Source organism: Promicromonospora sp. MEB111, from assembly GCF_030209445.1.
Lineage (GTDB): Bacteria > Actinomycetota > Actinomycetes > Actinomycetales > Cellulomonadaceae > Promicromonospora.
This window is the reverse complement of the sequence record NZ_JARVSD010000004.1, coordinates 230,263-286,959: the sequence shown is the minus strand read 5'-3', so window position 1 is coordinate 286,959 and position 56,697 is coordinate 230,263. Positions and strand designations below refer to the sequence as shown.

At 73.5% G+C, this 56,697-nt stretch carries 50 protein-coding genes and 2 riboswitches (2 of these 52 cut by a window edge); of the genes, 19 read left to right on the top strand and 31 right to left on the bottom strand.

The window, feature by feature from the left end; genetic code table 11:
- Window positions 1-731 carry the 5' portion of an N-acetyl-gamma-glutamyl-phosphate reductase gene (locus QRN56_RS04865; protein ID WP_285101637.1) on the bottom strand. Its footprint begins 367 nt before the window's first position, so only the first 731 of its 1,098 coding nucleotides appear in the window; the start codon lies at window positions 729-731; its stop codon lies off the left edge, out of view.
- Between the two features lie 103 nt (window positions 732-834).
- Between QRN56_RS04865 and QRN56_RS04860 the strand changes: the two genes are divergently transcribed.
- The 3 genes from QRN56_RS04860 (at window position 835) to QRN56_RS04850 (ending at window position 4,463) form a co-directional block, all read left to right on the top strand.
- Entirely contained in the window at window positions 835-1,818 is a 984-nt protein-coding gene (locus QRN56_RS04860; RefSeq protein WP_285101636.1) for a quinone oxidoreductase family protein, read from the top strand.
- Window positions 1,819-2,177: 359 nt separating this feature from the next.
- Window positions 2,178-3,587, top strand: coding sequence for a family 43 glycosylhydrolase (locus QRN56_RS04855; RefSeq protein WP_285101635.1), 1,410 nt, complete (start codon window positions 2,178-2,180; stop codon window positions 3,585-3,587).
- A gap of 99 nt (window positions 3,588-3,686) precedes the next feature.
- Window positions 3,687-4,463 (top strand): methyltransferase domain-containing protein, encoded by a 777-nt coding sequence (locus QRN56_RS04850; RefSeq protein WP_285101633.1) that lies wholly within the window; start codon window positions 3,687-3,689, stop codon window positions 4,461-4,463.
- Here QRN56_RS04850 and QRN56_RS04845 read toward each other — a convergent pair.
- Together QRN56_RS04845 and QRN56_RS04840 are read right to left on the bottom strand one after the other, a co-directional pair.
- Window positions 4,447-4,878 carry an SRPBCC family protein gene (locus QRN56_RS04845; RefSeq protein WP_285101631.1) on the bottom strand — a complete coding sequence of 144 codons (432 nt, stop codon included), beginning with the start codon at window positions 4,876-4,878 and terminating at the stop codon, window positions 4,447-4,449. The two genes, QRN56_RS04850 and QRN56_RS04845, sit on opposite strands and share 17 nt — an antisense overlap.
- Before the next feature lie 92 nt (window positions 4,879-4,970).
- Window positions 4,971-5,741: a TenA family protein gene (locus QRN56_RS04840; RefSeq protein ID WP_285101629.1), complete on the bottom strand. Its 771-nt coding sequence runs from the start codon at window positions 5,739-5,741 to the stop codon at window positions 4,971-4,973.
- A riboswitch (TPP riboswitch) is annotated at window positions 5,733-5,825 on the bottom strand. (Overlaps the previous gene by 9 nt.)
- 64 nt (window positions 5,826-5,889) lie before the next feature.
- Between QRN56_RS04840 and QRN56_RS04835 the strand changes: the two genes are divergently transcribed.
- A complete protein-coding gene (locus QRN56_RS04835) occupies window positions 5,890-6,669 on the top strand; it encodes an LLM class F420-dependent oxidoreductase (protein ID WP_285101627.1) in 780 nt (259 codons plus the stop codon).
- Here QRN56_RS04835 and QRN56_RS04830 read toward each other — a convergent pair.
- Together QRN56_RS04830 and QRN56_RS04825 are read right to left on the bottom strand one after the other, a co-directional pair.
- Window positions 6,615-8,441: a glycoside hydrolase family 15 protein gene (locus QRN56_RS04830; protein ID WP_285101625.1), complete on the bottom strand. Its 1,827-nt coding sequence runs from the start codon at window positions 8,439-8,441 to the stop codon at window positions 6,615-6,617. The two genes, QRN56_RS04835 and QRN56_RS04830, sit on opposite strands and share 55 nt — an antisense overlap.
- A gap of 138 nt (window positions 8,442-8,579) precedes the next feature.
- Window positions 8,580-9,869: a hypothetical protein gene (locus QRN56_RS04825; protein ID WP_285101623.1), complete on the bottom strand. Its 1,290-nt coding sequence runs from the start codon at window positions 9,867-9,869 to the stop codon at window positions 8,580-8,582.
- 245 nt (window positions 9,870-10,114) lie between these two features.
- On the opposite strand from QRN56_RS04825, the gene QRN56_RS04820 reads away from it, so the two are divergent.
- The gene (locus QRN56_RS04820; protein ID WP_285101621.1) at window positions 10,115-11,356 is read left to right on the top strand and encodes a GDSL-type esterase/lipase family protein; all 1,242 of its coding nucleotides are present in this window, start codon (window positions 10,115-10,117) and stop codon (window positions 11,354-11,356) included.
- 222 nt (window positions 11,357-11,578) lie between these two features.
- On the opposite strand, the gene QRN56_RS04815 is transcribed toward QRN56_RS04820, so the two are convergent.
- The 10 genes from QRN56_RS04815 to infC all read right to left on the bottom strand — a co-directional run bounded on the left by QRN56_RS04815 (window position 11,579) and on the right by infC (window position 21,165).
- Window positions 11,579-12,457, bottom strand: coding sequence for an SDR family NAD(P)-dependent oxidoreductase (locus QRN56_RS04815; protein ID WP_285101620.1), 879 nt, complete (start codon window positions 12,455-12,457; stop codon window positions 11,579-11,581).
- Window positions 12,450-15,002, bottom strand: coding sequence for a phenylalanine--tRNA ligase subunit beta (gene pheT / locus QRN56_RS04810; RefSeq protein ID WP_285101618.1), 2,553 nt, complete (start codon window positions 15,000-15,002; stop codon window positions 12,450-12,452). Before pheT ends, QRN56_RS04815 begins: the two co-directional genes overlap by 8 nt.
- A 1-nt stretch (window position 15,003) precedes the next feature.
- Window positions 15,004-16,071: a phenylalanine--tRNA ligase subunit alpha gene (gene pheS / locus QRN56_RS04805; RefSeq protein WP_285101616.1), complete on the bottom strand. Its 1,068-nt coding sequence runs from the start codon at window positions 16,069-16,071 to the stop codon at window positions 15,004-15,006.
- 578 nt (window positions 16,072-16,649) lie between these two features.
- Window positions 16,650-17,246 carry an RNA 2',3'-cyclic phosphodiesterase gene (gene thpR / locus QRN56_RS04800; RefSeq protein ID WP_285101614.1) on the bottom strand — a complete coding sequence of 199 codons (597 nt, stop codon included), beginning with the start codon at window positions 17,244-17,246 and terminating at the stop codon, window positions 16,650-16,652.
- Between the two features lie 44 nt (window positions 17,247-17,290).
- Window positions 17,291-17,752 (bottom strand): hypothetical protein, encoded by a 462-nt coding sequence (locus QRN56_RS04795; protein ID WP_285101612.1) that lies wholly within the window; start codon window positions 17,750-17,752, stop codon window positions 17,291-17,293.
- Between the two features lie 78 nt (window positions 17,753-17,830).
- The gene (locus QRN56_RS04790) at window positions 17,831-18,409 is read right to left on the bottom strand and encodes a VanZ family protein (protein ID WP_285101610.1); all 579 of its coding nucleotides are present in this window, start codon (window positions 18,407-18,409) and stop codon (window positions 17,831-17,833) included.
- A 44-nt stretch (window positions 18,410-18,453) separates the two neighbouring features.
- Window positions 18,454-19,302 carry a TrmH family RNA methyltransferase gene (locus QRN56_RS04785; RefSeq protein ID WP_285101608.1) on the bottom strand — a complete coding sequence of 283 codons (849 nt, stop codon included), beginning with the start codon at window positions 19,300-19,302 and terminating at the stop codon, window positions 18,454-18,456.
- A gap of 50 nt (window positions 19,303-19,352) precedes the next feature.
- Window positions 19,353-19,736, bottom strand: coding sequence for a 50S ribosomal protein L20 (rplT, locus tag QRN56_RS04780; RefSeq protein ID WP_285101606.1), 384 nt, complete (start codon window positions 19,734-19,736; stop codon window positions 19,353-19,355).
- A gap of 69 nt (window positions 19,737-19,805) precedes the next feature.
- Entirely contained in the window at window positions 19,806-20,000 is a 195-nt protein-coding gene (rpmI, locus tag QRN56_RS04775) for a 50S ribosomal protein L35 (RefSeq protein WP_020016628.1), read from the bottom strand.
- A 103-nt stretch (window positions 20,001-20,103) separates the two neighbouring features.
- Window positions 20,104-21,165 (bottom strand): translation initiation factor IF-3, encoded by a 1,062-nt coding sequence (infC, locus tag QRN56_RS04770; RefSeq protein WP_285101604.1) that lies wholly within the window; start codon window positions 21,163-21,165, stop codon window positions 20,104-20,106.
- 290 nt (window positions 21,166-21,455) lie between these two features.
- Here infC and QRN56_RS04765 point away from each other — a divergent pair, with 290 nt between their 5' ends.
- From QRN56_RS04765 to QRN56_RS04755, 3 genes are all read left to right on the top strand, one after another.
- Window positions 21,456-21,920, top strand: coding sequence for a Fur family transcriptional regulator (locus QRN56_RS04765; protein WP_285101603.1), 465 nt, complete (start codon window positions 21,456-21,458; stop codon window positions 21,918-21,920).
- A gap of 74 nt (window positions 21,921-21,994) precedes the next feature.
- On the top strand, window positions 21,995-23,443 hold the full coding sequence (locus QRN56_RS04760; RefSeq protein WP_285101601.1) for a catalase: 1,449 nt from the start codon (window positions 21,995-21,997) through the stop codon (window positions 23,441-23,443).
- A 227-nt stretch (window positions 23,444-23,670) separates the two neighbouring features.
- A complete protein-coding gene (locus tag QRN56_RS04755; protein WP_285101600.1) occupies window positions 23,671-24,645 on the top strand; it encodes a glycosyl hydrolase family 18 protein in 975 nt (324 codons plus the stop codon).
- Between the two features lie 22 nt (window positions 24,646-24,667).
- On the opposite strand, the gene QRN56_RS04750 is transcribed toward QRN56_RS04755, so the two are convergent.
- From QRN56_RS04750 to QRN56_RS04730, 5 genes are all read right to left on the bottom strand, one after another.
- The gene (locus tag QRN56_RS04750) at window positions 24,668-26,335 is read right to left on the bottom strand and encodes a dipeptide ABC transporter ATP-binding protein (RefSeq protein WP_285101598.1); all 1,668 of its coding nucleotides are present in this window, start codon (window positions 26,333-26,335) and stop codon (window positions 24,668-24,670) included.
- A 62-nt stretch (window positions 26,336-26,397) separates the two neighbouring features.
- Window positions 26,398-27,246, bottom strand: a complete 849-nt coding sequence (locus QRN56_RS04745; RefSeq protein WP_285101597.1) for an ABC transporter permease — start codon at window positions 27,244-27,246, stop codon at window positions 26,398-26,400.
- Entirely contained in the window at window positions 27,243-28,271 is a 1,029-nt protein-coding gene (locus QRN56_RS04740; RefSeq protein WP_285101596.1) for an ABC transporter permease, read from the bottom strand. Before QRN56_RS04740 ends, QRN56_RS04745 begins: the two co-directional genes overlap by 4 nt.
- Before the next feature lie 33 nt (window positions 28,272-28,304).
- On the bottom strand, window positions 28,305-29,981 hold the full coding sequence (locus tag QRN56_RS04735) for an ABC transporter substrate-binding protein (protein WP_285101594.1): 1,677 nt from the start codon (window positions 29,979-29,981) through the stop codon (window positions 28,305-28,307).
- Between the two features lie 142 nt (window positions 29,982-30,123).
- Entirely contained in the window at window positions 30,124-31,611 is a 1,488-nt protein-coding gene (locus QRN56_RS04730) for an FAD-binding oxidoreductase (protein ID WP_285101593.1), read from the bottom strand.
- A gap of 215 nt (window positions 31,612-31,826) precedes the next feature.
- Here QRN56_RS04730 and QRN56_RS04725 point away from each other — a divergent pair, with 215 nt between their 5' ends.
- The 3 genes from QRN56_RS04725 (at window position 31,827) to QRN56_RS04715 (ending at window position 34,426) form a co-directional block, all read left to right on the top strand.
- Window positions 31,827-33,074: an aminotransferase-like domain-containing protein gene (locus tag QRN56_RS04725; RefSeq protein WP_285101591.1), complete on the top strand. Its 1,248-nt coding sequence runs from the start codon at window positions 31,827-31,829 to the stop codon at window positions 33,072-33,074.
- A 141-nt stretch (window positions 33,075-33,215) separates the two neighbouring features.
- The gene (locus QRN56_RS04720; RefSeq protein ID WP_285101590.1) at window positions 33,216-33,866 is read left to right on the top strand and encodes an NAD(P)H-dependent oxidoreductase; all 651 of its coding nucleotides are present in this window, start codon (window positions 33,216-33,218) and stop codon (window positions 33,864-33,866) included.
- A complete protein-coding gene (locus QRN56_RS04715) occupies window positions 33,863-34,426 on the top strand; it encodes a flavin reductase family protein (RefSeq protein ID WP_285101588.1) in 564 nt (187 codons plus the stop codon). The genes QRN56_RS04720 and QRN56_RS04715 overlap by 4 nt, the downstream gene beginning before the upstream one ends.
- A 41-nt stretch (window positions 34,427-34,467) precedes the next feature.
- Here the strand turns inward: QRN56_RS04715 and QRN56_RS04710 are convergent, their stop codons facing one another.
- Complete coding sequence (locus QRN56_RS04710; RefSeq protein WP_285101586.1) at window positions 34,468-35,487, bottom strand: aldo/keto reductase; 1,020 nt, start codon at window positions 35,485-35,487, stop codon at window positions 34,468-34,470.
- A 100-nt stretch (window positions 35,488-35,587) separates the two neighbouring features.
- A complete protein-coding gene (locus QRN56_RS04705) occupies window positions 35,588-36,643 on the bottom strand; it encodes an NADPH-dependent oxidoreductase (protein ID WP_285101584.1) in 1,056 nt (351 codons plus the stop codon).
- Between the two features lie 254 nt (window positions 36,644-36,897).
- On the opposite strand from QRN56_RS04705, the gene QRN56_RS04700 reads away from it, so the two are divergent.
- From QRN56_RS04700 to QRN56_RS04665, 8 genes are all read left to right on the top strand, one after another.
- Window positions 36,898-38,532: an ABC transporter substrate-binding protein gene (locus QRN56_RS04700; RefSeq protein ID WP_285101582.1), complete on the top strand. Its 1,635-nt coding sequence runs from the start codon at window positions 36,898-36,900 to the stop codon at window positions 38,530-38,532.
- 1 nt (window position 38,533) lies between these two features.
- Window positions 38,534-39,484 (top strand): ABC transporter permease, encoded by a 951-nt coding sequence (locus QRN56_RS04695; RefSeq protein WP_285101581.1) that lies wholly within the window; start codon window positions 38,534-38,536, stop codon window positions 39,482-39,484.
- The gene (locus QRN56_RS04690) at window positions 39,481-40,404 is read left to right on the top strand and encodes an ABC transporter permease (RefSeq protein WP_285101578.1); all 924 of its coding nucleotides are present in this window, start codon (window positions 39,481-39,483) and stop codon (window positions 40,402-40,404) included. Before QRN56_RS04695 ends, QRN56_RS04690 begins: the two co-directional genes overlap by 4 nt.
- Window positions 40,391-42,055, top strand: coding sequence for a dipeptide ABC transporter ATP-binding protein (locus QRN56_RS04685; RefSeq protein ID WP_285101576.1), 1,665 nt, complete (start codon window positions 40,391-40,393; stop codon window positions 42,053-42,055). The genes QRN56_RS04690 and QRN56_RS04685 overlap by 14 nt, the downstream gene beginning before the upstream one ends.
- Before the next feature lie 50 nt (window positions 42,056-42,105).
- On the top strand, window positions 42,106-43,563 hold the full coding sequence (locus tag QRN56_RS04680; protein ID WP_285101575.1) for an LLM class flavin-dependent oxidoreductase: 1,458 nt from the start codon (window positions 42,106-42,108) through the stop codon (window positions 43,561-43,563).
- Window positions 43,560-44,555 (top strand): aldo/keto reductase, encoded by a 996-nt coding sequence (locus QRN56_RS04675; protein ID WP_285101574.1) that lies wholly within the window; start codon window positions 43,560-43,562, stop codon window positions 44,553-44,555. Before QRN56_RS04680 ends, QRN56_RS04675 begins: the two co-directional genes overlap by 4 nt.
- Window positions 44,556-44,802: 247 nt before the next feature.
- Window positions 44,803-45,996: an LLM class flavin-dependent oxidoreductase gene (locus tag QRN56_RS04670; protein ID WP_285101572.1), complete on the top strand. Its 1,194-nt coding sequence runs from the start codon at window positions 44,803-44,805 to the stop codon at window positions 45,994-45,996.
- A gap of 10 nt (window positions 45,997-46,006) precedes the next feature.
- A complete protein-coding gene (locus QRN56_RS04665) occupies window positions 46,007-47,377 on the top strand; it encodes an NtaA/DmoA family FMN-dependent monooxygenase (protein ID WP_285101570.1) in 1,371 nt (456 codons plus the stop codon).
- A 75-nt stretch (window positions 47,378-47,452) separates the two neighbouring features.
- Here the strand turns inward: QRN56_RS04665 and QRN56_RS04660 are convergent, their stop codons facing one another.
- The 9 genes from QRN56_RS04660 to QRN56_RS04620 all read right to left on the bottom strand — a co-directional run.
- Complete coding sequence (locus QRN56_RS04660) at window positions 47,453-48,835, bottom strand: NtaA/DmoA family FMN-dependent monooxygenase (RefSeq protein ID WP_285101568.1); 1,383 nt, start codon at window positions 48,833-48,835, stop codon at window positions 47,453-47,455.
- Window positions 48,836-48,887: 52 nt separating this feature from the next.
- Window positions 48,888-50,141, bottom strand: coding sequence for an LLM class flavin-dependent oxidoreductase (locus QRN56_RS04655; protein WP_285101567.1), 1,254 nt, complete (start codon window positions 50,139-50,141; stop codon window positions 48,888-48,890).
- Window positions 50,142-50,292: 151 nt separating this feature from the next.
- On the bottom strand, window positions 50,293-50,799 hold the full coding sequence (locus tag QRN56_RS04650; protein ID WP_285101566.1) for an RDD family protein: 507 nt from the start codon (window positions 50,797-50,799) through the stop codon (window positions 50,293-50,295).
- Window positions 50,800-50,853: 54 nt separating this feature from the next.
- Entirely contained in the window at window positions 50,854-51,366 is a 513-nt protein-coding gene (locus QRN56_RS04645; RefSeq protein WP_285101666.1) for a GNAT family N-acetyltransferase, read from the bottom strand.
- 38 nt (window positions 51,367-51,404) lie between these two features.
- Window positions 51,405-52,757 (bottom strand): LLM class flavin-dependent oxidoreductase, encoded by a 1,353-nt coding sequence (locus QRN56_RS04640; protein WP_285101565.1) that lies wholly within the window; start codon window positions 52,755-52,757, stop codon window positions 51,405-51,407.
- Window positions 52,754-54,142 carry an O-acetylhomoserine aminocarboxypropyltransferase/cysteine synthase family protein gene (locus QRN56_RS04635; protein WP_285101563.1) on the bottom strand — a complete coding sequence of 463 codons (1,389 nt, stop codon included), beginning with the start codon at window positions 54,140-54,142 and terminating at the stop codon, window positions 52,754-52,756. The genes QRN56_RS04640 and QRN56_RS04635 overlap by 4 nt, the downstream gene beginning before the upstream one ends.
- Window positions 54,139-54,492: a rhodanese-like domain-containing protein gene (locus tag QRN56_RS04630; RefSeq protein WP_285101561.1), complete on the bottom strand. Its 354-nt coding sequence runs from the start codon at window positions 54,490-54,492 to the stop codon at window positions 54,139-54,141. The genes QRN56_RS04635 and QRN56_RS04630 overlap by 4 nt, the downstream gene beginning before the upstream one ends.
- 60 nt (window positions 54,493-54,552) lie before the next feature.
- On the bottom strand, window positions 54,553-55,716 hold the full coding sequence (locus QRN56_RS04625; protein WP_285101559.1) for an LLM class flavin-dependent oxidoreductase: 1,164 nt from the start codon (window positions 55,714-55,716) through the stop codon (window positions 54,553-54,555).
- A gap of 420 nt (window positions 55,717-56,136) precedes the next feature.
- Window positions 56,137-56,248, bottom strand: a riboswitch (SAM riboswitch).
- Between the two features lie 227 nt (window positions 56,249-56,475).
- A protein-coding gene (locus QRN56_RS04620; RefSeq protein WP_285101557.1) for a GH92 family glycosyl hydrolase crosses the window boundary here: on the bottom strand, window positions 56,476-56,697 show its 3' end. Its footprint extends 3,009 nt past the window's final position; only the last 222 of its 3,231 coding nucleotides appear in the window; its start codon lies beyond the right edge, outside the window — the gene reads right to left on this strand; its stop codon occupies window positions 56,476-56,478.

The following is a 56,697-nucleotide window of genomic DNA, read 5'->3' as shown; positions in this document are numbered from 1 at the left end:
GGCGCGCCGGCGGCCCGCAGGTTCTGCTGGATCTCCGGGATGTGCCGGTGCGTACCGCCCACGCCGTACGGCTGGGCCGAACCGAGCGCCTCGCTCGCCAGGAGGTGCGGCTTGAGCGCCTTGCCCGCGCCCGAGTAGCCGTTGGCCAGCACGGCCACGATGTCGGTGGCCTCGACCACGCCCGCAGCGACACCGGGCTGCAGGCCCAGCGTCACCGCCGTGACGTTGCAGCCGGGCACGGCGATCCGGCGCGCGCCGGGCAGCTTGTCGCGCTGGCGGGCGGCCCTGCTCAGGTCGGCGCCGGTCACATCGGCACCGGGCGCCTCGGCGTGGATCAGCTCGGGCATCCCGTACGGCCAGGTCCCGGCGTGCGTCGAACCGTAGAACTGCTCCCAGTCGCTCGCCGACTCCAGCCGGTGGTCGGCGCCCAGGTCGATGACCAGGACGTCGTCCGGGAGCTGGGCCGCGATCTGGCCCGACGCGCCGTGCGGCAGGCCGAGCACCACGACGTCGTGGCCGGCGAGCGTGTCGGGCGTGGTGGGCTCCAGGATGCGGTGCGCGAGGCCGCGCAGGTGCGGCTGGACCTCGCCGAGGCTCGACCCCGCGCTCGCGTGCGCGGTGAGCGTGCCGATCTCGACGAAGGGATGGGCCGCGAGGAGGCGCAGGACCTCTCCGCCCGCGTAGCCGGAAGCGCCCGCGACGGCGACTCGGATGAGCTGGCTGCTGGACATATTCGGTAGTGTACATAGTTATGCAGCCGGGGCGAAACCGGTGCCCGACGACGCCGGGCGGGGCCGCCCTCGGGCCCCGCCGCACGCGACGTAGGCTCGGCCCATGCGCGCAGTCGTAGCCCGTGAGGCGGGCGGCCCCGAGGTCCTGTCGTACACCGAGCTCCCCGACCCGGCACCCGGACCGGGGCAGCTCCTGCTCCGCGTCGCGGCCGCGGGCGTGAACTTCATCGACACCTACCGCCGCGCGGGCGTGTACCCGATGGAGTACCCGCACGTGGTGGGCGCCGAGGGCGCGGGCACCGTGGAGGCGGTGGGCGATGGCGTCACCGGTTTCGCCGTCGGCGACCGGGTGGCCTGGCACGACGGGCCCGGCTCGTACGCGGAGCTCGTCGCCGTCAACGCCTCCGGCGTCGTGCACGTACCGGCCGGGCTCGACCTGACCACGGCCGCCGCACTCCCCCTGCAGGGCATCACCGCGCACTACCTGGTGCGGTCCACGTTCGAGGTGCAGCCCGGGCACGACGTGCTGCTGCACGCGGGCGCGGGCGGCGTGGGCCTGCTGGCGACCCAGCTCGCCGTGGCGCGCGGCGGGCGGGTGGTGACCACGGTCTCCACCCCGGAGAAGGCGGCGCTGTCCGCCGCGGCCGGCGCGGCGCACACCATCGACTACGCCGCGATGGACGACATCACGGCCGAGCTGCCCGCGCTCGTGCGCGAGCTGACCGACGGCCAGGGCATGCACGTGGTGTACGACGGCGTGGGCCGGACCACCTTCGAGGCGTCGCTCGCCTCGCTGCGCCCCCGCGGCATGCTCGTGCTGTTCGGCGGGTCGTCGGGCCAGGTGCCGCCGTTCGACCCGCAGCGCCTCAACCGGGGTGGCTCGCTGTTCCTGACGCGGCCCACCATCGCGCACTACACCCTCACGCGCGGGGAGCTGGAGTGGCGCACGTCGGAGGTGCTGTCGTCCGCGGCGTCTGGCGACCTGGACGTGCGCATCGGGGCGACCTACCCGCTCGCCGAGGCCGGCGAGGCGCACCAGGCGCTGGAGTCCCGGGCCACGACGGGCAAGGTGCTGCTGGTCCCCTGAGTGGTGGGCGCGGTACGGGGTGCTGCTGGCAGGTGGCGTGACGTCGTATTCGGCAGTTGCCGCCGAGTCGGCACATAGCCCGCGTCATCGGTAGTTGGCACTGAGATCGGCACAGGCCTGTGCCGATCTCAGTGCCAACTACCGAGCTCGCGACGCAAGCTGCCGAGTTCGCGACGCAGGCTGCCGACGCCGCCGGGACCGACAGAGCCGACAGGGCCGGGCGATCGGTGCAAGCAGTTGGGCATCGGATCGGTTTAACGTTGGATCCTTTTCGCCCCTGCGCGCACCCAGGCCTTTACACCGATCCGCGCGGTAGCGACAATTCACCCGTCCGGTTCGTTCCAGCTCGGAGGTTCAACGTGGTACTTCCTCGCTTCTCCCGCGCCCTGGCCGCCGGGGCCGCCGTCGCCGCACTGGCGCTCGGCGCCCTCACCACCAGCTCGGCCGCCGCCACGCCCGCGGACGACGGCGCCACCGCCGCCGCCCCCGCGGACGGCGCGCCCGCCGGTGACGTCTCCGTCCGGACGACGGTGCGGCCGAGCCTCGTGCTCGACCGCGACTTCCCCGACCCCGACGTGTCGAAGTTCGGGAACACCTACTACGCGTACGCCACCAACCAGGGCAAGAACCTGCCCTGGGCCACCGCGCCCGACCCGGACGGGCCGTGGACCTTCCAGTCCGCCGACGCCCTGCCGACCCTCGGCGCGTGGGCCAAGACCGGACGCACCTGGGCGCCCGACGTCTCGCAGCGCGCCGACGGCAAGTACGTCCTCTACTACACGGCGTGGCACACCGCGTCCGGGCGGCAGTGCATCGGCGCGGCGCTGGCCGACTCCCCCGGCGGCCCGTTCGCGCCCGTCGGCAGCGAGCCGCTCATCTGCCCGCTGGAGGCGGGCGGCGCGATCGACGCGTCCAGCTTCGTCGACACCGACGGCACCCGGTACATCCTGTGGAAGAACGACGGCAACGCCATCGGCGCCACCACCTGGATCCACGTGCAGCGCGTGGCCGCGGACGGCCTCACCTTCCAGGGCGGCGCCACCCAGGTGCTGCGCAACGACCGGGCCGACGAGGCCGGCATCATCGAGGCGCCGGTCGTGACCAAGGTGGGCGGCACGTACGTGCTGTTCTACTCGGCGGGCCCGTACAGCACCAACTCGTACGGCACCAACTACGCGGTGGCCAGCTCGATCACCGGCCCGTACACCAAGGCGTTCCGGTTCCTGATGACCACCGACTCGCTCGACGGCGCGGTGTCCGGACCAGGCGGCGCCGACGTGCTGCGGGACGCCGGGGGCGACAAGCTGATCTTCCACGGCCACCGGGACGCGGGCGGCCGCGGCATGTACGTCGCCGACCTCGGCTGGGCGAACTCGAACCCGGTGGTGCGCGGCAGCCGGGTGCGCTACGAGGCCGAGCGCGGCACCCTGAACAACTGCACGGTCCGCGAGAACGCGGCCGGCGCGTCCGACGGCAAGGTCGCCGCCTACATCGACCACGCCGACAGCTGGGTCGACGTCGGCTCGGTCTACGTGCCGACGTCCGGCAGCTACACGCTGCACGTGGGTTACGCCAACGGCTCGGCCGTGACGGCGTCGCACACGGTCACGGTCAACGGGGCGTCGGCCGGGTCCATCAGCTACCCGATCACCGGCTGGGACAACTGGCAGCAGTCCAGCAAGGACATCACGCTGCAAGCCGGCTGGAACACCGTCCGGCTGGGCAAGGGGACGGCGTTCACGGAGCTGGACTACATCGAGGTCGCGTAGCGCGGACGGCGTCCGCCCGTCGTGAGCCCGGGCGGACGCCGCGGCCCGGCCCGTCGTGATGTATCTTGACATCAAGATACTCGACGGCGAGGAGTTGTGATGGCCGACTGGAACCCCGGTGCCTACCTGCAGTACACGGACGAGCGGTCCCGCCCGTTCACGGAGCTGGTCGCCCGGGTGCCGGGCACGCCCGCCACGATCGTCGACCTCGGGTGCGGTCCGGGCCATCTCACCCCCGTGCTCCGCGCACGCTGGCCCGAGGCGCACGTCACCGGGGTGGACGCCTCCCCCGCCATGATCGACCGGGCCCGCGCCGCCGACCCGGGCACCGAGTACGTGCTGGCCGACCTCAGCACGGACGAGCACACCGCCGACCTCGTCATCAGCAACGCGGCGCTCCAGTGGGTCCCGGGGCACCGCGAGCTCCTCACCACGCTCGCCGACCGCGCCACGCAGACCTTCGCGTTCCAGGTGCCGGGCAACCACGACGCGCCCAGCCACCGGCTCCTGCGTGAGGTCGCCGCCCGCGCGCCGTACGCCGACGTCGTCGGGCCGGTCGAGCGGCGGGCCACCGCCGACCCGGCCGAGTACCTGGAGCTCCTGGCCCGGCCGGGCTGGACCGTCGACGCGTGGGAGACCACCTACACGCACGTCCTGCACGGACCGGACCCGGTGCTGCGCTGGATCTCGGCGACCGGCGCGCAGCCCACGCTCCAGGCGCTGGAGGCGAAGGACCCGGCCCTGCGCGCCAGGTTCGAGGAGGAGTTCGGCGCGGCGCTCCGGGAGGCCTACCCCGAGCTCGAGCGCGGCACGCCGCTGGCGTTCCGCCGGGTGTTCGCGGTGGCCACCCGGGACGCCGTCAGCCCCGCTGGGTGACGCGGGCCTCGAGCCCGGCCAGCTCGGTGTCGACGTACCGCCGCGTGCGGCCCCGCACCAGGTTGCCGAACAGCCAGGCCAGGGAACCGGTCTGCGTGATCGCGAGCGTCACGCGGGAGCGGCCGTCGGGCAGGGGCTCGACCAGGTGCTCCGCCTGCGTGGTCAGGCCCGGCGCCTCGCTGATCCACGCGAAGTGGCGCGGCGGGTCCCACTCGTCCATCAGCCAGATCGCGAGCGGCAGCCTGGGCTGCTCGATCCGCACCTGCGTGCCGACGTCCGGCGGGTTGGGCCCGTCGATGATCTCGACCGACGTCATGGACGACGTCCAGTCGGGCATGTGCTCGACGTCGGACAAGACCGCCCAGACGGCCTCGGGCGAGGCGTCGATCTCGGCGGAGGTGCTGTAGCTCGGCATCGGTGCTCCTGTCCTGGAGGGGTGACGCCGGCGGCCGGCGTCACCCCCTAGTCTCGACCTCGGGACACGATCTCGCGCCCGACCGACACGCCTCAGGCGCGGACGGGCGGCGTCGGCCAGGTCGGGGCGGTCAGGCCCTGCTCGAAGAAGAGGTACTCATGCACCGACGAGATCTCGAACGCCCGCAGCATGCGCTCGCGCTCGTCCGGGGAGACCCAGCGGGCCGCGTCGTCGGCCAGACGGCGGGCCTGCCGGGTCGACTCCTGGAAGGCCTCGTCGCCGTAGGTGCCGATCCAGGCCCCGTACGGGTGCCCCGCCAGGCCGCCGGGGCGGCGTCCGGCCAGGTCCACGAGCACGCTCCCGACGTGCGCGTAGAGCCAGAAGCACGGCAGGAGCGCGGCGACCGTCTCGGCGTAGCTGCCCGACGCCGCGGCGTGCAGGTGGCCCGTGTACGCCGCGGTCACGGGGGACGGCTCGATCGCGGCGACCTCGCTGGCCGCCAGCCCGGCGTGGGCGCCCAGCCAGTCGCGGTGCAGCGCCGTCTCGACCTCCAGGGCCGTCACGGACGACCGCGCGAGGAAGCCCTGCGCGGCCGGGTCGGGCGCCACCTGCGCGGCCCGCGCCAGGATGCGCGAGTACTCGCGCAGGTAGGCGGCGTCCTGGGCGAGGTAGAACGCGAAGGACTCGGCGGGCAGCGAGCCGTCCCCGAGCGCCCGGACGAACGGCATGTGCTCGACGGCGTCGCGCCAGCCCGCGATGCGTTCCCAGGCCTCCTCGGTGAAGGGGCGGACGGCGCCGCGGCGGGCCGGCTCGGCGACGCCGGCCGGGGTCTCGGCGGAAACGGGGACAGCAGAAGAAGTCACGATGGACATCCCTTCGCCAGCATGATCTGGATCAGGTTCGACGGGTGTGGTCTCAGCCCTGGCAGGGCACCCCGTGTCACGTGCGGCAGAGGCTACCGGATCGGGCGGGCCGTAGGCTGCCGGATCGGACCAGTCGTAGGCTGCCGCCATGACAGACCGCCCGATCCGCATCGGTGTCCAGCTCCAGCCCCAGCACGCCGACTACTCCGCCCTGCGTGACGCGGTGCTCCGCGCCGAGGACGCCGGCGTCGACATCATCTTCAACTGGGACCACTTCTTCCCGCTGCGGGGCAACCCCGACGGCAAGCACTTCGAGTGCTGGACCATGCTCGGCGCGTGGGCGGAGCAGACCGAGCGCGTGGAGATCGGCGCGCTCGTGACCGGCATCGGCTACCGCAACCCCGACCTGCTGGCGGACATGGCACGCACGGTCGACCACATCTCGGGCGGGCGGCTGATCCTGGGCCTGGGCGCCGGCTGGTTCGAGAAGGACTACGACCAGTTCGGCTACGAGTTCGGCACGGCGGGTTCACGCATCGCGAGCCTGGCCGACGCGATGCCGCGTATCAAGGCCCGGCTGGCGGCCGGCAACCCGGCGCCCTCGCGCGAGATCCCGATCCTGATCGGCGGCGGCGGGGTGCGCAAGACGCTGCGGATCGTGGCCGAGCACGCCGACATCTGGCACGCGTTCGGCGATGTGCCGACCCTGACGAGCAAGTCCGCGATCCTCGACGAGCACGGTGCCGCCGTCGGGCGGGACACCGCCGCACTGGTCGAGCGCTCGGTGCAGGCGCAGGGCTCGCCCGCTCAGGAGGGCGAGGCCCTCGTGGCGGCCGGGGCCACGCTGTTCACCGTCGGGGTGACCGGCCCGGACTACGACCTGTCGACCGTCACGGACTGGGTCGCCTGGCGCGACTCGCGGGGCTGACCCAGCCGCAGCGCGCTGTTCACCAGACCCAGGTGGCTGAACGCCTGGGGTGTGTTGCCGAGGTGCCGGCCGGTGGCCGGGTCGTACTCCTCGCTGAGCAGGCCCAGGTCGTTGCGCACGGCGAGCAGCCGTTCGAACAGGGCGACCGACTCGTCGACCCGGCCGATGCCGTGCAGCGCGTCGACCAGCCAGAAGTTGCACACCAGGAACGTCGCCTCGGCGCCGGGCAGGCCGTCCACCTGGTCGTCGGCCTCGTTGTGGTAGCGCCGCAGCAGCCCGTCCTGGCCGAGCTCGCGCTGCACGGCGTCCACGGTGCCGACGACGCGGGGGTCGTCCCAGGACAGGAAGCCGACCTGGCCGATCAGCAGCAGCGCGGCGTCGAGCCCGTCCGAGCCGTAGAACTGCGTGAACGTGTTCCGCTCGGCGTCGAACCCGTGGGTGCACACGTCGTCGTGGATCCGGTCGCGCACGGCGCGCCAGCGCTCGACGGGTTCGTCGACCAGGCCGTACTTCTCGACGGCGCGGACGGCCCGGTCGAAGCCCGCCCAGGCCATGACGCGCGAGTGCACGAACGCGCGGCGCGGACCGCGCACCTCCCAGAGCCCGTTGTCGAGGTCGTCCCAGTGCTCCTCGAGGTGCTCCAGCAGGGCCCGCTGCAGCCGCCACACGTCCTGGTCCTGCTCCAGCCCCGCCTCGCGCGCGTGGTGCAGGGCGTCCAGCGTCTCGCCCCACACGTCGATCTGGAGCTGACCTGCCGCGTCGTTGCCGATCCGCACCGGCGCGGACCCCTCGAAGCCGGGCAGCCAGTCGAGCGTGTACTCCGGCAGCCGGCGCCGCCCGTCGAGCCCGTACATGATCTGCAGGTCCGCCGGGTCGCCGGCCACGGCCCGCAGGAGCCACGCCCGCCACTCGCGCGCCTCGTCGATGAAGCCCGTGCCGATCAGGGCCTGCAGCGTGAGACCGGCGTCGCGCAGCCAGCAGTACCGGTAGTCCCAGTTGCGGGTGCCGCCGAGCTGCTCGGGCAGCGACGTCGTGGCTGCCGCCGCGATCGCACCCGTCGGGGCGTAGGTGAGGGCCTTCAGCGTGATCAGCGAGCGGTGCACGGCGTCGGGCCACTGCCCCGTGTAGCTGCAGCCCTCGAGCCAGGAGTGCCAGAAGTCCTCGCTGTCGCGCAAGGCCGCGTACGGCTCCACCGGGTCCCGGGTCTCCAGGTGGGACGCGTGATAGTTCAGGACGAACGGCACCCGGTCACCCGGTCCCACGGTGAACTCCGCACGCAGCACCGACCCGTCGCTCACGCCCTCACGCGCCATCGGGACCACCGAGTCGATGCGCACGGAGTCCGGGCCCGCCACGGCGCGCAGCGCGTCCCCGTCCTGCGTGATCCAGGGCACGATGTTCCCGTAGTCGAACCGGAGCCGCAGCTCGGTGGTCATGGCGACCTTGCCGCTGACCCCCTCGACGATCCGGACCAGGTCGGCCTCGTCCCCGCGCGGCGGCATCAAGTCGATCACCCGGACCCGCCCCTCCGGCAGGTCCCACTCCGTCTCGAGGATCAGGGTGCCGTCCCGGTAGCGCCGGCTCGTGCAGTCGCCGCCCGACGTCGGGCCCAGCCGCCACGACCCGTGCCGCTCGTCACCGAGAAGCTCCGCGAAGCACGCCGGGGAGTCGAACCTCGGCAGGCACATCCAGTCGACCGATCCGTCCCGGCCGATCAGTGCGGCGGTCTGGAGATCACCGACCATCCCGTAGTCCTCGATGCGACGCGTCACGGGACCACCCTAGGTTCGGCTCGACCCGGTGAACAGCACACGACACGCGGCCACCTCACTCCCACGACGGGTCAGACGTACAGGTCACGGGGGTGACCCGTCCGTCTGACCCGTCAGGCGGGGCGTCGGTGCCGAGGCTCAGAACGTCGACGCGTCCGCCGCGTACACCCACCGGTAGCCCGGGTACTCGCCCAGCGACCACAGGTAGTCCCTCGTCGGGTCGTACGACAGGTCCTCCGCCCCCACCGTGAGCGCGTTGCCGTGCCGCACGATCGAGCCCGACGGCGCCACGAACGTGTGCAGGTCACCGTCCGAGTTCGGGTCCGCGTGGTCGGAACCGTCGCTCTGCGAGAAGAAGAACTCCCCGTTGATCGCCGTCGAACCCTGCACGCTCTCCAGGTCCGTCCGGTAGGCCTCGGTCGCCTTGATGATCCCGTCCGACGCCGGCTTCAGGTACCGGTTCGTGTAGTCGATCGGCACCCGGATCGTCCTGACCTGCGCGCCCGCATCGACGTCGGCCGCGCTGCGGTACTCGCTGACGACCACCGAGTCCGGCGTGCTCGTCCGGTCCAGCGAGACCGACGAGTGCTGCAGCTGCGCGTACCCGCCCGCCGTCGAGTCGGTGAACTTCGCCGTCTGCGGCAGCACGTACTTGTAGTCGAAGGCCTGGTACGAACCGTCCGACTGCCACCCGATCGCCGACGAGTTCCCCGTCGAGACCTGCCACAGGTGGTTCAGGTCGAACACCCGGAACCCGCCGCTCGTGTCCGCCACGTACAGCAGGTTCCCGTACCACATGATGCCGCCCGCATGGACGTTCACGGCCTTGAACGACGGCGCGCTCGCCGTCCCGCTCGGCTCGACCAGCAGGATGTGCCGGTACGGCGGGGCGGAGGCGCTCGCCGACAGGTTCGACACGCTGATGCGGACGCCCTTGTCGATACCGTCCTCGGCGTGGTCGTACCAGCTCACCAGGTTGATCCGCTTGCCGTCGTAGGTGCCCTCGGCGTACGCGTCCGAGCTGGTGGTGATGCCCTGCGGGTACCAGGCGTCCGTGTCCTGGTCGCCGTCGTTCCAGCAGTAGTACGCCGTGCGGTTCGTGACCGACGGGGCGCTGCCGCAGCTCGGGGTGCGGTTGGCGTCGTCGGCCACCGCGCCCATCGTCACGTTGGGCAGCGCCGAGTCGAGCGCGCTGACCAGGGTCGACGACGTCTGTGACAGCGTGTAGCGGAAGTTGCTCGCGGTGAGCGGGGTCGCGGCGGCCGCGAGGGCAGCCTGCTCGGACTGCACGGCCTGCTCGGACGTGGACGGGCTCGCTGTGGCCTGGCTCGCTGTGGACGGGCTCGCTGTGGCCTGGCCCGCGGTGGCGAGCAGGGCGGCCAGCCCGAGGCTCGCGACGGCGAGTGCGGAGCGGCGGCGACGGCGCATGGTGGTCTCCTTGCACGAGGGGACGGTTGCCCGCACACCGTAGGAGCGGACGCGCCCGCAGGCCAGGAAAAAAGTCACCCGGTCGGCGATGACAGCGTTGACAGTCGGGTGCCCGGGTCATACGTTCCGCCTGGCGGGCGTTCCGCCTGGCGGGGCGCACGGTGTGCCACGCCACGTACTCGATCAGTGCCGACTCGAGCAACGGAGCGGGTGGACCGATGGTGTTCCGAGACCTTGCACGTACCGTGATCACGCTCGTCACGGCGGCGGGGGTCGCCGTCGGCGGCGGCGTCACCGCCGGCGCCTCCGCGCCCGACGCCGACGAGTGGTCGACGGCGTGGACGCAGTCGCAGCAGCGCAGCTCCGGGCTGAGCCCCGAGACGTTCCAGAACCGGTCGGTCCGGGTCGTGACCCGGCTGACGCAGGGCGGCTCCGCGCTGCGCGTGCGGCTGCAGAACCAGTTCGGCACGGCTCCCCTGGTGGTGAACGCGACCACCGCGGGGCTGAGCGCCGGGGGTGCGGCCGTGCGGCCGGAGACCCTGCGCACCGTCACCTTCGGCGGCTCGCCCACCGTGTCGGTCCCAGCCGGCGGCGAGGTCTGGAGCGACCCGGTGAGCCTGGCGACGTCCGCCCTGGACGACCTCGCCGTCAGCTTCTACCTCGCGAACCCGACCCGGATGATGCTCCACGACCTGGCGGGCCGCACCAACTACTTCTCGACGACGGGCGGCGGCAACACCACCGCCGACACCTCGGGCGCCGGCTTCCCCGACACGCACGGCTGGACCTACCTGGTCAGCGCCGTCGATGTGCTCGGCCCCGACGTCGCCGGCACGGTGGTCGCCTACGGCAGCTCGGTGGTCGACGGCGTGGGCGCGGACAACTGCGGCACCGGCTGCCCGGCGCCGGCGGTGTTCCAGCGCTGGACCGACACGCTCGCGCAGCGCGTGGTGGACGAGCTGCCCGCCGGCCGTCAGGTCGCCGTGGTCAACGAGGGGATCGCCGGGACCACGGCGGCGCCCGCGTGCGGAGCCGGCGGCCTGGACGGCGTCTCGCGCCTGGACCGCGACGTGCTCGCGCTCCACCGCGTGCGGGCGGTCATCTACTACTACGGCACCAACGACCTCGCGAACAACTGCAGCGCCGAGACGATCCTGGCGGCCTACCGGGACACGTTCGCCCGCCTGCGGGCTGCCGGGATCCGGGTCTTCGTCACGCCGATCACGCCGCGGCCCGGCTACACCGCCGAGCAGAACGCGCGGCGCGCGGTCGTGAACGACTTCGTCCGGGCGGGCGGCAACTGCTCGGGGACCTGCGACGGCGTGTTCGACCTCGACGCCGTGCTGCGCGACCCGGACAACCCGAACTCCATCTACCCGCCGTACGACACCGGGGACGGGGTCCACGCGAACATCGCGGGGCAGACGGCGATCGCCCGGTCGATCCCGCTGGGCCGGCTCTTGAGCGCTGCGCTCCCGGCACGCTGACGGGCCTGCTGACAAGACGGCCTGCTGACGAGACTGGCCCCGCTGACAAGACGGGCCGGCTGGTCGCGGGGACGCAGCAGCTGCCCGATCGCTCCCGATCCCTCTCGAGACCGCGCCTCTTCGCTTCGAGACCCGAGTTTCTTCGCTTTGAGCCGTCTCAAAGCGAAGAAACTCGGGTCTCGAAGCGAACTTGCGGCCGGGTCAGCCTGGCTGCGTACCCCGTCAGCGGCCCGTGAGGGCCGCGGCCAGTGGGTCACCGCTGCCGGCCGGGAGCACGCGCAGCCGGCGTGCGGTCGCCCCGGCGCCCTGTTCCGCGACGTCAGCGGCCAGCGCCTTGAGCGACTCGGGGGTGTCGTCCGAGACCCGCAGGAACCAGCCCGAGCACGCGTCGAGCTCCCCCGCCGCGATCGCGTTGACCACGTCGGTCACCCGTTCGGCCGGGGTCCACTCCGTGCGGTTCTCGTGCAGCGTCATGCCCGTCGACATGTCGGTCTTCACGACCCCGGGCGCCAGCTCGAAGACGCGGATCCCGTGCGGAAAACCGTCCTCGTGCAGGTTGGCGCCCATCCGCACCAGCGCGGTCTTGCTCGCGTTGTACGCCGAGTGCCCGCCGGCCATCTCGTGCGAGCTCGCACCCGAGGCCAGGTCGACGACCCGGCCCCCGCCGCGCGCGATCATGCCCGGTACCGTGAAGCGGCTGAACAGGAACGGCGCGCGCACGTTGGTCTCGAAGACCGACCACCACTCGTCGGGGTCGGCCTCCCACAGCGGGTGCTCGGACTCGATGGCACCCGCGTTGTTGACCAGGAGGTCGATCGAGCCGAGCGCGTCCTCCGCCTGCCCGACGGCGGCACGTACCGCCGCCGGGTCGGACACGTCGGCGGTGAGCACCGCGGCGGTCGCCCCGGCAGCCCGGACCTCGGCGGCCACGGCCTCGAGCCGCGCCGCGTCCCGCGCGAGCAGGGCGACGTCCAGCCCTGCTCGCGCGAGACCCAGCGCGATCTCCCGGCCGATGCCGCGCGAGGCGCCCGTGACGAGCGCCGTGCGGGCGGGCCCGGGCGCGGCCGCCTCGGACGGGTTCGGCGCGGCCGTGTCAGCCACGCAGCACCGCGCCCACCTCGGCCGACGCCGACTCCACGACGGCGTCGCGCACCGCGCGGACCTCCTTCGCCGACAGCGTCCGGTCCGCCGCACGCAGCCGCAGTGAGTATGCGAGCGACTTCTTGCCCTCGCCCACCTGCTCCCCCGTGAAGACGTCGAACAGGGCGACGTCCTCCAGGAGCTCGCCGGCCCCGGCGACGATCGCCGACCGCACCGCCTCGGCGGGCACCCCGCCGTCGACCACGAAGGCGAAGTCCTCCTTGGCCGCGGGGAACGCGGACACCGGCGTGGCGACGACGGGCTCGCCCGACGCCGCACCGACCAGGACGGTCAGGTCCACCTCGAACGCCGCCGCCCGCGCGGGCAGACCGAGCGACTCGACGACCTTGGGGTGCAGCTCGCCGGCGTGGCCGACGAGCGTCCCGTCCGCGAGCTCGAGACGCGCGCAGCGTCCCGGGTGCCACGGCATCCGCTCGGGATCGGCGGAGACGACGACGTCGACCCCCGCGCGCTCGGCCACGAGGCGCGCCGCCTCCAGGGCGTCCTCCCAGCCGGCGGCACGGCCCGGGCCCCACCAGCCGGCGAGCTCGCGCCTGCCGGTCAGCACACCGGCGACCCGGCGCGGCTGGTCGGGGACCGCCGCCGCGAGTGCCGCGAGCTGCTCGTCGGTGGGCCGCACGCCGCCGGGCAGCGCCGGTGCCACGGGGGTTCCGTCCACCGGGGTGGTGACCAGCCCGATCTCGTAGACCGCGAGGTCCGTGAGCCCGCGGGACACGTTGCGCCGCACGGTGTCGAGCAGCGTGACGAGCAGGTTGGACCGCATCAGCGGCTTGTCGTCCGCCATCGGGTTCGCGAGGCGGAGCGAGACACGGCGCTGGTCGTCGGCCGGCAGGCCGAGCGCGTCGTACTCGGCCGTGCCGACGAACGGGTAGCTGAGGGTCTCGACGAACCCGGCCTCGGCCAGGGCGCGCGCGACCGAGCGGCGCGTGCGCTGCTCGGCGGTGAGCCCGCGACCACCCGTGGCCGCCGGGAGGATCGACGGGATCTCGCCGTAACCCTGGATGCGCACGACCTCCTCGACCAGGTCGGCGGGCTCGGTCAGGTCGGGCCGCCAGGACGGCGGCGTGACCGTGAGCACCGCCCCGCCGGCGCCCTCGACGGTGGCGCCGATCTCCTCGAGCGTGCTGCGTACCTGCTCCGGGGTGTACTCGACGCCCGAGAGCCGGGTGGGCTCGGTGACCTTGAGCGCGATGGGGGCGGGCGTCCCGGTCTCGTCGAGGTCGCTCACGGCGGCGTCGGCCGTGCCGCCGCCGAGCTCGACCAGCAGGTCGACGACGCGCTGCGCCGCGACGGCGGGCAGAAGGGGGTCGACACCGCGCTCGAACCGCTTGGCGGCCTCGCTCGAGAGCTTGTGCCGGCGGGCGGTACGGGCGACCGTGATCTGGTCGAAGTGCGCCGCCTCGACGAGCACGTCGGTGGTGGTCGCGCTGACCTCGGACGACGCTCCGCCCATGACGCCGGCCAGGCCGAGCACGCGGCTGCCCGCGCCGACGGGCGAGTCGGTGATCAGCAGGTCCTCGGCGTCCAGGGCCCGGTCGACGTCGTCGAGCGTGGTGAGCCGCTCGCCCGGGACCGCCCGGCGGACCACGATCGGCGCCGAGACCTGTGCCAGGTCGTAGGCGTGCAGCGGCTGCCCGAGGTCGAGCATCACGTAGTTCGTGATGTCGACCGCCAGGGAGATGGACCGCATGCCGGAGCCCTCGAGGCGGTGCTTCATCCAGGCAGGCGTGGGCGCGGAGGGGTCGATGCCCCGCACGATGCGCGTCACGAAGCGGTCGCAGCCGACCACGCCGTTGATCGGCGCGTCGTCCTGCACCCGCACCTCGAACCCGTCCGCGGTGGCCGCCGGCTCGGTACCGGTGGCCAGACCGTGGTCGGTGAACTTGGCACCCGTGGAGTGGGCGTACTCGCGCGCCACGCCGCGGTAGCTGAACGCGTAGCCGCGGTCGGGGGTCACGTTGATCTCGAGAACCTCCTCCCCGAGGCCGAGAAGCGCGATCGCGTCCTGGCCGGGGGTGAGGTCCTCCTCGGCGAACCCGTTCCGCGTCAGCACCAGGATGCCGTCGTGGTCCTCGCCGATCCCGAGCTCCCGGACGGAGCAGATCATGCCGTCGGACACGTGCCCGTAGGTCTTGCGGGCGGCGATCGGGAACGGGCCGGGCAGCACCGTGCCGGGCAGCGAGACCGCGACGTAGTCGCCCACGCCGAAGTTGTGCGCGCCGCAGACGATGCCACGCGCGCCCTCGTCGTCGTTGTGCTCGGGTCCGACGTCGACCCGGCACCAGTTGATGGTCTTGCCGTTCTTCTGCGGCTCGGGGGTCATCTCGAGGACGCGACCCACCACCAGGGGGCCGGTCACGGCCGCGCCGTGGATCGCCTCTTCCTCCAGGCCGACCTTCACCAGGTCGGCCGCGAGCTGCTCGGCGGTCAGGTCCGCGGGCAGCTCGACGTGGTCAGCGAGCCAGTCCTTCACGATGAGGGGCACTTCAGATCTCCGTCCCGAACTGGGTGGAGAAGCGCACGTCGCCCTCCACGATGTCGTGCATGTCCGCGATCGAGTGGCGCAGCATGAGCGTGCGCTCGATGCCCATGCCGAACGCGAAACCCGTGTACTCCTCCGGGTCCACGCCCGCGGCGCGCAGCACGTTCGGGTTGACCATGCCGCAGCCGCCCCACTCGATCCAGCCGGCGCCGCCCTTCTTCTGCGGGAACCACAGGTCCATCTCGGCGGATGGCTCGGTGAACGGGAAGAACGCCGGGCGCAGGCGCGTCCTGGCCTCCGGCCCGAACATCGCCCGGGCGAAGGCGTCCAGGGTGCCCACGAGGTTGGCCATGGTGAGCCCCTTGTCGACGGCGAGGCCCTCGACCTGGTGGAACACCGGCGTGTGGGTCTGGTCGAGGGCGTCGGTGCGGAACGTCTTGCCGGGGCACGCGATGTACAGGGGCACGCCACGCTCCAGCAGGGAGCGCGCCTGGACCGGAGAGGTGTGGGTGCGCAGCACGAGGTTCGAGTCGGCGCCGTCCTGCCCCGCCACGTAGAACGTGTCCTGCATCTGGCGGGCCGGGTGGTCCGGGCCGAAGTTCAGGGCGTCGAAGTTGAACCACTCGGCCTCGACCTCGGGGCCGTCGGCGATCTCCCAGCCGAGGCCCACGAAGAAGTCGGCGATACGCTCCTGGACCAGCTCGATCGGGTGCCGGGCGCCGGTCGTCGAACGCCGCACCGGAAGGGTGACGTCGACCGTCTCCTCCAGCAGCACGTGTGCGTCGCGCTCGGCCTCGAGCTCCGACTGACGGGCGGCGATCGCCTGGTTGATCCGGCCGCGCCGCGGGCCCACGAGCTTGCCGGCCTTCGCCTTGTCGGGTCCCGGCAGCGCGCCGATCCCCCGGTTGGCGAGGGCCAGGGCGCTGCGGTCCCCCGTGTGCTGCGTGCGGACGACCTTCAGCGCGTCGAGGTCGCCGGCCTTCGCGATCTCGTCGAGAGCGGTCTTGACCGCGGCGTCGAGTGCCGCCTCGTCGAGCGGATCGATGGGTGCCTTCTCATCGGGCGTGGACATGCTTGCCTTCCTGGCGGATTCGGGAGCCGGCCCGGTCCCTGCGTGGGGACCCGTGCCGGCATCTGAAGTCTAGGTGCCCGCCAGGGCTCAGGACGCGTTGTCCACAGGGCAGCTCAGTGCCCGCGCGCAGCGCTCGCCGCACGGCCCGTGGCGGGCCGCATAAATCGGCGGGTCAGTGGCTGCATGGCGCCATCATTCCATGCCCCGTCGCGACCGGGCAACGCGATTCGGTGGGCGCACCCCCACCCGCTTGGCACACTTTTTCTTCGTGTCGGTGAGGAGGCATAACCTCGCACCGCACCGGCGAGCCATTCTGCCCGTTTAGGGCGTTTGATCTCGGATCACCACCCAAGAAAGCTCTTGTTGACGATCGGTGGCGCATCGCGAACCAGTGCGTTAATGTAGAACGCATGTTCGAGTCCGGGTCCACGGTGAGCGGGACGTGTCGGCCGTTGCCACGGCCTCTTCCCTGGCGTGTCCGGCCCACCGGGCGGCGGCACCTCGAACAGCCATGTCCCCACGGCCGGGGCGGCCCTGGTCCCGGCCGTGGGGACGGCACCCGACCTCCTCGGGGCCCGTCAGCCCTCGAGCGTCCAGGTCTCCACGACCTCGTACCGCGGACCGCCCTGGGGCCCCTCCCCCGGGTGGGACTCGACGAGCGCGAACGAGTCTGCCGTCCACGCCGGTCCGGCGTACACGGAGAGCGCCTGGGCGGCGGGCTCCAGCGCCGACCGCGGCTCGGCCCCGGCCCGCTTGCCCCAGCGGTCCCGGCCGCGCGGCGGCTTCACCTGCCCGGCGCGGGCACGGGCCACGGTGACGTGCGCACGGTGCGGTTTCACGTCGTCGGGCACCTCGCGAGGGGACGCCGCCAGACAGTCGGTCGCCAGGTCCTTCAGGGCCTCGGTCCCGCCGTCGACGCCGATCCACAGGACGCGCGCCCCGAACGACCCGGCACCACGCAGCCTCAGGTCGATGGGCCCGTGCTTCCGCGCGACGTCGGACAGGTCGTCACGCAGCTCGGGGACCGTCCCCTCCGGGAGGTCCGCGTAGAACGCGAGGGTGATGTGGAGGCTCTCGCGGGGCACCCACCGCGGCGAGGCAGGTACGCCATCGATCGCGAGCCCGAGGTGGTCAAGAACGCTCTGGGGCGGGATGACCGCCGTGAACAACCGCACCTGACGATCCTAGGGGCAGGCCCGCGCTGCAGGGAGCCCATTTCTCACCGACGACGGCGGCGGCGCGTGACGGCCCACGCGACCACGGCGGCCGCGAGCACGAACGCGATCTGGCCCCCGAGGACGATCCGGTTCACGTCGACCGCGGGCACCCAGCGCACGCCCTGGTCGTCGACGACGAGGGCACCTGCCGGCTCGGCGCGCCGGCCAAAGCCGAACCCGCCGCCGCCACCCTCCCCGAGCGCGCCGGCTTCGCCGTCCGCCTCGGTGTCGGCCTCGGTGCCCGGCCCGGCCTCGCCGCCCTCGGCGTCACCGGCCTTGGCGTCACCGGCCTTGGCGTGGTGGCCACCCGGCTCGGTGCCGCCCCCGCCGCCCGAGCCCCCGCCGGTCGCCACGCGGGCGGCCGGGATCACGAGGGTCCCGTCGCGCTCGACCGGATCTCCGTACACCTGCCGCACGCCGAACGCTCCGGTCAGGGCCTCGCTGATGCGGTTCAGATCAGGCATGTACCTCATCTGCCCCACGGTAGGTGACCACGTCGCGAGGCGATACAGCAGGAGCAAGAGTCACCCGCTCGGGCGTCCTCAGCGCCCGCCGAACGGCGCACGGTCCGCCCACCACCTCCGGGAGCACAGCGCCGCCAGCAGCCCGCCGGTTACGTTCACCAGCACGTCGTCCACGGACGTCACCCGTCCGAGCCCCAGCGCGTACTGGAGCACCTCCACGGTCACCGCCACCCCGAGGAGCACGACGGCGACCCGGGCGAGCACCGCCACGGTGCGCGGCCAGGGCCCAGGCTCGGCGCGCTCGCGCGAACCGGCGCGCCTGCCCGACCCCGGCACGAGCCGGAACCGCACCGGCAGGAAGAAGCCGAGCGCGGCGAGGACCAGCAGGTTGCCGCCCACCTGCACCACCGCGGCGGGGACGGGCCCCGAGAGCTGGTCCGCAAGATCCTGGAGGGGGACGAGCGAGAGGCCGCGCTCCCCGGGCCGGGGCGTGAGGATCATCCACACCCACGGCGCCGTGCCGACGACCATGCCGACCTCCGCGACGGAGTGCCGCCAGGCACGGTCGTTCGGGACGCCCCGCAGGCGCCGGATCCGCACGAGCAGGCGGATCGCCAGGACGGCGCCGAGCAACGCCGGCACAGCCGGGCGCAGCACGTGGCCCCACGCGCCCCAGACGTCGGCGGCCGCGTCGGGCAGCCTCAGCGCTGCGCCCTGCCGCTCGCGTACAGGCAGACCGTCGCGGCGGTCGCGAGGTTGAGCGACTCCGCCCTACCGCGGATCGGCACGCGCACCACGGCGTCGGCCAGGGCCCGGTCGGCTTCCGGCAGGCCCCACGCCTCGTTGCCGAACACCCAGGCCGTAGGCCCGGCGAGGTCCGGGGCGGTGCCGCTGCCGGCGTCGTCGAGCAGGTCGTCCAGGTCGAACGGGCCGGTGCCGTCGGCGGCGAGGACCTGGCACCCGGCGGCACGCAGCTCCGCCAGCGCGGCGTCCAGCGGGAGGCCCGTCACCACGGGCAGGTGGAACAGCGACCCCGCGGTGGAGCGCACCACCTTGGGATTGTGCACGTCCACGCTCTCCCCCGCGAGCACGACGAGGTCGGCACCGGCGGCGTCCGCGGCGCGGATCACGGTGCCGGCGTTCCCCGGGTCCCGGACCGTGGCGAGCACCGCGACCAGGAGCGGCCGGCCGGCGCGCTCCGGGTCCCGCCCGTCGAGCGCCTCGCGCAGCGAGGGCGCGGCGGAGCGGACGACGGCGAGCACACCCTGGGCGTCGGCGCTCATCCCGTCGAGCACCTCCGGGGTACCGACGTGCAGGAACACCCCGGCCGCGCGCGCGTCGTCGACGATCTCGGTGTAGCGCGACGCCGCCGACGGCGTCAGGTAGACGTCCCGGACCGACGCCGAGGCGTGCCGCACCACCTCGCGGACGCCCTGCGGCCCCTCCACCAGGTACAGGCCATGCCGGGAGCGCGCCGAACGCCCGGACAGTGCCCGCACCTGCTTGACCCGGTCGGCTCGCGGATTCGCGAGCGTCACGTCAAGCGGCACGGGTGCCTCCGAGGAGGACACTGTCCGGGCGTCCGGTGAGATGCTCAACCTCAGGCAGCGGCCGGGGCGTTGACGTCCGCCGGCAGCGCGTCCTTGGCGACCTGGACGAGGGCGTTGAACGCCGCCACGTCGTTGACCGCGAGCTCGGCGAGCATGCGGCGGTCGACCTCGACACCAGCGGCCTTGAGGCCCTGGATGAGGCGGTTGTAGGTCAGGCCCTCCGCGCGGGACGCAGCGTTGATGCGCTGGATCCACAGCTTGCGGAAGTCGCCCTTGCGCGCCTTCCGGTCACGGTAGGCGTAGACGAGCGAGTGGGTGACCTGCTCCTTCGCCTTCCGGTAGAGGCGCGAGCGCTGGCCGCGGTAACCGGCGGCGCGCTCGAGGGTCGTACGGCGCTTCTTCTGGGCATTGACTGCCCGCTTCACGCGTGCCACGTGAGACTCCTTGTTACTTCGGGGCTGGAAGGGTTCCGGGCGGCGCGCGTCAGGCGCGCGCCGCGGGGGTCACTTACCGAGCAGCTTCTTGATCTTCTTGACGTCGGCAGGCGCGACGACCTGGTCCACGGCCAGACGACGCGTACGGCGGCTGGACTTGTGCTCGAGGTAGTGGCGGGCGTTGGTCTGCTCGCGCATGACCTTGCCGCTACCCGTGACCCGGAACCGCTTCTTGGAGCCGGAGTGCGTCTTGTTCTTCGGCATGACTGCCGTCTCTCCTCATGTCGGTCGACCGCTGCTGGAGCGGCGACGTGTACCTGGGCCGGTCAGCCGGCCCGGTGTCGTGGTGGTCTTGGGGACCTCGGCCTCAGCCGGCTTTGCGCGGCGCACGCGGCTTGGGAGCCACGGGCTTCGGCACCGGCTTGGGGGCCGGGGCCGGCTTGGGAGCTGCCTTGGCGGCGGGCTTCGCTGCCGGCTTGGAGGCAGCCTTTGCCGCGGGCTTCGCGGCCGGCTTCGCCGCTGCCGGGGCAGGCGCCTCGACGGCGGGCTCGGGCTCGGCGACCGGCTCGGCCTCGACGACCGGCTCGGGCTCAGGCTCCGGCTCCGGCTCGACGACGGGCTCCGGCTCGGCCTCGACGACCGGCGCCTCGACGGGCTCCGGAGCAGCCGCGACCGCGGGCTCCTCGACCACGGTCTCGACCGTCTCGTCGATCTGGTCCTCGACGGGCTCCGCGTCGCCGGCCTCGTCGACCGCACGCGCCTGGGCCTTGGCCTCGGACTTGGTCATCCGGCCCGCGTTCACCTCGGCCGCGCGCTTGCGCTGCTCGACCTTGGCGTCCGCCTTCTTCTTGACCGGCCCGAGGACCATGGTCATGTTGCGGCCGTCCTGCTTGGGCATGGACTCGACGAAACCGAGATCGGCGACATCCTCCGCCAGGCGCTCCAGCAGGCGACGACCCATCTCCGGGCGCGACTGCTCGCGGCCGCGGAACATGATCATGACCTTGACCTTGTCGCCGGCCGAGAGGAACCGCTCGACGTGGCCCTTCTTGGTGCCGTAGTCGTGCGGGTCGATCTTGAGGCGGAAACGGATCTCCTTGAGGACCGTGTTCGCCTGGTTGCGCCGGGCCTCTCGCGCCTTCATGTCGGACTCGTACTTGAACTTGCCGAAGTCCATGAGCTTGGCGACGGGCGGGCGGGCGTCCGGCGCGACCTCGACGAGGTCGAGGTCAGCGTCCTGGGCGAGCTTCAGGGCGACCGCCGTGGCAACCACGCCGACCTGCTCCCCGCCAGGACCGATGAGTCGGACCTCGGGGACACGGATCCGGTCGTTGATGCGAGGCTCGGTGATGGTGATGCTCCTAAGAAGTCGTTGATGGACCACCAGGAACGGGAAATGGCCCCCGCCCTGAACACAGGTGGAGGCCATCACGAGGAAAGGACACGCTGGCCCGGCAGCAGCACCGCCGGCCCTTCGTGTCCGACCAAGGACCCGGACTCTGTCGGCACCTTGCGGTGCACCGTCGTGACTCGGGTGGGATGGAATCCACTTTGCGCACCCGGCTCACACCGGGTCGGTCTTCCCTCAACGATACCAGGAGGAGGAGAGCACCCGCCACGTGGCGGGGTGTGAGGTCGGCCGCTCCCCGTTTTCGCCGGGCGAAAGCTGTTGCCCCACTCAACTGGAATGATTCCAGTTTAGGGCCTAGGCTGCTGGTCATGACGTCCATCGCCCCCGCCGCCGCCTCGCCCGAGGAGCTCCTCCGCGGCGCCGGCCTGCGCGTGACCGCCGCCCGCGTGGCCGCGTTGCGCGCCGTGGGCGAGAACCAGCACGCCACGACCGACGCCGTCCTGGGCTCGGTCCGCTCGGAGCTCGGCACCGTGTCCGTGCAGGCGGTCTACGACGTCCTGCACGCGCTGACCGACGCGGGCCTCCTGCGCCGTATCGAGCCCGCCGGGCACCCCGCCCGCTACGAGCGGCGCACCGGCGACAACCACCACCACATCGTCTGCCGCTCCTGCGGCGCCATCGGCGACGTGGACTGCACGGTGGGCCACGCGCCCTGCCTCACCCCGAGCGACGACCACGGGTTCGTGGTCGAGACCGCCGAGGTGACGTACTGGGGCCTGTGTCCCGACTGCCGCGGCAAGGCACCCGGCGCGGATCCCGCCACGCAACCCTGACCGCACAGACCTTCCAGCCCCGCTGGAACCCCGCAAGAACCCCCGCTAGCAGCAGCAGAGGAAGGCACGTCTGAATGACCACTCCCTACACCACCACGCAGACCGGTACCCCGGTCGCCAGTGACGCGCACTCGTTGACCGTCGGCGCCGACGGCGCCACGGTCCTCCACGACCGCTACCTGGTCGAGAAGCTCGCCCAGTTCAACCGCGAGCGCATCCCGGAGCGGATCGTGCACGCCAAGGGCGGCGGCGCCTTCGGTGAGTGGGAGATCACCGGTGACGTGTCGCAGTACACGCGTGCGGCGGCCTTCCAGCCGGGTGCGAAGGGCGAGGTTGCCCTGCGCTTCTCGTCCGTCGCCGGCGAGATGGGCTCCCCCGACACCTGGCGCGACGTGCGCGGCTTCGCGCTGCGCTTCTACACGACCGAGGGCAACCTCGACATCGTCGGCAACAACACGCCGGTGTTCTTCATCCGCGACGCGATCAAGTTCCCGGACTTCATCCACTCGCAGAAGCGCCTGCCCTGGTCGGGGCTGCGCGACGCCGACATGCAGTGGGACTTCTGGACCCTGTCGCCGGAGTCGGCCCACCAGGTCACCTACCTCATGGGCGACCGCGGCCTGCCGGCCTCGTGGCGCGAGCTGAACGGCTACGGCTCGCACACCTACCTGTGGACCAACGCCGCGGGCGAGAAGTTCTGGGTCAAGTACCACTTCATCTCCCGCCAGGGCGTCAAGTTCCTGAGCGGTGAGGAGGGCGAGAAGATCGCCGGTGCGGACGCCGACTACTACCGCCGCGACCTGTACGAGGCGATCGAGCGCGGCGACAACCCGGTCTGGGACATCAAGGTCCAGGTCATGCCGTACGAGGACGCGAAGACGTACCGGTTCAACCCGTTCGACCTGACCAAGGTCTGGCCGCACGCGGACTACCCGCTGATCCACTTCGGCCACTTCACGCTGAACCGCAACCCGAAGAACCACTTCGCGGAGATCGAGCAGATCGCGCTGTCCCCGGCCAACCAGGTCCCGGGCACGGACATCTCGCCCGACAAGATGCTGATGGCCCGCGTGTTCTCCTACCCGGACGCGCAGCGCTACCGCGTGGGCACCAACTACCAGTCGGTGCCGGTGAACCAGCCGCACGCCGCGCCGGTGCACAACTACTCGCAGGACGGCTCGCAGCGGCACCACTTCAACGAGGTGGGCACGCCCAACTACGCGCCGAACTCGTTCGGCGGCCCCGTCGCCGACCCGGCCCGCGGGCACGACGGCGCCTGGGAGTCGGACGGCGAGCTGGTACGCACGGCCGCCACGCTGCACAGCGAGGACGGCGACTTCGTCCAGCCGGGCACGCTCTACCGCGAGGTCTACGACGACGGCGCCAAGGCCCGTCTGCTGGAGACCCTGACCGGCCAGGGCCAGTCGATCACCGTCGACGAGATCCGCGAGCGCTTCTTCCAGTACTGGACGAACGTGGACGAGGAGCTCGGCGCCAAGCTGCGCGCCGCCGTCGCCGCCTGACGCTCCCCCGCACGACGCCGAGGCCGGGCTCCCCGCCGGGGAGTCCGGCCTCCGCCGTCCCCGGCCCGACCCCCGTCCCCGGCCCGGCCCGGCCCGGCATGAGGGATATCCCCATGGTCGGGCCGCCCTCCTTGTCCGACGGCGGAGGCGCCGCCTACGGTCCCAGGGGTGCCCGGAGCGCTTCGGCGGAGCACCGCACGAGACCGCCCGGAGAAAGGGAGTCACCGATGTCCCGATCGCTCGTCCGACTCGGCGCCGCACTGACGGCCGGCCTGCTGGCGCTGACCGCCGCGGCGGGCCCCGCGGCCACCGCCCTGGAGCAGGAACCGGCGCAGGAACCAGCGCGGGAACCGGCGGCCGCACAGGCCGCCGACCACCGGGTCATCGCCTTCTACCAGACGATCTACGAGACCGGCTCGGACGGGGTGCGCCGCTACGTGGACCCCAAGCCGCTGCTCGGCTCGGTCACGGACGTCAACGTGGGCGCGATCCACCTGAACGCCGACGCGTCCCTCACGGTCAACGACATCCCGGCCGACCACGCCGAGCTCGGCGTCATGTGGGACGACCTGGCGACGATGCAGGACCAGGGGGTCACGGTCAGCGCGTTCCTCGGCGGCGCCGCGCCCGGCACCTACCGCTACCTGCGGGAGGACTTCGACCGGTTCTACCCGGTCCTGCGCGACTTCCTGCGCGCCTACGACCTCGACGGCGTGGACCTCGACATCGAGGAGACGTTCTCGCTGGCGGACACGGTCCACCTGGTCGACGCGCTGCGAGCCGACTTCGGCCCGGACTTCGTGGTCACCCTGACGCCGGTCGCCACCGACATGGCGGGCCGAACGAGCTTCTCCGGCGGTTTCTCCTACGCGGAGCTGGAGCGGCAGGCCGGCGACCGGATCGACTGGTACAACACCCAGTTCTACTGCGGCTGGGGCGACCTGCGTACGACCACGGTCTACGACCAGATCCTCGCCAACGGCTTCACGCCGGGCCGCGTCGTGGCGGGCACCGTGACCAACCCCGGCAACTGCAGCGGGTACGTGGACCCGCCCACGTTCGACGCCACGGTCGGCACCCTGGTGGACCGCCACCCCGACTTCGGCGGCGTCTTCGGCTGGGAGTACTTCAACTCGGTGGGCCACGCCGGCGGCGGACGGGAGTCCTGGTTCTCGCACGTCGCCGAGGTGGTGAACTCCTGAGCCTCCAGGGTGATCGCCCGCGTCACCCACCCGACGGGTGCGGGATCGAGTCCAGGAGGCGGCGGGTGTAGGGGGCGGCCGGGGTCGCGAAGATCTTCTCGACCTCGCCCCCCTCCACGACCCGGCCGCGGTGCAGCACCGTGACCGTGTCCGCGAGCTGGCGGACCAGGGCCAGGTCGTGCGAGACGAAGACGTAGGTCAGGCCGAGCTCGGCCTGGAGGCGCACGAGCACCTCGACGAGGTCGGCCTGCACGGTCACGTCGAGGGCCGACGTCGGCTCGTCGAGCACCAGCACGTCGGGGCGCAGCACGAGCGCGCGGGCGATCGCCACGCGCTGCCGCTGCCCGCCCGACAGCGCGCCGGGACGCCGCGCCAGCAGCTCCTCGGCCAGCCCGACGGCGGCGAGCGCCTCCCGCACCCGGACGGTGCGCTCGGCCCGGTCGCCGATACCGAACCGGTCCAGCGGCTCGCGCACCAGCCGTTCGACGCGCCACGTCGGGTCGAGCGACGTGAACGGGTTCTGGTAGACGAGCTGGAGGTGCCGGCGTACGGCCCGCAGCCCGGCGGCCGAGCGGCCGTGGACGGGCTCGCCCGCGACGAGGATCTCGCCGTCGTCGGCCTGGTCGAGGCCGAGCAGGAGCCGTACCGCCGTGGTCTTGCCCGAGCCCGACTCCCCCACCAGCGCGTGCGTGGTGCCGTGCCGGACGGCGAAGGAGACGTCGTCCAACGCCGTGAGCCGGCGACCCTCGACGGTGAACGCCTTGGTCACGCCGCGCAGCTCGATCCTGGGCGCGGCCTCGGTCGCCTCGGCGGAGCCCGGGTCACCGGCGGAGCCGGCCCGGGTCTCCCGCAGCGCCCGGTACCGGTCCGGGTTGAGGGCCGGGACGTCGGCCTGCAGCTCGCGCGCATAGGCGGAGCGGGGCGCGGCGAACACCTGCGCCGTCGGCCCCGCCTCCTGGACCACGCCGTCGCGCAGGACCACGAGCGAGTCGGCGCGCTCGGCGGCGATCGCCAGGTCGTGCGTGATGAGCAGGAGGCTGATGCCGAGGTCGGCCCGCAGCTCGGACAGCAGGTCGAGGATCCGCTTCTGGATGGTCACGTCGAGGGCGGACGTCGGCTCGTCGGCGACCAGCAGCGCCGGCCGCGGCAGCACCGCGAGCCCGATGAGCACGCGCTGCAGCATGCCGCCCGAGAGCTGGTGCGGGTACGAGTCGTAGACGCGCCCCGGGTCGTCGAGGCCCACCTGCGCGAACGTGTCGAGGATCAGCCGGCGTCGCGTGCCGGCGTCCCGCTCGCCCGTCAGCGCGGCGGCCTCCTGCGCCTGGGCGCCGATGGTGCGCACGGCGTTCAGCGAGCTGCCCGGGTCCTGGGGCACGAACCCCAGGGACCGCCCGCGCAGCGGGCGAAACTGCCGTTCGGGCAAGGAGAGGACGTCGCGCCCCTCGAACTCGACCCGGCCGTGAGCCGCGCCGGCGTCGGGCAGGAGGCGTAGCAGCGAACGGGCGATGGTGGACTTGCCGGACCCGGACTCCCCGATCAGCGCGAGGCTCTCGCCCCGCCCCAGCGTGAAGGAGACGTCGGAGACGACATGGGTGCGGCCGTAGGCGACCGTCAGGCCCTCGACGCGCAGCAGCGCGGACGAGGCGGGGGCGGCGGCGACGCCGGCGGGCGCGGCGGCGGTCACGGTCATGGCGTGCTCCCTCGATGGGATCGGGTCTGGACAAACGGGCGGGGCAATCAGGGCAGGTCGGGTCAGGCGGTCCGCCGCAGCCAGCGGCTGATCCGGTTCACGGACAGCACCGTGGCCACCACGACCAGCGCGGGCGCGTACACGAGCCACGGCGCCGTCGGGTAGTCCTTGCCCGACGAGACGAGCAGGCCCCAGTCGGACGCCGGGGGCGGGTCGCCATAGCCGAGGAACGCGAGGCCGGCGATCACCAGGATCGACAGCCCGAACTGGAGCACCGCGAGCGCCAGCAGCGACCGCGAGGCGTTGGGCAGCACGTGCCGCAGGAGCACGTGCGCGCGCGAGCCGCCCTGCAGCACGGACGCCTCGACGAACACGGCACGGCGGGTCTTGATCACCTCGGCGCGCATGACCCGGGCGAACACGGCCACGGCGGAGACGCCGGTCGCGATGGCCGCGTTGACGGTCTCGAAGCCGAGCGAGCTGACGATGACCACGGCGAGCAGGAAGCTCGGGATGGCGAGCAGCACGTCGACGACGCGGGCCAGCACGACGTCGGTCCAGCCGCCGGCGGACCCGGCGACCAGGCCGATCGCACCCCCGACGACGACGCCGATCGTGACGGCGACGAGCGCGCTCGTGACCGAGGACGCCGTGCCGTGCACGACCCGCGCGAACAGGTCGCGGCCGAGGTGGTCGGTGCCGAACCAGTGGGCCGCGCTCGGCCCCAGGAGCTTGTCCGCCGGCACCCCGTTGACGGGGTCCTGGGTCGCGAAGACGCCGGGCAGGAGCGACCACAGCAGCACGACCAGGAGCACCGCGAACGAGAGCAGCACGGTGGGCGGGACGGCGCCGGACCAGGCGCGGGCGGACGCCGTCCGCCACGAGCCGACGACGGTGGTGGCGGCGGTCATGGGACGCTCACCTGCCTCTCCAGGATGGGCTGCTCGGGCGTGGGCTGCTCAGGACCGGGCTGCCCGGCCGCCTTCCGGGGCGCCCGGTCCAGCCGGACCCGCGGGTCGAGCAGCGGGTAGACGAGGTCCGCGAGCAGGTTGACGACGACGAACACGACGGCCGCCAGCGAGACCACCGCCTGCAGCACCGGCAGGTCCTGCGTGGAGACCGAGCGCTGCACCAGGCTGCCGACGCCGGTGCGGCCGAAGATCGTCTCGATGATGAGCGCGCCGCCCAGCAGCTCGCCCACCGTGAGGGCGACCACCGTCACGACCGGCAGGGACGACGGCTTGAGCAGGTGCTTGGCGAACAGCCGCGCCTGCCCCAGCCCGCGCGACCGGGCGACGGCGGCGTACTCCTGCCGCGACTCGTGGTCGAGCCCCGTGATCAGCACCTCGGCCACCTGGGCGGAGACCGGGATGCCGAGCGCGACGGCGGCGAAGAACGTGGCCCACGCGCCGTCGGGCTCGATCACCCGGAACAGGCCGAGCTGGAACGCGAAGACCTGGATGAGCAGGAGGCCCACCACGAACGCCGGCACCGACAGGAACAGCGACGGGAGCGCCCGCAGCACGCCCTGCCCGTACCTGCGCGGCAGGTTCTGCGTGCCGTACGCGACGGCGAACGCCAGCACCAGGGCCACGGCCAGGGCCGACGCCGCGAGCGCCAGCGTGGACGGCACCACCTCGGCGACCAGGCGGGTCACCGGCAGGTTGGACCGCAGCGAGACGCCGAGGTCGCCGACGACGAAGTGGGACAGCGACTGCCAGAGCTGGACCACCACGGGCTGGTCGAGCCCGTAGTAGGCCACGATCCGGGCGATCTCCTCCTCGGTGAAGCCGTTCTCCGGGTTGCGCAGGGTGTTGGTCACCGGGTCGCCGGGCAGCACGCTGATCACCACGAAGGTGAACACGTACGCCAGCAGCACCACCACGACCGCCTGGAGCAGGCGGCGGCCGGCGAACCGCAGGTAGCTCGCGTTCATGACTCGTCTCCCCCCGTCAGTCCCCGAGCCCCGTCAGTCCTCGAGCCACGCCGTGTAGTAGCTGGCGTAGGCGACCCCGTTGTACGTCACGTCGTGCAGCTCGGGGTTGCTCACGTAGATGCGCTGGACGATCTGCGTGACCGGCGCGAAGTAGGCCTCCTCCAGGAGGTGCTCCTGCAGCTCGTCGACCGCCTTCGCGCGCTCGTCCAGGTCGGTGGCCTGCGCCACGGCGTCGCGCAGCTCGTTGGTCCGCTCGTCGCTCTGGCCCAGGCCGAACCAGTCCTCGCCGTTCTCGGCGTCGGTCAGGATGCTGGCCACGGTGCCGACGTCGATGAAGCTGCGCGTGACCTCGTAGTTGGACAGCGACGTGTTGTCGGAGACCCGCTCGCCGAAGGTGACGACGTCGTACGCCTGGATGTCGACGGCGAAGCCGAGCTCGCCGAGCTGCTGGGCCACGAGCTCGTCGATCGCCTTGGACGTGGCCAGGTAGGGGTTGGGGTAGAGCGTGAGCTCGAGCGGTTCGCCGTCCTTGGTGCGGACGCCGTCGGCGCCCTCGGTCCAGCCGGCCTCGTCCAGCAGGGAGGCGGCCAGCTCGGGGTCGTAGGCGAAGGAGTCGGAGTGGTCCGTCGCCTCCGGGACGTTGCTCTGGATCAGACCCTCGGCGGCGGACCAGTCCTCGGTGTAGACGGTCGACAGGATCTCGTCGCGGTCGATGCCGTGCTGGAACGCCTGCCGCACCAGGGTGTCGTCGAACGGCGCCACGCGGGTGTTGAGGCGGTAGCCGTTGACGAAGCCGAGGTAGCGCGGCACGTCGACCGAGAAACCCTGCTCCTTGAACGAGTCGAGCTCCTGCGGCGTGGCGTTGTAGGCGACGTCGGCCTGGCCGGACTGGACCGCGCCCGTACGGGTCGAGGACTCCGCGACCAGCTTGTACGTGATGGTGTCGAGGTAGGCCGGGCCGGTGTGGCCCACGGCCTCGGGGCCCCAGTCGTAGTCCTCGCGCTTGGTCAGGACCACGCTGTCGCCCTCCTTCCAGGACTCGACGACGAACGGGCCGGAGCCGATGTCGTTGGACAGGTCTGCCTGCTCCTCGGCGGGCAGGGCGAGGGTCTCGGGCGAGACCAGGATCGAGCCGTGGTAGCCCAGGGTGGGCACGAAGCCGAGGGTCGGGGCGTCGAAGTACACCTCGACGGTGCTCTCGTCCACGGCCTCCGCGCGGTCGTAGGTCTTGGGGAACAGGCCCACGGGGCTGATCCCCGCGTCCGGCGCGCCGAACGCCCAGGTGTCGAGGTTCTCGACGACGGCGGCCGCGTCGAGAGGGCTGCCGTCCGAGAACGTCACGCCGTCCTTGAGGTGGAGCGTGAACTGCGTGGCGTCGTCGTTCTGCTCCCAGCTCTCGGCGACCCAGGGGCTGACCTCGCCCTCCGCGTCGACGTAGACGAGCTTGTCGGTGACGTGGCCCCAGACGTGCCCCTGGAAGCTGGAGATCGAGCTGTTGTTGGGGATCCAGGTGTCGCCGAGCGAGTCGATGAGGAAGACGATGTCCCCGCCCTCGCGCGGTTCGCCGCTCCCCCCGCCGGCCTCCGCCGGGCCGCCGGCCGCGCAGGCCGCCGTGAGGGTGACGGTGGCGAGGGCGGCGACGGCGGCCTGGACCGCCCGGCGCGTACGCCCGGTGCGGCCCGGCGGGCGGCCGGAAGACGTGGTGCTCATCGGTGTCTCCTTCAGGTGCGGTGGTCTGACGACTGGCGCGGACGGTAGCGAGCACGGGGCCCACGTCCATGGCTCATGCCGGACTTCTCACATCATGAGACACAAAATTGAGACAACCTTGCTCCGGGAAACCTTCCCCGGATCAGCGCGCGGCGGCGTCGTCCGCGAGGAAACCGCCCGGGGCGAGGATGCCCGCGGGGTCGAGGACCGCCTTGATCGCGCGCTGCAGCGCGATCTGCTCGGCGCCGAGCTCGTCCGCGAGCCAGCGGCGCTTGGCCGAGCCCACGCCGTGCTCCCCGCTGAGGGTGCCGCCGTGCGCGAGCGCCGCGCGGACCAGGGCGTCCGCGGCCTCGTGCAGCCGGGCGGGCGGGGCGGTCTCGCCGGGCAGGCGCGGCACGCTCAGGCCGGGGTGCAGGTTGCCGTCGCCGGCGTGCGCGACGGCGCTGACGGCGACGTCGAACCGCCGGCCGATCTCCTCGATCGCCTTGAGCACGGGCACCAGCGCCGAGCGCGGCACCGCCACGTCCTCGCCGACCGACCACAGGTCGTCGCGCCGGCCGCGCCCCGTGCGGCGCAGCTCGTAGTAGCGCTCACCCTCGGCGTCGTCGAGCACCTGGGCGCGCAGGCCCGCGGCGGACAGCGCGTCCGCGAGCGCCGTGATCTCGACGTCGGCGCCCGGGCCGTCGGTGCGGACGAGCACGAGGCCGCCCCCGTGCCGCGCCACCAGGTCGGTACCGCTGTGCGCGTCGATGTTCTCCAGCGTCTCGGCGTTGAGCAGCTCGACCGTGGAGGGGCGCACGCCCGAGCCGGTCACGACCCCGACGGCGCGCCCGGCGTCGGGCAGGCTAGGCACCGAGACCACGAGCGTGCGCACGTGCGTGGGCGCGGGCAGCAGGCGGAGGGTGGCGCCGACGACGATCCCGAGCGTGCCCTCGCTGCCCACGACCAGGCTCACGAGGTCGTAGCCGACCACGCCCTTGACGCTGCGGTGCCCGGTGCGCAGCAGCGTCCCGTCCGCCAGCACCACGTCCAGCGCCAGCACCGACTCCCGCGTCACGCCGTACTTGACGCAGCGCAGCCCGCCCGCGTTGGTCGCGATGTTGCCGCCGATCGTCGAGATCTGGGACGACGCGGGGTCCGGGGCGTACATCAGCCCGTGCTCGCGGGCGGCGAGGTCGACGTGGTCGGTGATCGCCCCGGGGCCGACCACGGCGACGTGGTCGTCCGGGTCGATCCGGATGCCGGCCAGACCCGCGGTGGACAGCACGATGCCGTCGGCCGGCGCCGCCGCCGCACCCGCCAGCCCGGTCCCCGCGCCGCGCACCACGAGCGGCACGCCGTGCGCGCTCGCCGTCCGCGCGACCGCCTGGACCTGCTCCACCGTGCGCGGCACGACGACGACGGCCGGGGGGCGGTCCGCGCGCAGGCCGGTGACGTCGGAGCGGTAGGGCTCGACGTCGTCCGGCGCGGTGAGCACGTCGGCCGCCGCGAGGTGCTCGCGCAGCGCGGCGACGAGCGCCGGGGCGGTGGTCGCGACGCCGGTTCCGGCGCCGCCCGCGGCGGGTGTTCCGGCGGATGCGGGACGGGTGGCCTGGGCAGGGCCCTCTGCGGGCGAGGTGGTGGTCGACATGGTCGCGGTTGTACGAGGTGGCCCCGCGCCCGTCAACGGTCCGTCGCGACGTCTCGGATCCTGGGCAGCCGGCGGCCCATGGCGTCCAGGGACTGAGAAGTTCCGGCAACAGTGCGGCGTCCGGCCGTGCCTGGCCGTATATCTGCGCCGCGAAGCACGTCCCGGCCGCGGCTCCCGCCGTCGGGCCGGCCGCACCGAACCTGCGAGGAGACGACATGACGCTCACCGACCCGACCGTCCCGGGCACGGCGGCCGCCCCGGATGCGGAATCCCGGCAGCCGGCGCCGGTCCCCCTGGTCCCGGCCGCCCTCGCGCAGGGCCTGACCGTCCCGAAGGGCTTCGGCGACCAGAGCCTGCTGTCGCCGCGCCCGGACGCGATCCGCCTGCTCGGCGGCATCCCCGACCCGTCGGCGCTGCCGCTCCAGGAGCTGCGCGGGGCGCTCGGCGAGGTCTGGGACGCCGGCGGCGCGGCCGCCGCCCTGCAGTACTCCGGATCGCACGGCTTCGAGGGGCTGCGCGGCTGGATCGCCGAGCGCGAGGGTGTGGACCCGCGCCGGATCCTCGTCACCAACGGCGGTATGCACGGCCTGTCCTTGACGGTGCAGGCCCTCGTCGAGCGCGGCGGCCTGGTGGCCGTCGACAATCCCGCCTACCCCCTGTTCCTGCGCACCCTGGAGCTCGTCGGCGCCGGCACGCTGCCGGTGCCGGTCGAGGCGGACGGGCTCGACGTCGAGCACCTGGCCCGGCGACTCGCCGAGGGCGAGCGCATCGCCGCGGTGTACACCGTGCCGGACTTCCACAACCCCTCGCAGGGCACGCTGTCGGCGGCCAAGCGGGCCGCGCTGGTGGAGCTGGCGGAGCGGTACGGCTTCGTGGTCATCGCCGACGACCCGTACCGCGAGCTGCGGTTCGCCGGCACCGACCAGGGGCGGCGCGTGTTCTTCGACTCCGGGCACGTGGTGCACGTCAACACGTTCACCAAGACCCTCGGCCCGGGCCTGCGTCTGGGCTGGCTGGTGCTCCCCGACCACCTGGTCGACACCTTCGTACGGCTGCGCAACCGCCAGGACTCGCACTCCTCGACGTTCGTGCAGACCCTCGTGGAACACCTGCTGGTCAGCCGCCCCGGCTGGTTCGACACCACGCTCGGCGCCGCCCGCGAGCTGTACCGGCACCGTGCCGAGCTGCTCGTCTCGGAGCTGGAGACCCAGCTCCCGGGGCGGTTCGACGTCACCGTCCCCGAGGGCGGGTTCTTCCTCTGGCCGCGGCTGACCGACGACGCGGTGGACTCCCGCGAGCTGCACGCCCGCGCGAGCGCCGAGGGAATCGACTACCAGCAGGGCGAGTTCTTCGTGACGGGACCGGGCACCGACTCGGCGCGCCGACTCCGGCTCGCGTACGGCGACCGCACCGACGACGAGCTGCGCACCGCCGTCGAGCGGCTGGCACGCGCCTTCGGCTGACGCGCCGCCCACGTCCGGGTCCGGATAGTGAGAAGTCCGGGTCTCCTCCTGGTCATCTTCCGATTCGCCGCCTATACCTCCACCACGGTCAACCGCCCACCGCGCGACCACCGAGCTCAACACGTTGCGAGGAGCCCTCCCATGACCTCACCCACCGCACCGACCGCACCGACCGCACCGACCACCACCGCCCCGCCCGCACGCACCGTCGTGGTCGTCTCCGGGAACCCCCGTCCCGGGTCGCGCACCCTGCGCGCCGCCGAGGCCGCGGCGCACCGGATCGCCGCGCACCTGGGCATCGACGACGTCGCCACGATCGACCTCGCCACGTTCGCGGGCCAGATCCTCGCCGCCGAGCACCCCGAGGCCGACGCCGCGAAGGAGCGCCTCGCCGGCGCCACCGTCGCCGTCGTCGCCACCCCCGTCTACAAGGCGGCCTACACCGGCCTGCTCAAGGCTTTCCTCGACCTGTACGGCAACGACGGCCTGGCGGGCGTGGTCGCCGTCCCGCTCGTGGTCTCCGGCAACCCCGCGCACGCGCTGGCCGGGGAGGTGCACCTGCGGCCCGTGCTCGTCGAGCTGGGCGCCGTGGTGCCGGCCCGCTCGCTGACCGTCACGGAGAGCCAGCTCGCCGACCTCGACGGCGTGATCGAGGCCTGGCTGAGCCGCGCGGGCGAGTCGCTGCGGCGGGCGACGGGCCCCGGCGTCGTCGTCCCGGCCCGCGTTCCGGCTGGTGCCGCTGCCGGTGTCCCGGCCGGTGCCGCTGCCGGTGTCGAGGAGGTCGCACGATGACCGCGGAGAACATCGACCTGTCCGCCCTGGAGGAGCTCTTGGCCCAGCAGGACGAGCCCCAGCTCAGCCCCGACGAGTTCAAGACCGTCTTCCGCAACCACCCCGCCGGCGTCGCCGTCGTCGCCCTGCTGCACGAGGACCGGCCCGTCGGGTTCACCGCCACCTCGGTCATCTCCGTCTCCGCGGCGCCCCCGCTGCTCGCCTTCTCGCTCGCCTCGACCTCGTCGTCCTGGCCCGCGATCTCCGAGGCCAGCACACTCGCCGTCAGCTTCCTCGCCGACCACCAGGACGACGTCTCCGCCCGCTTCGCCACCAGCGGCATCGACCGCTTCGCCGACGGCGGCTGGACACCCCTGCCCACGGGCGAGCCCGTCATCGACGGCGCCGTGTCCTGGTTCCGGGCACGCGTCGTGCAGCGCACCCCGATCGGCGACAGCTACCTCGTCTCGCTGCGGGCGCTGGCGTCCAGCCTCACCGAGGCCGGCGGGGAGCCTGCCGCGTCTCCCCTGGTGTACAAGAACCGGGCGTACCACCGCATCGGCGACGACACGGCGATCTGACGCGGGCTGCGCCGCGGCGATCTGACGCGGCGCAGCCCCGGTCACGCCTCCAGGAGCTCCGGGCGCGGGTGGCGGACGCCCTGGACGGCGTCGCGCGGGATGACGGCGCCGATCGCCGCGACGTCGTCCGCGGACAGGACCAGCGACGCCGCGGCGACGTTCTGCTCCAGGTACCGCAGCCGCTTGGTGCCGGGGATCGGCACCACGTCGTCGCCCTGCGCGAGCAGCCACGCCAGGGCGAGCTGGGCCGTGGTCACGCCCCGCTCGGCGGCCAGCGACTCCAGCGAGCGCACCAGCGCGCGGTTGTGCTCGAACGCCTCGCCGGCGTAGCGGGCGTGGCTGCGGCGCACGTCGTCGGCGGCGAGCGCGTCGGTCGAGTCGACGGTGCCCGTCAGGATGCCGCGGCCCAGCGGGGAGAACGGCACGAACCCGATGCCGAGCTCGCGCAGCACGGGCAGGACGGCGTCCTCCGGGTCACGGGTCCACAGGGAGTACTCGCTCTGCACGGCCGTGATCGGGTGCACGGCGTGGGCGCGGCGCACGGTCTCGGCGCCGGCCTCGGACAGCCCGACCGCCCGCACCTTGCCCGCCGTGACGAGCTCGCCCAGCGCGCCGACCGTCTCCTCGACCGGCACCTGCGGGTCCACCCGGTGCAGGTAGTACAGGTCGAGGTGGTCGGTGCCCAGGCGGGCCAGCGACCGGTCGATCGCACGGCGCACGTACTCGGGGCGCCCGTCGACGGGCCGGCCGTCGGGGTGGCCGCCCGCCGGGGGCAGGCCGAGCTTGCTCGCCAGCACGATCCGGTCGCGCTGCGGGCCCAGCACCCGGCCGATGAGCTCCTCGTTGCGGCCGTGGCCGTACACGTCGGCGGTGTCGATCAGGGTGACGCCGAGGTCGAGCGCGCGCAGCAGCACCGCCTCGGCCTCGGCGGCGTCGGCCGGGCCGTACGAGTCGGCGACGGACATGCCGCCGAACCCGACCGCCGAGACGGTCAGGGCGTACGGGCCGGAGCCCAGGGTGCGGGTGGGGACGGGCGGGGTGGGGCTGCTGGCAGTGGTCATGCCCGCAGCCGACCACCCCGCGCCGCCGTCGGCAAGGAGCGCCCGCAGGCTCTCGCATGGCGAGACGGGCGGCTCGCCGCCGGTGCGGCGAGCCGCCCGGTCACCAGGACGGCATGCCCAGCGCGGCCAGCGCCGACCGCAGCCGCTCCCGCCCGCGCAGGGCCGCGGGTCCGCGCAGGCGGGTCAGGGTGCGCCCGATCCAGCCGCCGTCGAGCCCCTCGTCGCGGTAGAAGTCGGTCATGCGCTTCTCGTAGGCCGCCAGCGGCCGGAGCTGCCGCGCCGTGTCGTAGGTCTCGTGGTGCAGCACCACGGCCTGCGGCAGCCGTGGCTTGACCCGCCCCGGGCAGGCCGGGTCGGGACGCCCGACGACGAGGCCCGTCACCGGCGCGGCGCCCCGGGGCAGCCGCAGCTCGCCCGCGAGCTCCTCGGGCCGGTCCCGGACCCCGCCGAGGTAGACGGTGCCCAGCCCGAGCGACTCCGCGGCGACCACGGCGTTCTGGGCCGCGAGCGCCGCGTCGAGGTACGCGGTGACCGTGGTCTCCAGGTACCCGGTCGCGTGCACGGACGTGTTCCGCCGCTCGGCGAGGGCGCGGACGCGGGCGACGTCGGCCACCCACACCAGCAGGAGCGGCGCGTCGCGCACGTGCTCCTGCTCGCCCGACAGGGCGGCCACGCGGGCGAGACGCGCCGGGTCGGTGACGGCCACGACGCTCCAGAGCTGGAGGTTCGACGTGGTCGGCGCGGACTGCGCGGCCGCCACCAGGGTGGGCAGCACGGAGGGCGGCAGCGGTCCGGGCAGGAACCGCCGGACCGAACGGTGCGCGAGCTGGACGTCCAGCACCGACCGCGGGAGGTCGGCCGCCGCGGCGATGGTCGCGGACACCTGCGGGGCCGCGGTGTCGGCGCGCCGCGGGCTCACGCCGTAGCGGGCGGCGACCTGGACGCGGGCCGCGGCGAGCCGGCCGGCGTGCTCGGGTGACTCGGGGTGCTGGGAGGGGTCGCGCGTGGAGCCGTGCGCTTCGTCGCGCGCGATCTCGGGCGTGGTACCGGGCTGGTGCGCCCGGGGTGCTCGGGTGATCCGGGCCGGCCTGCGGGCCGGGGGTGCGGGAGCTGTCTCGGTCGGGGTGGTGACCAGAAAGGCGTCGATGGCTGTCATGAGTGCTCCGTGGGGTGGACGGAAGGCCAGACACTCATGTCGGGGGCCCTTCGTCAATGCCCCAGTTCGGCGTCTCACCCTCCGGACAGGAGCCACGGAGAGCTGTCGCGCCCGGTGACAGGGCTGCGGGCGCCGTCCGCCCACTATATGGACTCTTTGCCGGATTGGTTGACTCGTCGGATTTTTTCCCGTCTCATTCCCGCCGCACTGCAAGGGGCGGTGTCACCTACGTTCCCGATCCGAGGAGAAAGACCGTGTCCACGACGAGAAGGCCCGCCACGAACAGGCGCGGACGGTGGCGCCTCGCCGCCACCGCGGCCGTGCTGGTGTCCCTGGTGGTCTCCGCCTGCAGCACCGGCTCCGGGACCGCGTCAGCACCGGTGCCCGAGGAGGACCGCCCCGGGGGCACCCTCAACATCGGCCTGGCCGCCGAGCCCAACGGGGTCGACGCCGCCGTCGTCAACCAGGTGTGGCGCACGGTCGCCCGGGCCCTGACGGACTCGCTGGTCTTCTTCAACCCGGAGACCAAGGAGATCGAGCCCTGGCTGGCCACCGAGTGGACCGTCAAGGACGCCCGCGTCTACACGTTCACGCTGCGCGACGACGTGACGTTCCACGACGGCACCGCGCTGACCTCCGAGGTCGTCAAGCAGAACTTCGAGAGCCTCGACCGCCCCGGCATCCACTCCAGCGCCAAGACCATCGTCGAGGGCATCAAGGAGATCCGGACGCCGTCCGAGCACGTGGTCGAGGTGGAGTTCGCCAAGCCGAACGCCGCGTTCCTCGTGAGCCTGTCGCGTGCGCACGCGGGCATCGTGTCGGCGAAGACGGCCGCGCTGCCGGTCGAGGAGCGGCAGAAGTTCCTGGACGGCTCCGGCCCGTTCTACCTGGAGGAGTACACGCCCAACCAGCGGATCGTCCTGAAGAAGCGCGCGGACTACGACTGGGCGCCCCAGTACTTCGAGCGGACCGGCCCGGCCTACCTCGACGAGGTGGTCTACAAGATCATCCCCGAGGACTCGGTGCGCAACGGCGCCGTCATCGGCGGCGAGGAGCTCCAGTTCATCTACTGGGTCAACGCGAAGTACGTGGACCAGCTCGAGGCCGCCGGCCTGACCATCACCGAGACCACGAACCCCGCGACGGGTACGGAGTGGCCGGTCAACACCTCCTCGAAGGTCCTGAAGGACGTCCGGGTGCGCCAGGCGCTCCAGCACGGCATCGACCGCGAGGAGTTCACCAAGCTGGTCTCCGGCGGCTACGACCAGGCCGCGACGGGCCCGCTCAGCACGGCGAACCCGTTCTACTCCGACCAGAGCGAGTACCTCACCTACGACCCGGAGCTGTCGAAGCAGCTCCTGGACGAGGCCGGCTGGTCCGAGACCGGGTCCGACGGCATCCGGGTCAACGCCGCCGGCGACCGCCTCTCCTTCCGCTTCCCGCGGGACGGCGCGGCCGAGCAGGTGGTGCAGGCGCAATGGAAGGAGCTCGGCATCGAGCTGGTCCTGGACCCGCCGCTGGACGCAGAGGCGAACGAGAAGCTGCTGTCCGGCGAGTACGACATCGCCTACTGGTACCACTCCACGCCGGACCCCGACGTGCTGCGCGCCAACTACGGCGTGGAGACGGGCTCGAACCGCTCGTTCATCGCGGACGACGACGAGACCGGCCGGCGCCTCGACGACCTGCTCCAGGAGCAGAACACCGTGATCGAGCCGGAGGCGCGGCAGAAGATCGTCGACGAGGCCGCCCAGCTCCTGGTCGAGGACGCCTACGTGCTGCCGATCGTGAACGACACCGACATCTGGGCCTTCCAGCCCACGGTGCACGACATCCAGCCGGTGGGCCTGGACCAGTACCTCTACAACGCCTGGCTCTCGGAGAAGTGAGGTGCTGAGGTACGGGCTGCTGAAGTACGCCGTGCGGCGGCTGGGCTACGCAGCGATCGTGGTGTGGGGCGCGTTCACCGGGGCGTTCTTCCTGCTCTACATCGTCCCCGGCGACGCGGCGGGCGGCCTGACGATGGGCGCCTCCGGCGGCGACGTCGAGCAGCTCCTGGCCGAGCAGCGTGAGCTGCTCGGCCTGGACCGCCCGGTCCTCGTGCAGTACGGGGACGCGCTGTCGGGCGCCGTCCTCGGGGACTTCGGGGACAGCCTCTACCAGCGCCGGCCCGCCGTCGAGGTGTTCTTCGAGGCCTTCCCGGCCACGCTGCAGCTCGCGTTCCTGGGCCTGGCGCTGGCGGTCGTGCTGGGGGTCGCGCTGTCCGTGGTCATCGAGCTGACCGACTGGCGGTGGCTGCGCGAGCTGCTCGTCTCGCTGCCGCCGGTCGCCGTCTCGCTCCCGCCGTTCCTGGTGGCGCTCGTCCTGGTGCAGCTCGTCGCGTTCCGGCTCGGCTGGATCGACGCGTTCGGGGACCAGACGTTCCTGGGCCTGCTGGTGGCCTCGCTGTCGATCGCCGTGGCCGGCGGCGGGACCATCTCCCAGCTCCTGACGGCCAACCTGCGCGGCGCGCTGACCTCGCCCTACATCGAGACGGCGCGCAGCTGGGGGCTCAGCCGGTTCGACGTCGTGGTGCGGCACGCCCTGCGCAACGCGTCGCTGCCGGTGATCACGGCGCTCGGGACGCTCATCGGCGTCATGGTCGGCGGCACCGTGCTCACGGAGACGGTGTTCTCGCGGCCCGGCATCGGCCGGCTCGTCGTCGACTCCGTCAACGGGCGCGACATGCCGGTGGTGCTGGTCGCGGTCACCGTGAGCGCCCTGATCTTCGTGACCGTCAACTTCGTCGTCGACCTGCTCTACCCGCTGGTCGACAAGCGCATCCGGCTGGAGGGCCGATGAGCGTCACCGAGACAGAGGCGGCGGTCGCCGCGGGGCCTGCGGGTCCGGCCGCGCCCGCCCCGGCCCGCCCGGGCGAGGGACGACGCCGCAGGTGGCTCGGCCGGCTGGTCGACGTCGCGCGCACGCCCAGCCTGCTGGTGTCGTACGTATGGCTCGTGCTGATCGTCACGGCGGCACTCGCCCCGACGCTGTTCGCGCCGGGCGACCCGCTGGCGCAGAGCGGCGACGCGATGCTGCTCCCGCCAGGCCCCGAGCACCTGTTCGGCACCGACGACCTGGGGCGCGACCAGTTCACGCGGACCGTGCACGGCACCCGGCTGTCGCTCCAGGCCGCGGTGATCGCGGTGCTGATCGGCCTGGTCAGCGGTTCGCTGATCGGGCTCGTCGCCGGCGCCGTACGCGGCTGGCTCGACAGCGTGCTGATGCGCGTCGTCGACGTCATGCTCGCCGTGCCGAGCCTCATCGTGTCGCTGGCGATCATCTCGGCGCTGGGGCACGGCACCATCAACATCGCCGTGGCCATCGGGATCAACAGCACCGCGACCTTCGCCCGACTCATGCGGTCGGAGGTGCTGAAGGTCGCGGGCGCCCGGTACGTCGAGGCGTCGGTGTTCGCCGGGCACGGCTATGCCTACCGGCTGCTGCGGCACGTGGTGCCGAACGCCACCCGGTCGGTGCTGGCCTACGCGACGATGGAGATCGGCAGCGCCATCCTCACCGTCGCCTCGCTGAGCTTCCTCGGCCTCGGCGCCCCGCCGCCCACGCCCGAGTGGGGCCTGCTCGTGGCCGAGGGCCGCACCTTCATCGCCGCGCAGTGGTGGCTGAGCCTGCTGCCCGGCCTCGTGATCGTCGTCTCCGTGCTGGCCGTGTACCGCATCGGCCGGTCGATCGACCGAGGGAGAACCCGTGTCGTCGCCTGAACCCCTGCTCACCCTCGACGGCGTCAGCGCCCAGTTCGCGCTGCCGGGCCGTCCACCGGTCCGCGTGCTCGACGACGTGAGCCTCTCGCTGCGTCCGGGCCAGGTGCTGGCGCTGGTCGGCGAGTCCGGCTCGGGCAAGTCGACCCTGGGCCGCACCGTCACCGGCACCCTGCCCGAGAACGGCCGTGTGGTCGCCGGCCGCGTGACCTTCGCCGGCCGGGAGCTGACGGGCCTGCCGGAGCGCGAGCGCCGCGCGGTCCGCGGCAAGGACATCGGATACATCCCGCAGGACGCCCTGCTCGGGCTCAACCCGCTCCTGCCCGTGGGCGTCCAGGCGGGCGAGCCGCTGCGCGCCCACGGCCTGGCCGGCAAGGCGGAGCGCCGCGAGCGCGTGATCGAGCTGTTCGGCAAGGTGGGGCTGCGCGACCCCGAGACGATCTACGGCGCCTACCCGCACGAGCTGTCCGGCGGCATGTGCCAGCGCGTGCTGATCGCGGCGGCGATGTCCACGGGGCCGCGCCTCCTCGTCGCCGACGAGCCCACCACCGCCCTGGACGTCACCGTCCAGAAGACGATCCTGGACCTGCTGGGCGGCCTGGTCGCGGAGAACGACCTCGCCGTGCTGCTCGTCACGCACGACCTCGGGGTCGCGGCCGAGCGCGCGGACGAGATCGCGGTGCTCAAGGACGGCGTGCTGGTGCGCTCCGGCCGCACGCGGGAGGTCGTGGCCGACCCCGGGGACGCCTACACCGAGCAGCTCCTGCGGTCGTCCTCGCTCGGCTTCTCCGGGGCCGACGCCGCCGCCGCGAGGCACGAGCGCACCGCCGCACGGGTGCCCGCCGACGCCCCCGTGGTGGTCCGGGCCCGCGAGGTCGCCAAGACCTTCCACGCCCACCGCGGGCGGACGGCGGTCACCGCGGTCGCCGGGGCGAGCTTCGAGGTGCGGCGGGGCACCACGCTGGGCATCGTGGGCGAGTCCGGATCGGGCAAGACCACGCTGGTGCGACTCCTGGCGGGCCTGACGCCGCCCAGCGCGGGCAGCGTCACGGTGGACGGCGAGCCCGTGGTCCATCACCGCCGGGGCGCCGGCCAGGCCGCGTTGTACCGCAAGGTCCAGATGGTCTACCAGGACCCGTTCGCCTCCCTGAACCCGCGCACCACCGTGCGGTCGATCCTGGAGGAGCCGCTGACCGGCCACCGGATCGGCGGCGCGGCCCAGCGGGCACGGCGGGTCGACGAGCTCCTGGAGCAGACGGGGCTCCCCGCCTCGGTCGCCGACCGCTACACGGCCGAGCTCTCCGGCGGCCAGCGGCAGCGGGTCGCCATCGCCCGCGCGCTCGCGCCCCATCCCGAGGTGCTGGTGCTCGACGAGCCGGTCTCCGCGCTCGACGTCACCGTGCGGCGGCAGATCCTCGACCTGCTGCTCGACCTCCAGGACCGGCTCTCGCTGACGTACCTGTTCGTGTCGCACGACCTCGGCGTGGTCGCGGAGCTCTCCGACGAGGTCCTCGTGCTCCGGCACGGCGACGTCGTCGAGCACGGCCCGGCGTCCGACGTCATCTCCCGGCCCCGGACGGACTACGTCCGCCGGCTGCTGGCCTCCATCCCGGGGGCCGCCCCCGCCGCCGCGGCGGCACCCAGCACGCCGTAGCCCCAGCAACAAGCACGACGCACCACCGCACCGGACGAAAGGAAACCGCCATGGGCGAGCCGGCACAGCGCCAGCTGCACCTCGGATACATGTACTGGCTGAACGGGACCCACTGGGGCGGCTGGCGGCTGCCGGAGTCGGCCGCGCCCGACCCCTTCGGCCTGGCCTACCCCGCGCAGGTGCTCAAGCTCGTCGAGGACGCGAAGTTCGACTTCTTCTTCCTCGGCGACACCCTCCCGGGCGACGTCTACCGCGAGCACTACGGGACCACCCACAACGCCGGGCGGCTCGAGCCGTTCACCCTGGCGTCGCAGCTCGCGCTGCAGTCGTCGAGGATCGGGCTCGCCGTGACCGCCCACCCGACCTTCTACGAGCCGTACATCCTGGCCCGGCTGACCGCCTCGCTGGACCACCTCAGCGGCGGCCGCCTGGCCTGGAACGTGGTGCTCGGCGCGAACGACCTCGCCGCCAAGAACTTCAGCCTGCCCGACCTGGGCGGCGAGAGCCGGTACCGCCGCGCGGCCGAGTTCATCGACGTCATCCGCAAGCTCTGGGACAGCGTCGAGGACGGCGCCTACCTCCAGGACAAGGAGTCCGGGCAGTACCTCGACCCGAGCAAGATCCACCGTCTGGAGCACCAGGGCGAGTTCTTCTCCGTGGCGGGCACGCTGCCGATGCTGCGCCCGCCGCAGGGCCACGTGCCGCTCCTGTACGCGGGCGGCTCCGAGCTGTCGCGCGAGCTGACGGCGCAGTACTGCGACATCAACTTCACCGGCCCGCCCACCCGGGAGGTCTCGGCGGAGTTCAACGCCGACGTCCGCGCGCGGGCCCTGCGCCTGCGCGGCCGGGAGGAGCCGATCTTCTTCCTGCCGGGCATCACGCCCGTCATCGGCGACACGCGCGAGGAGGCGATCGACCTCTTCGACCGCCTGAACGCGGGTCTCCCGGTCGACGACGACCCCGTGGCCGGGGACCAGCCCGACGACTACTACACGGGCGAGGCGTTCCAGGCCGCCCAGCGGGGCCGCGCACCCCTGCCGAAGGGCGCGCGCAGCCTGCGCTCCATCGGGGAGCGCACGGGCGCCGACCTGCGTCCGCTGGGGCTCGACGGCGCACTGACGCCCTCGCTCGCCGCGGAGCTGAACGACGTCGGGCAGAAGCTGCTGCGCACCATCGCCGACCGCACGGGCCGCACCGTCGAGGCGGGCACCGTGCGGGGCCGGGACCTGCTGCACAACTCCATCGGGGGCGGCTTCCCGCTCGCGATCGGCACCGCCGACGACGTCGCGGGCACGCTCATCGAGTGGTTCGAGCAGGGCGCCGCCGACGGCTTCAACATCCAGTCGCCGGCCATGCTCGACCAGCTCGAGCGGTTCACCGGGCAGGTGGTGCCGATCCTGCAGGACAAGGGCGTGTTCCGCACCGAGTACGAGGCGGACACATTCCGCGGCCACTTCGGGCTGCCGGTGCCGCCCAACCAGTTCGCGGCGCAGGAGGCCCGAGCATGACGCTCCCCGCCGGGTACCGCGCGCTCGGCAGCTCCGGCCTGGTCCTGTCCGAGCTCGGCGTGGGCGCCAGCACCTTCGGCCGCAGCGGCATGCGCGCCGTCGGGCAGGAGCAGGTCAACCGGATCGTGGACCGCGCCATCGACCTGGGCGTGACCTACTTCGACATCGCCGAGGGCTACGGCGACCGCACCGGCCTGTCCGAGGAGCTGTTCGGCACGGCGCTGGCCGGGCGGCGCGACCAGGTGGTGATCGGCACCAAGTTCGGCCGCTCGCTGGCGGCGGACCGCGGGCCCTCGTACGGCCGCACGGGGGCGCGCAAGTACGTCCTGGCGGCGGTCGAGGACAGCCTGCGCCGGCTCGGCACCGACTACATCGACCTGTACCAGATCCACTTCCCGGACCCGTTCACGCCGATCGAGGAGACCCTCTCCGCGCTCGACACCCTGGTGCGCGACGGCAAGGTGCGGTACGTGGGCGCGTCCAACTTCAAGGCCTGGCAGCTCGCCGACGCCGACCACGTGGCCGCGGCCCACGGCTACGCCCGGTTCGTCTCCACGACCGACGAGTACAGCCTGCTGTGGCGCAAGCCCGAGGAGGAGCTGATCGGCGCCCTGGAGCACTTCGGCCTCGGGTTCCTGCCGTACTTCCCGCTCCAGAACGGGCTGCTGACCGGCAAGTACTCGCGGGACAACGCGCCGGAGGGCGCCAAGATCACCAACCTCAAGACGTACCTGCTCGGCGAGGCGCCGTGGGACGCGCTGGAGAAGTTCGAGCGGTTCGCCGCGGACCGGGGCGTGACCCCGAGCGCGCTCGCCCTGGGCTGGCTCCTGGCGCAGCCCACGGTGACCAGCGTGATCACCGGCATCACGGTCCCGGAGCAGCTCGACGAGAACCTCCTGGCAACCCGCTGGGTCCCCACCTCGGAGGAGGAGCAGGAGCTCCGCGACCTCCTCCCGGGCACCCTGACGGGCGGCCCGGGCCGCGTCGGCTGACCGCCGGCGGAACACCCCCGGGTGTTGAGCACAGCGGTTGCTGCCAGAGAGCGCGCCTCTCTGGCAGCAACCGCTGTGGTCAACCGCGCCGTCCGGGCGGCCGGGTTGCGGGCCGGAGGGTCGCAGCGACCGGATGGCGAGACGATCCGGTCCGGCCATTGCGTCGGGCGGGGCCGGGGCTATGTTGCGCGCGGTCGGCGTCCGCGGCAGTCCGCGGGGGTGCGCCGCGACGACATCGGAGGATCTCTTGTCCGCTTCACAGCCCCCTTCGTCCTTCTTCGTCGGCCTCGACGCCGACGGCGCGGGCGCGCACCCGGCGGCCGCCGCCGTCGCGCGCCTCGCGGGCGCCGACCTCGTGTCCGGCGCCCGGCTGGCCCGCACGGTCCGGCAGGCCGAGAACGCCGGCCTCACCTTCGTCTCCTTCACGGACGCGCTGCTCCCGGCGGTACCCGGTTCGCCGGCGTCGGCCCGGCTGGAGTCCGTCACCCGCGCCGCCTTCGTGTCCCGCACGACGACGGCGATCGGCCTGGTGCCGCAGGTGCCGACCACCTACCCGGAGCCCTTCCACGTCGCGGCGCAGCTCGCGTCGCTGGACATCGCGGCGGCCGGGCGCGCCGGCTGGATCCCGGGGGTGACCCGGGACGCCGCGACGGCCGACGCCTACGGCCGCCCCGTGGTGGGCGACGTGACCCGCGAGGCGCGCGACGTCGTGCGGGTGGTCCGGGACCTGTGGGACTCGTGGGAGGACGACGCCGTGATCCGCGACGTCGCCACCGGCCGGTACGTCGACCGCGACCGCATCCACCACGTCGACTTCGAGGGCGAGACCTTCTCGGTCAAGGGCCCGCTCATCACGCCCCGGCCGCCCCAGGGGCAGCTCGTGGTGCTGGCCGCCGACGGCGACGTGCCGCCGGCGCTCGACGGCACCGGCGCCGGTGACCGGCCCGGCGGGGCGGAGCCGCTCGTCGACGTCACGCTGGTCGGCGGCGCGGGCGTGGGCGCGGCCCGCGGCAACGCGGAGGCCGCACGCGAGCACTCACCGCTCGTCGGCGTCGACCTCGAGGTGGTGCTCGACGCCGGCGGCCGCACCGGCGCGGACCGGCTCGCGGTGCTGGACGCCAGCACGCCCGTCGGCGTCCGCTCGCCGTGGGACACGCGCGCCCTGCGCTGGGCAGGCGACGCCGCCGGGCTGGTCGCCCTGCTCACCGAGCTCGCCACCCCGGGTCCGGACGGACGCCGGCCGGTCGACGGCGTGCGGCTGCTGCCCGCCGTGCTCGACGTCGACCTGCCCGTGCTCGCGCGCGACGTCCTGCCCGCCCTGCGCGCCGCCCGCCTCACCGCGGTGCCGCGCCCCGGTGCCACGCTGCGCGAGTCCCTCGGGCTGCCGCGCCCCGCCAACCGCTACGACACGCGTGTCCTCGCCGACGCGCCGAACGCCTGAGGAGCCCGCCATGACCGACCTGCCCGCGACCGACCTCCCCGTGACCCGTCCCGACGCCCAGGTGCACTTCGGCGTCTTCTTCCAGGGCGTCAACCACACCACGATCTGGTCCGACCCGGAGTCCGGGTCGCAGACCGACTTCGCCACCTTCGAGCGCGTGATCCGCGCGGCGGAGCGCGGGCTGTTCGACGCGTTCTTCCTCGGTGAGGGCCTGCGGCTGCGCGAGTCGCGCGGCGCCCTGCACGATCTCGACGTGGTGGGCCGCCCGGACGCGATCACACAGCTCGCCGCGCTGGCCGCGATCACGACGCACATCGGCCTGGTCGCCACCCAGAACACCACGTACAACGACCCGGCGGACCTGGCCCGGCGCCTGCAGAGCCTGGACGTGCTGTCCGGGGGCCGGGCCGCGTGGAACGTCGTGACCACCGACAACGCCTGGACCGGGGCCAACTTCCGCCGCGGCGGGTACCTCGACCACGCGCTGCGCTACGAGCGGGCGCAGGGCCAGCTCGACGTGGCCCGCCAGATCTGGGACGCCTTCCCGGACACGGGCGGCAACGGCGCGGTGGCGCACGTCTCCGAGCACAGCGCGCTGTTCGACGTCGAGCTCGACCCCACCACGCCGCGCAGCCCGCAGGGGCACCCGATCATCTTCCAGGCGGGCGACTCGCCGCAGGGCCGGGACTTCGCGGCGGCCAACGCGGACGTGATCTTCTCGCGCCACGGCTCCGTGCTGGCCGAGGCGCTGGAGTTCGCCGCCGACATCCGCCGCCGGGCCGTGGCAGCGGGCCGCCCCGAGGACGACGTCAAGATCTTCCCGGGCACCGGCGTCATCGTGGGCGACACGCCCGCCGACGCCGAGGAGAAGGCCCGCTGGGTCCGCTGGAACCAGGTCACCCCGGCCACGGCGCTCTCGATCGTCGGCAACATCTGGGGCGAGGACCTGTCCGGCTACGACCCGGACGGCCCGCTGCCCGCGCACGACCCGGTGGTCGAGGAGCTGGGCGGCGAGCGCGGGTCGGCCACCACGGGCGCGCGGACCCGGGAGATCGCGGCGCGGTGGCGGGCGCTGGCGCAGGCCGAGCACCTGTCGATCCGCGAGCTGGTGGTGCGCAACAGCAGCGAGCGCGGGTTCCAGGGCACGCCGGCCGCCGTGGCCGAGGACCTGATCCGCTGGGTGCGCACCGGCGCCGTCGACGGGTTCAACATCAGCCCGTGGATCGTGCCGTCGGGCCTCGACGACATCGTCGACCGGGTGGTCCCCGAGCTGCAGGAGCGGGGCGCCTACCCGACGTCGTACACGGGGACCACGCTGCGCGAGCACCTGGGCCTGCGCGCCCCGCTCACCCGCCGGGCGAGCGCCGTCGGCGCGGCGTAGGACGCCGATCACGTGTCAGGCGTACAGGTCACTCGGGTGACCTGTACGTCTGACACGTGCTGGGGCGTCCGACGCTCAGGCCCGGGCCGCCTCCACCGTGGCCCCGGCACAGGCCGGCGCCGGCAGGCCCAGGTTGTCGCGCAGCGTGGTGCCCTCGTACTCCGTGCGCAGCGAGCCGCGCTCCTGCAGCAGCGGCACGACGTCGTCCACGAGCTCGTCCAGCCCGGTCGGCACCAGGTGCGAGCCGATCACGAACCCGTCCGACCCGTCGTTCTGCACGAAGTCGTCGAGCGCGTCCGCCACCTGCGTCGGGGTGCCGACGAACGAGCCGCGCGTGAACTCCTCGATCACGGTCTGCCGCAGCGACCAGCCGTTGGCCTCGGCCTGGGCGCGCAGGCGCGCCACGGTCGCGGGCCGGTCGGCGTGCGTCAGGGCACGGCCCGCGATGAACGACGGCGCGTCGAGCGCGGGCTCGACGTCGGGCAGCGGACCGTCCGGGTCGTAGGCCGACAGGTCGCGGTTCCAGATCTGCTCCAGCAGGATCTGGGCCGTGCGGCCCGTGACCTGCTCCTCGCGCACCCAGCGGGCCTTCTCCTGCGCCTCGGCCTCGGTCGCCCCCAGCACGAACGACGCGCTCGGCAGGATCTTCAGGTGGTTCGGGTCGCGCCCGAACCCGGCGGCCCGCGCCTTGACGTCCTGGTAGTAGTCCCGGGCCTCGTCGAACCGGCCGTACGGCGAGAAGATCGCGTCCGAGCTGGCCGCGGCGAAGTCCCGGCCCTGGGGCGAGACCCCGGCCTGCAGGATCACCGGGTGGCCCTGCGGCGAGCGCGGGACGCCGAACCAGCCGCCCACGTCGAACTGCTCCCCGGTGTGGGCGAACGAGCCGGCCCCCGACCGGGAGAAGACGCCCGCCTCCTTGTCGATCACGAGGTCGTCGGCCGCCCACGAGTCCCACAGCGACCGCACCACCTCGATGGTCTCCGCGGCGCGCTCGTACCGCTGGGAACGGTCCAGGAACCCGCCGCGGCGGAAGTTGCCGCCGGTGAACGCGTCGAAGCTCGTCACCACGTTCCAGGCCGCGCGCCCGCCCGAGAGGTGGTCGAGCGACGCGATCTGCCGCGCCAGCTCGTACGGCTCGTTGAAGGTGGCGTTGATCGTCGCGGCCAGGCCCAGGTGCTCGGTCACGGCGGCGATCGAGGCCAGCACGGTGAAGGTGTCGGGCCGGCCCACGATGTCCTGGTCGAAGACCTGTCCGTCGCGCTCGCGCAGCGCCAGGCCCTCGGCGAGGAAGAAGAAGTCGAACCGGCCGCGCTCGGCGGTGCGGGCCGTGCGCTCGAAGGTCGAGAAGTCGATCTGGCTGCCCGACTCCGGGAGGTGCCACAGGGTGTGGTGGTTCACGCCGCCCAGGTAGGCGCCGAGGATGATCTGCTTGCGGGGCTTGCCGGTGGGTGTGCTCATGGTCTGCTCGCTCTCAGGTCTCGGGCTGGGGGTTCGCGGTGCTACGCACCGGTCAGACGGCGGCGAAGCGGTTGGGGACCTCGGTCGGCAGGCGCAGCAGCCCCCGCAGCGAGCCGGCGTCGTAGGCGGTGCGCGCCAGGCCCCGCCGCCGCAGCTCGGGCAGCACGTCCGTGACCAGGGCGTCCAGGTCGTCGGGCAGCACGGCGGGGCGCACGCGCACGCCGTCGTAGCCGAGGCCCGTCCAGGCCTCGACCACGTCGGCGACGTCGGCCGCGGAGCCCGCGAGCACGCGGGCGTCGGTGACCCAGCCCCGCTCGGCCTGACCCGCCCAGGCGTCCAGGCGCGCCAGGCGCTCGGCCGCCGCCCGCCCGTCGGCGTCGAGCACCACGGCGAGGTCGGCCACCACGCGCAGCGGCTCGCCGGTCCGGCCCACGCGGGCCTCGGCGGCACGCACCTCGGCCAGGATCGAGGCCGCCGCCGCGTCGTCCTGCGGCGTCACGAAGACGACGTCGGCCACGCGGGCCGCCAGCTCGTACGGCACCGTCGCGTGCGCGAGCGCGGTGACGACCGGCTGCCCCTGCGGCGGGCGCGGCGTGATGGACGGGCCGCGCACGGAGAACCACCGTGTCTCCACGTCGACGCGGTGCACCTTGTCGCGGTCGATGAAGCGGCGCGTGGCGACGTCGCGGATCTCGGCGTCGTCCTCCCAGGAGTCCCAGAGGGCGCGGACCGTCTCGGCCACGGCGGCCGCCTCGGCGAAGAGCTCGGCGACCTGCTCGTCGGCGCGGCCCGCCGCGTAGTCCTCCGCGGTGATCTCCGGCAGGTCGCGGCGGCCGGTCAGCCGGGCCTCCGTGCCCGACGGCGAGGCGCGCACCTGCCAGCCGGCCCGGCCCTGGCTGGTGTGGTCGAGGGTGGCCAGCGCCTTGGCGACGTGGAACGGCTCGGTGTGCGTCACCGTGACCACGGGGACGAGCCCGACGTGCCGGGTCGCGGGGGCCACGCGTGCCGCGACGAGCTCGGCGTCCAGCCGCACGCGCACCCGGTCGGTCCGGTCGGCGGCCGGGTCGTCCCAGGGGCCGACGGGGATGCCGAAGCTGTCCTCGAACGTCACGAGGTCGACGAGCCCGGCCTCGGCGAGCTGGGTCAGGCCCACCCAGTAGGCGGCGTCGGTCAGGGCCTCGGGGCGCGCGCCGGGCTCGCGCCACGCCGCGGGGTGCCAGCCGGCGCCGTCGAGGGCGACGGCGACGATGGGCGCCCCTCTTCCGGCAGGATCCTGTGGTGCGGTGAGAGAACCGTCGGTCGTCATGGGCTGCTCCTCGCGGCGTCGGGCGGCCCTGTTCGGGCCGTGGTGCGCCGAACATAGGTGCGTGCGCCGCCCTGCCAAGGGATCGGCCGGGAGATCTCACATGCTGGCCCGCTCCCCGCTCCCCGCTCCCCGGTGCCCGCGGGATCAGGTGTCAGACGCGCACGACCTCGGCTCCCCCGGCGCGGTCGTACGGCGTGCGCCCCGCCCCGACGAACAGGGTCACGACGTAGACGACCGGCAGCACGTAGGCCGCCGCGGTGACGATCATGAGCCCCGGCCCGACCGCCGTCGCCCCGACGAGGCCGATCGCCGCGGCGTGGCCGATCGTCCAGGGCACCGCGACCTTGAGCGCGTTCCGGAGCAGCGCCGACGCGAACGTGAGCCGCCCGCCGTCCCGGGCGCCCACCACCTTGAGCCCCAGCACGCGCTTGCCGACGGTCGCCTGCCGGGCACCCGACTCGAGGACGGCCAGGAAGATCGTCAGCGGTACCGCCGTGACGAGCGCCGAGACCACGTTCGTGGTCAGGGCGGACCACCCGCCCGTCACACCGGAGAGGTAGAGCGGGACGCCGATCGCCGCGAGCAGCACGAGCCACACCAGGAAGCAGAGCCAGTCGACGAGCCACGCCACGATGCGCCGCCATCCTTGGGGGTTCACGTGCAGACGGTATCGCGCAGCAGGTAGCGCGGCGCCCGGCTCCGACGGGTCAGGTCACAGCCTCTTCTCGAAGCAGATGCTCGACTCCGCCGGGTACGGCGGGTACGGGTCGATCCGAGTCCAGCCCTCGCGCTCGTACAGCGCCACGGCCTCGGGCTGCCGCACGCCGGTCTGCAGGCGCAGCACCTCGATCCCCCGGTCCAGCGCGGACCGCTCGACGGCGGCCAGCACGCCCGCCGCCAGCCCTCGGCGGCGGTGCGTGGGCCGCACGAACATGCGCTTGACCTCATGGGTCACCTCGGGGTGGAGGGCGGTGCCGCCCAGCCGGCGCAGCGATCCGGTCGCCACCGCCTCCACACCGTCCAGGGCGATCCAGGTCACCATCACCTCGGACGACGTCGGCACGGCGCTCAGCCCGCCCGGCTCGGCCGGCGCGAACAGCCGCGCGCGCTGCTCGCGCAGGTCCGCGTAGCGCGGGGCGAGGTCGTCGGTCATGGCCTCGCGCAGCGCGGCGGCGCGCGGGTCGTCCCAGGTGGTGGCGACCCAGGTCGGGTCGGAGACGATCACCGGCAAGAGGTGCTCCTTCCGTGCGGCGAGGGCGCGCGTCAGAACGCCCGCAGGTTGGCGCGCAGGCCGCCGTCGGCCCACTCGGTGCGCAGGATGCCGCGGCGCCGCAGGATCGGGACCAGCTCGTCGAGCGTGCGGTGCACGGTGACGGGGTGCAGGTCGCCCCACAGCAGCACGCCGTCGTTGCCCCACTCCCCCAGCTCCTCGATGAGGTCGGCGAGCTCGCCGGCGGTGCCCACCCAGCCGGAGCGGTCGGCGATGCGGCCCAGGCGGGCGAGCCCGCCGAGCAGCACGCGCAGCGGCGTGGTGGCGAGGTCGTGGTCGCCCACCAGGCGCTTGATCGAGCCGTGCGAGACGTGGTCGCCGAACAGGCCCGTGGGCAGCGGCTTGTCGAGGTCGAGCGCCGTCAGGTCGGTCTCCAGGTCGCTCGACTGCTGCTCGGCGATGCGCAGCAGCGTGCCGTCGTCCGGGTTCGCCGACGCCGCCACCAGCCGGTCGGCCTCCTGCGGGCTGGAGACCAGCAGGGGCCGAACAGCGAACAGCACCTTGACGTGCTCCAGCGCTCGGCCGGACGCACGGGCCGCGGTGTGCACCCTGGCCCGGTACTCGCGCACGCTGCGCTCCGTCAGGGGCGCGAGCGCGAGCTGGACGTCGCTGTTCGCGCCGGCGAACGCCAGCCCCCGGCCCGAGCCGCCGGGCGAGACGATCACGGGCTCGCCGTCGGCCCCGCCGTCGAACGGGAGGGCGTTGAGCGGGCCGTCGAACGCGTAGTGCTCGCCCCGGTGCCGCACCGGGCGCAGCAGGCGCCCGTCGGCGTACCGGCCCCCGGTCCGGGCGCCGCCGGGCCCGACGGCGCCCGGGTCGGCGATCAGCGCACCGTCGTCCCAGGACCGCCACAGCGAGCGGACGCCGTCGAGCCACTCCTCCGCGCGGTCGTACGCGGCGTCGTGCCCGAGCGGCGGCGCGTCCGAGAAGTGGCGCGCGCTGCCCGTGTCGGTCACCAGGTTGAGCCCGAACCGCCCGCCCGACAGGTGCTGGAGCGTCGCGAGCTGCCGCGCCCCGGTGTAGGGCAGCACGGCGGCCGGGTTGACCGTCGGCACGACACCGAGGTGCTGCGTCGCCGCGAACAGGTACGGGGCCAGCAGCAGCGGGTCGTGCTTGGGACCGCCGAACGCCTGTCGCACGCGCAGGTCGATGGTCTCGGGGCTGCCGAGCGACGGAGCGTCCTCGATGATCAGCAGGTCGACGCCCGCCTGCTCCAGGGCGCGGGCGGACTCCACGTAGAGGTCGGGCCGGGTCCAGTCGTAGTTCCAGTCCAGGTAGTCGTGGCCCCAGCCGTGCGGCCCGAAGCCGCGGGCCAGGAACCAGCCGAGGTGCTGCTGGCGGGTCATGGTGTCTCCTTGCGTGTGGTGCTGGTGCCGGCGTCCGCGGGGGTGCCGGCGTCCGCCTCGGCGGCGGCGCGGGCGGACGCGAGCCCGCGGTCGAGGTCGGCGATCAGGTCGGGCAGGTCCTCGATGCCGACGGACAGCCGCAGGGTGCCCGGGTGGATGCCCGCGGCGGCCCGCTCGGCAGGGGTGCGCAGCACGTGGCTGGTGCTCGCGGGGTGCAGCACGAGCGAGCGCACGTCGCCGATGTGGGTCATGTGCGTGAAGACCTGGACGGCCTCGACCAACGCCCGTGCCGCGGGGGCGCCGCCGTGCAGCGTGAAGGTGAAGACGGAGCCCTGGCCGTCCGGCAGGTACCGCTTGGCCAGCGCGTGCGACGGGCTGGAGTCGAGCCCCGAGTAGTCCACCGACGCCACCTCCGGCCGGAACGCCAGCCAGCGCGCGACCTCCAGCGCCGCGGCGCTCTGCCGCGCCACCCGCAGCGACAGGGTCTCGATGCCCTGGCCCACGAGGAACGCGTTGAGCGGCGACGGCGTCGGGCCGAACCGCGGCGCCACGGTCTCGCGCAGGTACGCCAGGCGCGCGTTGCCGCCGTGCCGGTCGGCCACGCTCGGCCCGCCCGTGCGCGAGGGCGCGACCAGGTGCGGGTACAGCGCGCCCGAGGCCCGCGCGTCGAACGTCCCGGAGTCGACGACGACGCCGCCCAGCACCGAGCCGTGCCCCGCGAGGAACTTGCTGGCGGAGTGCACCACGACGTCGGCGCCGTGCTCGACGGGCCGCAGCAGGTAGGGCGTGGCCAGGGTGTTGTCCACGACGAGCACCAGCCCGTGGGCGTGCGCGACGTCGGCCACGGCCGCGAGGTCGGGCAGGTCGTTGCGCGCGTTCGGGATGGACTCCAGGAACAGCACGCGCGTCTCGGGGCGGATCGCGCGCTCCCAGGCGGCCGGGTCGGCGGCGTCGTCCACGAAGTCGGCCTCGATGCCGAGGCGCGGCAGGTTCTCCAGGAGCAGACCGCGCGTGCCCTCGTAGATGCTGGACGCGGCGAGCACGCGCTGCCCGGCCTGGACCAGGCCGAGCAGGGCGACCGTGACGGCCGCCTGCCCGCTGGCCAGGAACAGGGCGTCGGAACCGCCCTCCAGGGCGGCTATCCGCTGCTCGACGGCGGCCGTGGTCGGGTTGCCGGTACGCGTGTAGGCGAAGCCCTCGCCGGCGCCGAAGTGCCCGGCCGCCTGCTCCCACTCCTCGAACTCGAACCCGGCGGTCAGGTAGACGGGCGTGGCACGCGGGACCACGCGCGCCGACGGCGCGGCGTCGGGCGCCCCGGTGGCGCGCCCGGCGTCGTCCCGTCCCGCGCTGCGCGCGTGCACCTGCCGGGTGGCGAAGCCGGTCATGGCGCCGCGCTCGGCTCGGCCTCCGTCGCGGGCAGCCCGGCCTCCTTCCAGGCGGGGAACCCGCCGTCGACGTGCGAGACGTCGGTGTAGCCGCGGGCCGCGAGCGCCTCCGCGACCGGGCCGGAGCCGTTGATCGAGCCGCACACGATCACGACGGGAGTGTCGAGGGTGATCGCGGGGTTGTCGGACGGCCCGAACAGCGCGTCCAGGTTGTCGCGGTCCGCGAGCGTGGCGCCCGGGATCTCGCCCGCCGAGGCCCGGCCCGCGGCCGAGCGGACGTCGATCAGCAGGGCGCCGCCGGCGACCTTGGCGCTCGCGGCGTCGGGGGTCTGCAGCTCAGGGGTGGTCATGATGGTCTCCTCCACGATGGGTCGTCTGGTGCGGGTGCCGGGTGTTCGCCGGCGCGGTCGTCAGGCGCTCAGCAGCCGGCCCGTGGGCAGCCCCCGCTCGGCCGCCTCGACGTCGGACAGCCCGAGCGAGCCGCGCAGCGTGGTCGCCGTCCGCTCCGTGCGGAACAGGCCCGCCTGCTGGAGCGCGGGGACCAGGTGGTCGGTGATCGCGTCGAGGTCGGAGCTGAGCGAGGACGGCCGCAGCAGGAACCCGTCGACGGCGCCGACGGTGGTCCAGTCGGCGATCAGGGTGGCGAGCTCGTCCGGCGTGTCGGCGACGACCAGCCCGTCGCCCATGGCCGCCGTGCCCTCCAGCGCCTCGACGAGCTCCAGCCGGGCCCGGGCGCTGGCCCGCTCCGCCGCGAGCACCACGTAGACCTCGGCGAGCACGCGCAGCTCCTCGGGGTCGCGCCCGGCGGACAGCGCGGCGTCCCGCACGAGCCGGCGCAGCCGCACCGCGTGCGCGGCGTCGGTGACGGTGATCCGCGCGACGTCGGCGGTGCGGCCGGCCAGCGCCGCGCTGGCCTCGGAACGCACTCGCACGACGACCGGCGGGGGCACCTGCGGCAGCGCGTCGCCGCCGCCGGCCGGGCGGCCGCGGACGGCGAACCGGATGCCGTCGTGGTCCACCCGGAACCGGCCCTCGGCGTCGAGCTCGACCGCGCCCGCCCCGCTGCCGGGACGGCCCGTCCACACCTGCGTCACCGACCGGATGCCCAGCTCGACGCGCGTCGCCCAGGCCTCGTCGGGCTCGGGGAGCGTGCCCTGCCGCACGGCCTGCCAGCCGGCCCGGCCGCTGCTCGCGCGGTCGATGCTGCTCAGCGCGACGGCGGCGTGGGCCGCCTCGACGTGCACCGTGTCGACGGCAGCGACCAGCCCGATCCCCGCGGTGACCCGGGCGGCCCGGGCCGCGGCGACGGCCGTGTCCAGCCGTCCGGTGACCTGGCTGCGGCCGGGGTGGAGCAGAAAGCCCTCGTCGAGGCTGACGAAGTCGAGCAGTCCACGGTCGGCGGTCCGCATGAGGTGCAGGAACCGCTCGCCGTCGAACGGGCGCGGCGCGACCGGGCCGCGGGCCCGGTGGGCGCCCGGGCGGGCGCCGGCGGAGGTGAGGTCCACGCCGAGCACGACGGGACGGGTGGAGAGGGCGGTCGAGGAGAGGGACGTGGGCTGCGACGGGTACGGCACGGCGGTGCTCCGTTCGGGCTGCGGCGGCGCGACGGCGCCCGGAGGACCCGGCCGCCGCGCGCAGGTGCACGACGGCGTCCAGGGGTCACCCGGGAGCGTGGCTGCCGGAGGGCAGGAGTGAGGCGTCCGGTCAGGGACGTGAGGGCCGGTTACGGCCGGGGCTCGGCGTGCGACGCCGAGAGGAGTTCCGGGCGGCGGACCGGTGGCTGGCTGCGGCCGGTCGGCGCGTCGGGGCTGTCGCGGTCAGGCTGTCGCGATCAGCCTGTCGCCGTCAGCGACAGGAACAGTGACAACACATCTCCTCGCGCGGGGCAGCACCAGCCCGCGCGGAGACGTTCCGGGACGGCAGGGACACGTGGACGGCGGGGGCAGCGCTCCGGGTCATCGTCGTTCTCCTCACCTGCTCGCCCATCGGCGAGCGACGCGTGTTGTCATCCGCCGGCGGCGGTGGACCTGGTCCTCACCCGGGGCACCCACCCGCGCGGGGGGTTGCCGTCCGACCAGCCGGGGCTTCGCGTCGGAACTCATGACCTGTCGAGGCTTTCTACATCTCTCCGATCGGATAAGTGCGGTTGGTCTCGATGTCACAGAAGATACGAATGGAACCCATAGAAGTCAATGATCCTTGCCCAGATCTCACATCCCGGGACCACGGTCTCGCCAAGGCCCTGAGGGCGCAGCCGGGAACCGCCGTCCCGGACGCTGCGCGACCGGCACGAGGGAGGTGCCGTTCGCAGCGCCGGCGCCTGGACGTGCGGGTCAGCCCAGGAGGAGCTCGATCTGGGCGAGGGCACCGGGTCCGGCCAGCTCCAGGCGGAGGTCCGCGAGCGGCACGGGCTCGTCGAGCACGAAGGGGCGGAGCTGGCTCGGCCAGCGCCACTCCTCGCCGGACCGCTCGTCGAGCACCCGCCCGTCGGCCCCGACCAGACGCCAGGCCGACGGCGGTCCGGACGCCGCCTCGACGGTCGACGGCTCGGCCGA

What these genes read in the sequence shown, in the direction of transcription:
- QRN56_RS04860 (WP_285101636.1), top strand. Translation starts at nt 835, where the DNA reads ATGCGCGCAGTCGTAGCCCGTGAGGCGGGCGGCCCCGAGGTCCTGTCG.
- QRN56_RS04735 (WP_285101594.1), bottom strand. Translation starts at nt 29,981, where the DNA reads ATGAGCACCACGTCTTCCGGCCGCCCGCCGGGCCGCACCGGGCGTACG.
- QRN56_RS04730 (WP_285101593.1), bottom strand. Translation starts at nt 31,611, where the DNA reads ATGTCGACCACCACCTCGCCCGCAGAGGGCCCTGCCCAGGCCACCCGT.
- infC (WP_285101604.1), bottom strand. Translation starts at nt 21,165, where the DNA reads ATGGCCTCCACCTGTGTTCAGGGCGGGGGCCATTTCCCGTTCCTGGTG.
- QRN56_RS04710 (WP_285101586.1), bottom strand. Translation starts at nt 35,487, where the DNA reads ATGACCACTGCCAGCAGCCCCACCCCGCCCGTCCCCACCCGCACCCTG.
- QRN56_RS04750 (WP_285101598.1), bottom strand. Translation starts at nt 26,335, where the DNA reads ATGACCGTGACCGCCGCCGCGCCCGCCGGCGTCGCCGCCGCCCCCGCC.
- QRN56_RS04660 (WP_285101568.1), bottom strand. Translation starts at nt 48,835, where the DNA reads ATGAGCACACCCACCGGCAAGCCCCGCAAGCAGATCATCCTCGGCGCC.
- QRN56_RS04690 (WP_285101578.1), top strand. Translation starts at nt 39,481, where the DNA reads ATGAGCGTCACCGAGACAGAGGCGGCGGTCGCCGCGGGGCCTGCGGGT.
- QRN56_RS04680 (WP_285101575.1), top strand. Translation starts at nt 42,106, where the DNA reads ATGGGCGAGCCGGCACAGCGCCAGCTGCACCTCGGATACATGTACTGG.
- QRN56_RS04825 (WP_285101623.1), bottom strand. Translation starts at nt 9,869, where the DNA reads ATGCGCCGTCGCCGCCGCTCCGCACTCGCCGTCGCGAGCCTCGGGCTG.
- QRN56_RS04725 (WP_285101591.1), top strand. Translation starts at nt 31,827, where the DNA reads ATGACGCTCACCGACCCGACCGTCCCGGGCACGGCGGCCGCCCCGGAT.
- QRN56_RS04850 (WP_285101633.1), top strand. Translation starts at nt 3,687, where the DNA reads ATGGCCGACTGGAACCCCGGTGCCTACCTGCAGTACACGGACGAGCGG.
- rpmI (WP_020016628.1), bottom strand. Translation starts at nt 20,000, where the DNA reads ATGCCGAAGAACAAGACGCACTCCGGCTCCAAGAAGCGGTTCCGGGTC.
- QRN56_RS04835 (WP_285101627.1), top strand. Translation starts at nt 5,890, where the DNA reads ATGACAGACCGCCCGATCCGCATCGGTGTCCAGCTCCAGCCCCAGCAC.
- QRN56_RS04745 (WP_285101597.1), bottom strand. Translation starts at nt 27,246, where the DNA reads ATGACCGCCGCCACCACCGTCGTCGGCTCGTGGCGGACGGCGTCCGCC.
- QRN56_RS04640 (WP_285101565.1), bottom strand. Translation starts at nt 52,757, where the DNA reads ATGACCCGCCAGCAGCACCTCGGCTGGTTCCTGGCCCGCGGCTTCGGG.
- QRN56_RS04635 (WP_285101563.1), bottom strand. Translation starts at nt 54,142, where the DNA reads ATGACCGGCTTCGCCACCCGGCAGGTGCACGCGCGCAGCGCGGGACGG.
- QRN56_RS04705 (WP_285101584.1), bottom strand. Translation starts at nt 36,643, where the DNA reads ATGACAGCCATCGACGCCTTTCTGGTCACCACCCCGACCGAGACAGCT.
- QRN56_RS04665 (WP_285101570.1), top strand. Translation starts at nt 46,007, where the DNA reads ATGACCGACCTGCCCGCGACCGACCTCCCCGTGACCCGTCCCGACGCC.
- QRN56_RS04630 (WP_285101561.1), bottom strand. Translation starts at nt 54,492, where the DNA reads ATGACCACCCCTGAGCTGCAGACCCCCGACGCCGCGAGCGCCAAGGTC.
- QRN56_RS04715 (WP_285101588.1), top strand. Translation starts at nt 33,863, where the DNA reads ATGACCGCGGAGAACATCGACCTGTCCGCCCTGGAGGAGCTCTTGGCC.
- pheS (WP_285101616.1), bottom strand. Translation starts at nt 16,071, where the DNA reads ATGTCCACGCCCGATGAGAAGGCACCCATCGATCCGCTCGACGAGGCG.
- QRN56_RS04760 (WP_285101601.1), top strand. Translation starts at nt 21,995, where the DNA reads ATGACCACTCCCTACACCACCACGCAGACCGGTACCCCGGTCGCCAGT.
- QRN56_RS04655 (WP_285101567.1), bottom strand. Translation starts at nt 50,141, where the DNA reads ATGACGACCGACGGTTCTCTCACCGCACCACAGGATCCTGCCGGAAGA.
- QRN56_RS04845 (WP_285101631.1), bottom strand. Translation starts at nt 4,878, where the DNA reads ATGCCGAGCTACAGCACCTCCGCCGAGATCGACGCCTCGCCCGAGGCC.
- QRN56_RS04765 (WP_285101603.1), top strand. Translation starts at nt 21,456, where the DNA reads ATGACGTCCATCGCCCCCGCCGCCGCCTCGCCCGAGGAGCTCCTCCGC.
- QRN56_RS04740 (WP_285101596.1), bottom strand. Translation starts at nt 28,271, where the DNA reads ATGAACGCGAGCTACCTGCGGTTCGCCGGCCGCCGCCTGCTCCAGGCG.
- QRN56_RS04795 (WP_285101612.1), bottom strand. Translation starts at nt 17,752, where the DNA reads ATGCCTGATCTGAACCGCATCAGCGAGGCCCTGACCGGAGCGTTCGGC.
- QRN56_RS04755 (WP_285101600.1), top strand. Translation starts at nt 23,671, where the DNA reads ATGTCCCGATCGCTCGTCCGACTCGGCGCCGCACTGACGGCCGGCCTG.
- QRN56_RS04720 (WP_285101590.1), top strand. Translation starts at nt 33,216, where the DNA reads ATGACCTCACCCACCGCACCGACCGCACCGACCGCACCGACCACCACC.
- QRN56_RS04675 (WP_285101574.1), top strand. Translation starts at nt 43,560, where the DNA reads ATGACGCTCCCCGCCGGGTACCGCGCGCTCGGCAGCTCCGGCCTGGTC.